General features: G+C 40.7%; 53 protein-coding genes and 1 tRNA gene (2 of these 54 only partly in view). 36 read left to right on the forward strand and 18 right to left on the reverse strand.

All coding sequences use genetic code 11. The annotated features are described in order from the left end of the window. The 5 genes from KZZ04_RS12980 to KZZ04_RS13000 all read left to right on the forward strand — a co-directional run. Nucleotides 1–734 carry the 3' portion of a YdiU family protein gene (locus KZZ04_RS12980; protein ID WP_058405946.1) on the forward strand. The gene continues 676 nt to the left of window position 1, outside the view, so the window shows 734 of its 1410 coding nt (coding positions 677–1410); its start codon lies off the left edge, out of view; the stop codon is at nucleotides 732–734. Between the two features lie 391 nt (nucleotides 735–1125). Continuing rightward, a complete protein-coding gene (locus KZZ04_RS12985; protein WP_219422914.1) occupies nucleotides 1126–2181 on the forward strand; it encodes an OmpA family protein in 1056 nt (351 codons plus the stop codon). Between the two features lie 277 nt (nucleotides 2182–2458). Continuing rightward, nucleotides 2459–5056 (forward strand): bifunctional aconitate hydratase 2/2-methylisocitrate dehydratase, encoded by a 2598-nt coding sequence (gene acnB / locus KZZ04_RS12990; protein WP_219422937.1) that lies wholly within the window; start codon nucleotides 2459–2461, stop codon nucleotides 5054–5056. Between the two features lie 200 nt (nucleotides 5057–5256). Beyond that, on the forward strand, nucleotides 5257–5889 hold the full coding sequence (locus tag KZZ04_RS12995) for a 2OG-Fe dioxygenase family protein (RefSeq protein ID WP_219422915.1): 633 nt from the start codon (nucleotides 5257–5259) through the stop codon (nucleotides 5887–5889). 9 nt (nucleotides 5890–5898) lie between these two features. Further along, complete coding sequence (locus KZZ04_RS13000; RefSeq protein ID WP_219422916.1) at nucleotides 5899–7134, forward strand: cysteine desulfurase-like protein; 1236 nt, start codon at nucleotides 5899–5901, stop codon at nucleotides 7132–7134. A 60-nt stretch (nucleotides 7135–7194) separates the two neighbouring features. Here the strand turns inward: KZZ04_RS13000 and KZZ04_RS13005 are convergent, their stop codons facing one another. Beyond that, a complete protein-coding gene (locus tag KZZ04_RS13005) occupies nucleotides 7195–7899 on the reverse strand; it encodes a 2OG-Fe(II) oxygenase (RefSeq protein WP_058405950.1) in 705 nt (234 codons plus the stop codon). A 33-nt stretch (nucleotides 7900–7932) separates the two neighbouring features. Here KZZ04_RS13005 and KZZ04_RS13010 point away from each other — a divergent pair, with 33 nt between their 5' ends. From KZZ04_RS13010 to KZZ04_RS13040, 7 genes are all read left to right on the forward strand, one after another. Then, nucleotides 7933–8322 (forward strand): thioesterase family protein, encoded by a 390-nt coding sequence (locus tag KZZ04_RS13010; RefSeq protein ID WP_138527345.1) that lies wholly within the window; start codon nucleotides 7933–7935, stop codon nucleotides 8320–8322. Nucleotides 8323–8566: 244 nt separating this feature from the next. Then, nucleotides 8567–9532, forward strand: a complete 966-nt coding sequence (locus KZZ04_RS13015; RefSeq protein WP_219422938.1) for an aldose epimerase family protein — start codon at nucleotides 8567–8569, stop codon at nucleotides 9530–9532. A 213-nt stretch (nucleotides 9533–9745) separates the two neighbouring features. Then, nucleotides 9746–12526, forward strand: a complete 2781-nt coding sequence (locus KZZ04_RS13020; RefSeq protein WP_219422917.1) for a TonB-dependent receptor — start codon at nucleotides 9746–9748, stop codon at nucleotides 12524–12526. 82 nt (nucleotides 12527–12608) lie between these two features. Continuing rightward, nucleotides 12609–14150 (forward strand): tryptophan halogenase family protein, encoded by a 1542-nt coding sequence (locus KZZ04_RS13025; protein ID WP_219422918.1) that lies wholly within the window; start codon nucleotides 12609–12611, stop codon nucleotides 14148–14150. Between the two features lie 22 nt (nucleotides 14151–14172). After that, nucleotides 14173–14922, forward strand: a complete 750-nt coding sequence (locus tag KZZ04_RS13030; protein ID WP_138527342.1) for a SapC family protein — start codon at nucleotides 14173–14175, stop codon at nucleotides 14920–14922. A 2-nt stretch (nucleotides 14923–14924) separates the two neighbouring features. Next, entirely contained in the window at nucleotides 14925–16388 is a 1464-nt protein-coding gene (locus KZZ04_RS13035) for an SLC5 family protein (RefSeq protein WP_138527341.1), read from the forward strand. A gap of 353 nt (nucleotides 16389–16741) precedes the next feature. Then, nucleotides 16742–18883, forward strand: a complete 2142-nt coding sequence (locus tag KZZ04_RS13040; RefSeq protein WP_219422919.1) for an alpha-galactosidase — start codon at nucleotides 16742–16744, stop codon at nucleotides 18881–18883. A gap of 210 nt (nucleotides 18884–19093) precedes the next feature. Here the strand turns inward: KZZ04_RS13040 and KZZ04_RS13045 are convergent, their stop codons facing one another. Next, a complete protein-coding gene (locus tag KZZ04_RS13045) occupies nucleotides 19094–19795 on the reverse strand; it encodes a FadR/GntR family transcriptional regulator (RefSeq protein ID WP_058405957.1) in 702 nt (233 codons plus the stop codon). Between the two features lie 197 nt (nucleotides 19796–19992). Here KZZ04_RS13045 and KZZ04_RS13050 point away from each other — a divergent pair, with 197 nt between their 5' ends. Both KZZ04_RS13050 and KZZ04_RS13055 read left to right on the forward strand, forming a co-directional pair. Further along, nucleotides 19993–20751: an SDR family NAD(P)-dependent oxidoreductase gene (locus tag KZZ04_RS13050; protein ID WP_138527339.1), complete on the forward strand. Its 759-nt coding sequence runs from the start codon at nucleotides 19993–19995 to the stop codon at nucleotides 20749–20751. A gap of 3 nt (nucleotides 20752–20754) precedes the next feature. After that, the gene (locus KZZ04_RS13055; RefSeq protein ID WP_219422920.1) at nucleotides 20755–21699 is read left to right on the forward strand and encodes a 2-dehydro-3-deoxygalactonokinase; all 945 of its coding nucleotides are present in this window, start codon (nucleotides 20755–20757) and stop codon (nucleotides 21697–21699) included. Between the two features lie 75 nt (nucleotides 21700–21774). On the opposite strand, the gene glpD is transcribed toward KZZ04_RS13055, so the two are convergent. The 7 genes from glpD to galE form a co-directional block, all read right to left on the reverse strand. After that, nucleotides 21775–23265, reverse strand: a complete 1491-nt coding sequence (glpD, locus tag KZZ04_RS13060) for a glycerol-3-phosphate dehydrogenase (protein WP_058405960.1) — start codon at nucleotides 23263–23265, stop codon at nucleotides 21775–21777. Between the two features lie 208 nt (nucleotides 23266–23473). Next, nucleotides 23474–24973 (reverse strand): glycerol kinase GlpK, encoded by a 1500-nt coding sequence (glpK, locus tag KZZ04_RS13065; protein ID WP_219422921.1) that lies wholly within the window; start codon nucleotides 24971–24973, stop codon nucleotides 23474–23476. A gap of 204 nt (nucleotides 24974–25177) precedes the next feature. Continuing rightward, the gene (locus tag KZZ04_RS13070; protein ID WP_138527335.1) at nucleotides 25178–26506 is read right to left on the reverse strand and encodes an acetylhydrolase; all 1329 of its coding nucleotides are present in this window, start codon (nucleotides 26504–26506) and stop codon (nucleotides 25178–25180) included. Between the two features lie 24 nt (nucleotides 26507–26530). Beyond that, nucleotides 26531–27535 (reverse strand): Gfo/Idh/MocA family protein, encoded by a 1005-nt coding sequence (locus KZZ04_RS13075; RefSeq protein WP_219422922.1) that lies wholly within the window; start codon nucleotides 27533–27535, stop codon nucleotides 26531–26533. Nucleotides 27536–27549: 14 nt separating this feature from the next. Further along, nucleotides 27550–28698, reverse strand: a complete 1149-nt coding sequence (gene galK / locus KZZ04_RS13080) for a galactokinase (protein ID WP_058405964.1) — start codon at nucleotides 28696–28698, stop codon at nucleotides 27550–27552. Then, a complete protein-coding gene (locus tag KZZ04_RS13085) occupies nucleotides 28688–29752 on the reverse strand; it encodes a UDP-glucose--hexose-1-phosphate uridylyltransferase (RefSeq protein WP_138527332.1) in 1065 nt (354 codons plus the stop codon). The genes galK and KZZ04_RS13085 overlap by 11 nt, the downstream gene beginning before the upstream one ends. Nucleotide 29753: 1 nt before the next feature. Further along, nucleotides 29754–30767, reverse strand: coding sequence for a UDP-glucose 4-epimerase GalE (galE, locus tag KZZ04_RS13090; RefSeq protein WP_058405966.1), 1014 nt, complete (start codon nucleotides 30765–30767; stop codon nucleotides 29754–29756). A 250-nt stretch (nucleotides 30768–31017) separates the two neighbouring features. Here galE and KZZ04_RS13095 point away from each other — a divergent pair, with 250 nt between their 5' ends. Beyond that, the gene (locus KZZ04_RS13095) at nucleotides 31018–31827 is read left to right on the forward strand and encodes an SDR family NAD(P)-dependent oxidoreductase (RefSeq protein ID WP_058405967.1); all 810 of its coding nucleotides are present in this window, start codon (nucleotides 31018–31020) and stop codon (nucleotides 31825–31827) included. A gap of 132 nt (nucleotides 31828–31959) precedes the next feature. Here the strand turns inward: KZZ04_RS13095 and KZZ04_RS13100 are convergent, their stop codons facing one another. Continuing rightward, nucleotides 31960–32199: a YdcH family protein gene (locus KZZ04_RS13100; protein ID WP_058405968.1), complete on the reverse strand. Its 240-nt coding sequence runs from the start codon at nucleotides 32197–32199 to the stop codon at nucleotides 31960–31962. A gap of 248 nt (nucleotides 32200–32447) precedes the next feature. On the opposite strand from KZZ04_RS13100, the gene KZZ04_RS13105 reads away from it, so the two are divergent. The 8 genes from KZZ04_RS13105 to speD all read left to right on the forward strand — a co-directional run bounded on the left by KZZ04_RS13105 (nucleotide 32448) and on the right by speD (nucleotide 40288). Beyond that, the gene (locus KZZ04_RS13105) at nucleotides 32448–33029 is read left to right on the forward strand and encodes an aminodeoxychorismate/anthranilate synthase component II (protein WP_058405969.1); all 582 of its coding nucleotides are present in this window, start codon (nucleotides 32448–32450) and stop codon (nucleotides 33027–33029) included. A 46-nt stretch (nucleotides 33030–33075) separates the two neighbouring features. Then, on the forward strand, nucleotides 33076–34239 hold the full coding sequence (locus tag KZZ04_RS13110; protein ID WP_138527329.1) for an HDOD domain-containing protein: 1164 nt from the start codon (nucleotides 33076–33078) through the stop codon (nucleotides 34237–34239). Nucleotides 34240–34617: 378 nt separating this feature from the next. Continuing rightward, nucleotides 34618–35823, forward strand: a complete 1206-nt coding sequence (locus KZZ04_RS13115; protein WP_058405971.1) for an aspartate aminotransferase family protein — start codon at nucleotides 34618–34620, stop codon at nucleotides 35821–35823. An 85-nt stretch (nucleotides 35824–35908) separates the two neighbouring features. Continuing rightward, complete coding sequence (gene astA, locus KZZ04_RS13120) at nucleotides 35909–36925, forward strand: arginine N-succinyltransferase (protein WP_219422923.1); 1017 nt, start codon at nucleotides 35909–35911, stop codon at nucleotides 36923–36925. A gap of 15 nt (nucleotides 36926–36940) precedes the next feature. Then, entirely contained in the window at nucleotides 36941–38410 is a 1470-nt protein-coding gene (gene astD, locus KZZ04_RS13125; protein ID WP_219422924.1) for a succinylglutamate-semialdehyde dehydrogenase, read from the forward strand. Nucleotides 38411–38535: 125 nt separating this feature from the next. Continuing rightward, nucleotides 38536–38883: a DUF3802 family protein gene (locus KZZ04_RS13130; protein WP_006791285.1), complete on the forward strand. Its 348-nt coding sequence runs from the start codon at nucleotides 38536–38538 to the stop codon at nucleotides 38881–38883. 90 nt (nucleotides 38884–38973) lie between these two features. Next, nucleotides 38974–39387, forward strand: coding sequence for an OsmC family protein (locus tag KZZ04_RS13135; RefSeq protein ID WP_058405974.1), 414 nt, complete (start codon nucleotides 38974–38976; stop codon nucleotides 39385–39387). 88 nt (nucleotides 39388–39475) lie between these two features. Further along, nucleotides 39476–40288, forward strand: coding sequence for an adenosylmethionine decarboxylase (gene speD / locus KZZ04_RS13140; RefSeq protein WP_006791283.1), 813 nt, complete (start codon nucleotides 39476–39478; stop codon nucleotides 40286–40288). Nucleotides 40289–40383: 95 nt separating this feature from the next. Here the strand turns inward: speD and KZZ04_RS13145 are convergent, their stop codons facing one another. Together KZZ04_RS13145 and KZZ04_RS13150 are read right to left on the reverse strand one after the other, a co-directional pair. Continuing rightward, the gene (locus KZZ04_RS13145) at nucleotides 40384–41727 is read right to left on the reverse strand and encodes a M24 family metallopeptidase (protein WP_219422925.1); all 1344 of its coding nucleotides are present in this window, start codon (nucleotides 41725–41727) and stop codon (nucleotides 40384–40386) included. 126 nt (nucleotides 41728–41853) lie between these two features. Beyond that, nucleotides 41854–43137 (reverse strand): aromatic amino acid transport family protein, encoded by a 1284-nt coding sequence (locus KZZ04_RS13150; RefSeq protein ID WP_219422926.1) that lies wholly within the window; start codon nucleotides 43135–43137, stop codon nucleotides 41854–41856. 371 nt (nucleotides 43138–43508) lie between these two features. Here KZZ04_RS13150 and KZZ04_RS13155 point away from each other — a divergent pair, with 371 nt between their 5' ends. The 9 genes from KZZ04_RS13155 (at nucleotide 43509) to KZZ04_RS13195 (ending at nucleotide 48393) form a co-directional block, all read left to right on the forward strand. Continuing rightward, the gene (locus tag KZZ04_RS13155) at nucleotides 43509–44297 is read left to right on the forward strand and encodes a trypsin-like serine protease (RefSeq protein WP_138527324.1); all 789 of its coding nucleotides are present in this window, start codon (nucleotides 43509–43511) and stop codon (nucleotides 44295–44297) included. A gap of 88 nt (nucleotides 44298–44385) precedes the next feature. Then, on the forward strand, nucleotides 44386–44784 hold the full coding sequence (locus tag KZZ04_RS13160; RefSeq protein WP_058405977.1) for a hypothetical protein: 399 nt from the start codon (nucleotides 44386–44388) through the stop codon (nucleotides 44782–44784). A gap of 105 nt (nucleotides 44785–44889) precedes the next feature. Then, nucleotides 44890–45258: a hypothetical protein gene (locus tag KZZ04_RS13165; RefSeq protein ID WP_058405978.1), complete on the forward strand. Its 369-nt coding sequence runs from the start codon at nucleotides 44890–44892 to the stop codon at nucleotides 45256–45258. Nucleotides 45259–45421: 163 nt separating this feature from the next. Beyond that, nucleotides 45422–46219, forward strand: coding sequence for an alpha/beta fold hydrolase (locus KZZ04_RS13170; protein ID WP_219422927.1), 798 nt, complete (start codon nucleotides 45422–45424; stop codon nucleotides 46217–46219). Nucleotides 46220–46510: 291 nt separating this feature from the next. Further along, entirely contained in the window at nucleotides 46511–46873 is a 363-nt protein-coding gene (locus KZZ04_RS13175; RefSeq protein WP_257903628.1) for a hypothetical protein, read from the forward strand. Nucleotides 46874–46991: 118 nt separating this feature from the next. After that, nucleotides 46992–47273: a hypothetical protein gene (locus tag KZZ04_RS13180; protein WP_058405981.1), complete on the forward strand. Its 282-nt coding sequence runs from the start codon at nucleotides 46992–46994 to the stop codon at nucleotides 47271–47273. Between the two features lie 47 nt (nucleotides 47274–47320). Next, on the forward strand, nucleotides 47321–47575 hold the full coding sequence (locus KZZ04_RS13185) for a hypothetical protein (RefSeq protein ID WP_058405982.1): 255 nt from the start codon (nucleotides 47321–47323) through the stop codon (nucleotides 47573–47575). Nucleotides 47576–47646: 71 nt separating this feature from the next. Beyond that, nucleotides 47647–48060, forward strand: coding sequence for a hypothetical protein (locus KZZ04_RS13190; protein ID WP_219422928.1), 414 nt, complete (start codon nucleotides 47647–47649; stop codon nucleotides 48058–48060). A 36-nt stretch (nucleotides 48061–48096) separates the two neighbouring features. Beyond that, nucleotides 48097–48393, forward strand: coding sequence for a hypothetical protein (locus tag KZZ04_RS13195; protein ID WP_219422929.1), 297 nt, complete (start codon nucleotides 48097–48099; stop codon nucleotides 48391–48393). 113 nt (nucleotides 48394–48506) lie between these two features. Here KZZ04_RS13195 and cysQ read toward each other — a convergent pair whose 3' ends face one another. Genes cysQ through cysG form a run of 6 tightly spaced genes read right to left on the reverse strand, consistent with a single transcriptional unit; the run spans nucleotide 48507 to nucleotide 55468 of the window. Next, the gene (cysQ, locus tag KZZ04_RS13200; RefSeq protein ID WP_058405985.1) at nucleotides 48507–49277 is read right to left on the reverse strand and encodes a 3'(2'),5'-bisphosphate nucleotidase CysQ; all 771 of its coding nucleotides are present in this window, start codon (nucleotides 49275–49277) and stop codon (nucleotides 48507–48509) included. Nucleotides 49278–49282: 5 nt separating this feature from the next. Continuing rightward, nucleotides 49283–49879 (reverse strand): adenylyl-sulfate kinase, encoded by a 597-nt coding sequence (gene cysC / locus KZZ04_RS13205; RefSeq protein WP_058551272.1) that lies wholly within the window; start codon nucleotides 49877–49879, stop codon nucleotides 49283–49285. Between the two features lie 33 nt (nucleotides 49880–49912). Next, nucleotides 49913–51637, reverse strand: a complete 1725-nt coding sequence (locus KZZ04_RS13210; protein ID WP_219422930.1) for an SLC13 family permease — start codon at nucleotides 51635–51637, stop codon at nucleotides 49913–49915. Nucleotides 51638–51668: 31 nt separating this feature from the next. Beyond that, the gene (gene cysN, locus KZZ04_RS13215; RefSeq protein ID WP_058405987.1) at nucleotides 51669–53093 is read right to left on the reverse strand and encodes a sulfate adenylyltransferase subunit CysN; all 1425 of its coding nucleotides are present in this window, start codon (nucleotides 53091–53093) and stop codon (nucleotides 51669–51671) included. After that, nucleotides 53093–53992: a sulfate adenylyltransferase subunit CysD gene (cysD, locus tag KZZ04_RS13220; protein WP_006791269.1), complete on the reverse strand. Its 900-nt coding sequence runs from the start codon at nucleotides 53990–53992 to the stop codon at nucleotides 53093–53095. The genes cysN and cysD overlap by 1 nt, the downstream gene beginning before the upstream one ends. Nucleotides 53993–54043: 51 nt before the next feature. Next, nucleotides 54044–55468, reverse strand: coding sequence for a siroheme synthase CysG (cysG, locus tag KZZ04_RS13225; protein WP_219422931.1), 1425 nt, complete (start codon nucleotides 55466–55468; stop codon nucleotides 54044–54046). A gap of 278 nt (nucleotides 55469–55746) precedes the next feature. On the opposite strand from cysG, the gene deoC reads away from it, so the two are divergent. The 4 genes from deoC to secE form a co-directional block, all read left to right on the forward strand. Continuing rightward, entirely contained in the window at nucleotides 55747–56487 is a 741-nt protein-coding gene (gene deoC / locus KZZ04_RS13230) for a deoxyribose-phosphate aldolase (protein WP_219422932.1), read from the forward strand. 13 nt (nucleotides 56488–56500) lie between these two features. Beyond that, nucleotides 56501–57349 carry an SPFH domain-containing protein gene (locus KZZ04_RS13235; RefSeq protein WP_219422933.1) on the forward strand — a complete coding sequence of 283 codons (849 nt, stop codon included), beginning with the start codon at nucleotides 56501–56503 and terminating at the stop codon, nucleotides 57347–57349. 106 nt (nucleotides 57350–57455) lie between these two features. Further along, nucleotides 57456–57532 (forward strand) — tRNA-Trp (locus KZZ04_RS13240). A 132-nt stretch (nucleotides 57533–57664) separates the two neighbouring features. Beyond that, nucleotides 57665–57671, forward strand: partial view of a preprotein translocase subunit SecE gene (gene secE / locus KZZ04_RS13245; RefSeq protein WP_006791265.1) — the start only. 371 nt of this gene lie beyond the right edge of the window; 7 of the gene's 378 nt are visible here — the first part of the coding sequence; its start codon is at nucleotides 57665–57667; the stop codon falls past the right edge of the window.

Genomic DNA, 57671 nt, shown 5'->3' on the forward strand with positions numbered 1-57671 from the left:
TAATAATTAATTGGATGCGCGTAGGATTTATCCATGGTGTTATGAACACCGACAACACGCTAGTCAGCGGTGAAACCATAGATTATGGCCCGTGTGCGATGATGGATAATTTTGACTTTGACACCGTATTTAGCTCTATTGACAAACAAGGGCGCTACGCTTTTGGTAACCAGCCAAATATGGCGAGTTGGAATTGTGCTCGTTTAGCTGAAAGCCTTATCCCATTAATTAGCGATGATGAAGAAAAAGCAGTGTCATTACTGACTCCCGTCATACATCGCTTTTCAGAACAATTTAATACTCAATTTACAGTAATGTGGAGCAAAAAATTAGGCCTGGTTGATGCAAACGAGGGCGACAAAGAGCTTGTTTCTGAGCTTCTAACATTATTGCAAACACATCATCTTGATTACACCAATACTTTTGATGCATTGACGGAGTTTGTGAATGGCAACGCAACTTTTCCTGAAGAACTAACTGAGTGGGCGAATAAGTGGCAAAGCCGAATAAGTAACGATAGCTACAAAATCATGCGAGCAGCCAACCCACGTATCATTCCGCGAAATCATATAATTGAAACAATATTAGCTGAATATAATGAGCTTGGTTCAAGTAAGCTGATGAGTCGTTTTATCAAAGTGGCTAATAATCCGTACTTATTCAGCGATGATATGACCGAATTTCAAAAGGTGCCTTTAAATGATACTAACTACAAAACCTTTTGTGGTACTTAAGTGTTGTAAAAATAGATAAGTTAATGATTATAAATAACGATATTTTAGAACAGAGATGTTCATTGATTGAGCAAAGCAAATTCTGGTGTTACTATCTAAATGTATAAAGATAAGTTAGTTTCATTGTGAGCAAGAACAATTAATTGAGTTGTCTTTGTGTCTTCTGCAGATTATCGATTTATATAATCAACTAGTTGGTTTCTAGCTAGGTAAAGTTTTAAATTTCACCTAAACTGATTTGTTGGATATCGTTATATCGCATTGAAAAAAATTATAAACTTTATTTTTCGTTAAGTATTGATTAACAAAAGTTGAGTTAGTCTGTATAAAACTTAGTGAGCTAGTACTTAATTAGCCACAATTTATTAGTTGTTAAAATGGGAAGAAAACAATGAAATTAAAATCACTAACTATTGCAATTGCGTTAGCTGCAACTAGCGTATCTTCATTTGCTGCTGACAAGCAAGAAGGTTTCTATATTGGCGCATTTGGCGACTACTACGATGCGTCTTGGGAAAATATGAGCGCACAGGCTGGTCTTGACGTAAATGAGTCGACTGGTTTTGGTCTTGAAGCGGGTTACCGTTTCAGTGATTTTTGGAGTGCTCGTTTAGAGTATGCAGATCTTGATTTTAATGCATTCGACAAAGCTGCTGGTAACCGTAACAATATCGATGGAAGCCGTTTTGGTATTGATGCGCTTTACCATTTAGATGGCGGTCCTTTCTACGGTTTAGTTGGTATTAAATCAATGGACGTGGTTGAAGACAACATGTTCTTAAACGCAGGTGTTGGTTACAGACATTTCATCACTGACAACTTATTCGCTAACGTTGAAACTGCTGTATACCAAGGTATTGATAAAGGTTACACAGATGTTGGCGCTAAACTAGGTATAAACTACTTCTTTGGTCAAAACACTACGCCTGCTGAGCCGGTACAGCCTGCGCCAGAAGTTGTTGAAGTGCAAGTAGCACCTGTTGATAGCGATAACGACAACATTCTAGATGTTGACGATAAGTGTGCTAATACACCAATGACAGACGCTGTTGATGGTACTGGTTGTACTTTATACGAAGATAAAGAAGTAACTGTAAGTTTATTAGTAACGTTCCCTAATAACAATTCAGCTGTATCACAGCGTTACTTAGATGACATCGACCAAGTTGCATCTTTCTTAAAAGATTACCCAGATACAACAGTGCTTTTAGAAGGTCATACTTCAGCAGTAGGCAAAGCATCTTACAACAAGTGGTTATCAAAAAAACGCGCTGACGCTGTAGCTAAGCAGTTAATGGACGATGGTATTGCGTCTGACCGTATCACTACGGTAGGTTTAGGTGAAGAGCGTCTTAAAAATGAGGCTAACACAGCAGCTGCACACGCAGAAAACCGCCGTGTTGAAGCGCACATCAAAACAATCAAAACGGTAAAAGTTTTACGTTAATAGATTATTTGATGATAGAAACCCAGCTTATGCTGGGTTTTTTTATGGTTGCCATTTAAATCGTAATGATTATTACTTAATAAGTATTCATGGAAATAGAATTTACCGCAACCACTATTCATGTTATTTATAGCCGGTATAATCAGTTGTGTAACTGGATGGATTTTCATCTATCTATAAAAGCTTTATAATTACGCGTTAGAATACTATAAGTATTGGGTAACAAGTGCGCATGAAGCGCTACCGAATACTTTCACGTCACCAAGAGGGCAATATTGTGCTACAAGAATATCGTAAACACGTAGAAGAACGTGCCGCGTTAGGTATCGTACCAGCGCCATTAGATGCTCAGCAAACTGCTGATCTTATTGAATTAATAAAAAATCCACCGGCAGGTGAAGAAGAATTCATTTTAGATTTATTAATTAATCGTGTACCACCAGGTGTGGATGATGCTGCATATATCAAAGCAGGCTTTTTAGCCGCTGTTGCTAAAGGTGAAGCGAGTACTTCTCTTATTTCTAAAGAAAAAGCAGCTGAATTATTAGGAACAATGTTAGGCGGATACAACATCGCGCCAATGATTGACCTACTTGATGACGAGTCATTAGCGCCAATCGTAGTAAAAGGCCTTTCAAATACGCTACTTATGTTTGATGCTTTCTACGACGTAGAAGAAAAAGCTAAAGCGGGTAATGCGTTTGCTAAGCAAATTATCGAATCTTGGGCTGCAGCTGAATGGTTTACAAATAAGCCAGCAGTCGCTGAAAAAATCTCTGTTACTGTATTTAAAGTAACGGGTGAAACTAACACCGATGACTTATCACCAGCGCCAGATGCATGGTCACGCCCTGATATCCCACTTCATGCTTTGGCGATGCTAAAAAATGAGCGTGATGGAATAAACCCAGACAAAGCGGGTGAAGTAGGTCCGATCGTTCAGCTTGAAGAATTAAAAACTAAAGGTTTACCACTTGCTTACGTAGGTGATGTTGTAGGTACGGGTTCTTCTCGTAAGTCTGCGACTAACTCTGTGCTTTGGTTTATGGGTGATGATATCCCATTTGTACCAAACAAACGTGTTGGTGGTGTATGTTTAGGTAACAAAATTGCACCTATCTTCTTTAACACAATGGAAGATTCTGGCGCGTTACCAATCGAATTAAATGTTGACGAGTTCAACATGGGTGACCAAATCGACATCTACCCATACGAAGGTGTTGTTAAGCGCCACGGTACTGATGACGTTATCTCTACTTTTGAACTTAAATCAGACGTAATTCTTGATGAAGTTCGTGCTGGTGGTCGTATTCCACTTATCATTGGTCGTGGTTTAACAGACAAAGCACGTACATCTCTAGGTTTAGGTGCTACTGACGTATTTAAAGTACCAGCAGTGACAGAAGAGTCAGACAAAGGCTTTACACTAGCGCAAAAAATGGTTGGTAAAGCATGTAACGTTGCCGGTATTCGCCCAGGCCAATACTGTGAGCCTAAAATGACCACTGTAGGTTCGCAAGATACTACAGGTCCTATGACACGTGATGAACTTAAAGACTTAGCATGTTTAGGTTTCTCTGCAGATTTAACAATGCAGTCATTCTGTCATACTTCTGCTTACCCTAAACCAATTGACGTAAACACTCACCATACGCTTCCTGATTTCATCATGAACCGTGGCGGTGTTTCACTTCGCCCAGGTGATGGTGTAATTCACTCTTGGTTAAACCGTATGTTATTACCAGATACTGTAGGTACTGGTGGTGACTCACATACGCGTTTCCCACTAGGTATTTCGTTCCCAGCGGGTTCAGGTGCAGTTGCATTCGCAGCAGCAACTGGTGTTATGCCACTTGACATGCCTGAGTCTATTTTGGTTCGTTTTAAAGGTGAAATGCAGCCAGGTATCACGTTACGTGACCTTGTACATGCAATCCCTTACTACGGTATCAAAGAAGGCCTATTAACGGTTGAGAAGAAAGGTAAAATCAACGAATTCTCTGGTCGCGTACTAGAAATTGAAGGTGTTGAGCACTTAACTGTTGAGCAAGCGTTTGAGTTATCAGATGCATCAGCAGAGCGTTCAGCTGCAGGTTGTACTGTTAAGCTTTCTAAAGAGTCTATCAGCGAATACCTTGAGTCTAACATTGTTATGCTTAAGTGGATGATTTCTGAAGGTTACGGTGATGTTCGTACAATCGAGCGTCGTATTACTGCAATGCAAGATTGGCTGGCTAACCCAGAACTTATGGAAGCTGATGCTGATGCAGAATATAAGCACGTACTTGAAATTGACCTAGCAGAGATTAAAGAGCCAGTACTTTGTGCGCCAAATGACCCAGATGATGCGCGTTTACTATCTGACGTTACAGGCGAGAAAATCGATGAAGTATTTATCGGTTCTTGTATGACTAATATTGGTCACTTCCGTGCCGCAGGTAAATTATTAGATGGCTTTACTGGTCGTATTCCAACACAGCTTTGGGTTGCTCCACCAACGAAGATGGATAAAGACCAACTAACTGACGAAGGTTACTACGGTATCTTTGGTCGTGTTGGTGCACGTATCGAAACGCCAGGTTGTTCGCTATGTATGGGTAACCAAGCACGCGTTGCAGATAAAGCAACGGTTGTTTCTACCTCAACACGTAACTTCCCTAACCGTTTAGGTACGGGCGCAAACGTATTCTTAGCATCAGCAGAGCTTGCTGCAGTGGCGGCAATTTTAGGTAAATTACCTACCCCAGCTGAGTACCAAGAATATGCAGCGAAAATCAATGCAACGGCAGCAGATACTTACCGTTACTTGAACTTCCACCGTATGCCTCAGTACACTAAAAAAGCAGACAACGTAATTATTCAGCAAGCTGTTTAATTTATAGAGTTTGAATAAAAAAACCCGCTTCGGCGGGTTTTTTATTGTTTAAATGTAATTTAGATTATTCATGCTTTAATAATAATATATTGAATTAAATTTAAGTATTATTCGCTTTTAAGTTAGATAATAAAGCAATAATTCCTAGCTACATGCATTAAAATCCCTCCTAATACTCTCATTATTTTAGGCGAGATTTCATGACTGCATTAAACAACCAGAATTTACTGCAACTTCGTTTTATTAACCAAGCAAAAATTGATTTGGTTAAGCCTTCTTTTGACAACCTACCTGCAAATCCCTATGCAGATGGTGAATTTCGTAAGCGTCGTTATTCAGTAATTAAATTTCAAAATGGTGAGCTAAAATTACAAGCTGCCAAAGCATTTGTTCAAGACGATTCAATTAATACGTTTCAAGGTAACGTTGAGCGTACTTACGAAAATTTAGAGCAAAGCTTACTTGAATCAGATGGCATGAAAAGTATTGTTAGCGAATTTTGCGCTATTACAGGTATTGATGAAGAGCGTGATATTGAAATACATCAATTTAGAATGCTTGCCATTGATAGCGATACACCAGCAGCGCCAGAAGGTGTTCACCAAGATGGCTTTGACCACGTCTGCGTATGCGGTGTTTCGCACGAAAACCTCGAAGGTGGCGAGTTACTTGTATATGAAAACAAACAAGCTGAACCATGTTTTAAAATGGAAATTAAAGACGGTATGTTTGCACTAATAAACGATCGTCAAGTGTGGCACAACGCGACGCCAATGAATAAAGTCGATGCCAGCAAGCCAGGTTATCTGGATTGTTTTGTACTTACCTCTTAAGGAATGGGCATGAACATAGCGCAATTACGTGAGCAGTTTCCGGCATTAATACAAACCGTTGATGGTAAATCGCCGATATTTTTAGACGGACCAGGTGGATCTCAAGTGCCACAGCCTGTACTAAATGCAATGTCTGCTTATTTAGGGCACTACAACTCAAACCTAGGTGGTGCGTTTTTTTCAAGTGATAAAACCGTTGAGTTAATGGCAAATGTTCGCCAAGCTGCAGCAGATTTACTCAATGCGCCAAGTGCTCAAAATATAGTGTTTGGCCCTAACATGACCAGCCTGACCTTTAGTTTTAGCCGTGCTATTTCGCGAAATTGGCAGGCAAGTGATGAGATTATCGTGACTAACGCCGATCACTTTTCAAATGTATCGTCATGGCAGCAAGCCGCAGAAGATAAAGGCGTTAAGGTTAATACTGCCTTGATTAATGAAGCCGATTGCAGCCTAGATATGACGCAGTTTGAAAGCTTATTAAACAGCAAGACTAAGTTGGTGGCTGTTACCTATGCCTCAAATACCACAGGCTCAATTAACGATATTAAACGTATTATAGAGCTTGCTCATGCTGTAGGCGCTCTTGTGTATGTTGATGCTGTGCATTATGCGCCGCATGAGCTTATTGACGTACAGGCACTTGATTGTGACTTTTTAGCGTGCTCGGCATATAAGTTTTTTGGCCCGCACTTAGGTATGGTTTTTGGTAAAACTGAGTACTTAGAAGGTTTTACACCTTATAAAGTCGAACCCGCTAAAGATGTAGCGCCGGGACGCTGGGAAACCGGTACCCAAAGCTTTGAAGCAATGGCAGGGTTTGTTGCTGCTGTTGATTACATTGCTGCAATAAGCGAGCTTGATGATGGCCATACGCGCCGCGAAAAGCTAAGCGTGGCGTTTGCTAAAACCAAACAGCATGAGATGGCGCTTAGTGAGCATTTTTTAACGCGTTTGGTTAATTACCCTCGTATAAAATTGTACGGTATTGATGACTTTGATCGCTTAAACGAACGTACACCTACGTTTGCTTTAACGTTTGAAGGGCTTGAGCCTCGCGCCGTTTCAGAGTTTTTAGGCAAACAGCATATATGTGTGTGGGATGGACATTTTTACGCGCAAGGTTTGTGTAAGCAATTAAACGTGCTTGATAAAGGCGGCGTAGTACGTATTGGTTGTATGCATTACAACACAGTCGAAGAGCTTGATAAGCTGTTTGATATGTTTGACGAGCTACTTGGTTAAAGAGTTCGGCTATTAAATATATAAAAAGCCATAAGTGTTACTTATGGCTTTTTTATTGGTTTAGCTTTTAGGTGCACCATATATTTGCTCTGCACGGTTAAATAGCACCCACGAGGTTAAAATATACTTATCGTTTGATACTGGCTTATTGCCTCTATGTGTATGCGTAAAGTAACCAGGCGCTATCACCATGGTGCCTTTTTTAGGGGCTATTTTACGGTTTTGATAGTAAAACTCTGTTTCCCCGCCTTCTTCTACATCGTTTAAGTAAAACATAAATAAAAGTACACGATGCAGTGCTTCATTGTGTTGTAACTGCGGGTAAACCTCACTATGCCAATACGGGTACCCCCCTTTATTGACCTCGTATTTCTGCGCTTGAATGTTGCCTAATCTAAATATTTGCTGCACAAGGACAGGGAGCTGTGGTTTGCCTACTTCTTCAAAGTTCTCTTGAGTTAAATCAATGACCTCCCCCGTTTTTGGATGATAAACCTTTAAGCCAAAGGCGCCAATCATCATAAAAATATGTTCTTCAATATACTTAAAAACATGCTGTGCAGTCGTTTGTTGTATGTGTTTTAATTGCTCTGCATATTCGGGGTGACTATTTAGGTGCAGGTCGTGGCTGTCTTTTTTCTTTAAATCAACACCGCCTGATGTAACCCCTTGTTTTACATGCGGGCTTTGCGTGAACGTATTAATAAAATTTTCACAAAAATCATCGCTCAATGCGTTTTCATAAACGCGAATAAAGTCCGTCATGGTTTACCTTTGTATAATTATTTTTGGATTAATATGTTTACTGAAAAAGTGATACCGCGCTTTAGCGAAACAGATGCACTCGGACACATCAACAATACCGTACTACCCGTGTGGTTTGAAGCCGCACGCGTACCTATTTTTAAATTTTTTACGCCAGACTTAAACCCACATGATTGGAAGCTAATTATTGCCAAAATAGAGGTGTCGTTTGTAGGGGAGTTATTTTATGGCCACGAGATCACGATTAAAACCTCTGTAGAACACATAGGCACTAGCTCTTTTGTACTTAAGCAAGAGGCATTTCAGCATGATAAATGTTGCGCGATTGGCAAGGTCGTTATGGTCAGGTATGACTTTGCTAAAAAAGCTAAGCACGCATTGAGCACTGAAGAAAAAGCAGCACTTGAGCAGCATATGGCTTAATTTACAAACCGATATTGCGGGGTTACGCACATTTCAACTTAGCTCATTATAAATAATTGAGTGCCAATGACTAAAAGGTAGTCAGTATTAACGTTAAATAAATAACGCAATTGTAAATTTTATTAAAAATTTAACGTTTTTTAATTGAGTTACCGATTTGAGTTATATATTATTTATAGTATATATAGCTGCCTTATCTAACTAATATAGTTATTTAGGTAACTTTTGGGGAATGTGCGTGACGATGACAACCATTGATGAACCAATGCAGGTTATACAGCTTAGTGACGCTAAGCATTTAACTGCCGAAATATTGCCATTTGGCGCAATAATCAAAAGCATTAAATTTAAAAACCAAGAAATGACGCTCAGCGTCGACGATCCGCACTATTATCTTCAAAACCCGTTTTATTTAGGTGCAACAGTGGGCCGGTATGCAAACCGCATTGCAGAAGGGCGTTTTACTTTAGCCGGAACAGATTACCAACTCGATAAAAATAATGGTCCAAATAGTCTGCATGGTGGTGTGAAGGGCTTTAATAAAGTGCAGTGGCAAGTGATTCAGCAAACTGATAGTGAAGTTGAACTTTATTATTGCTCAGAGGATGGCGAGCAGGGATTTCCGGGCCAATTAAAAGTATGGCAAACCATCACTGCAGAAAATGGGCAACTTTCACTTAAGTTTAAAGCAACTTGTAACAAAGAAACTCTCGTTAACTTTACCAACCATTGTTATTTTAATCTTGAGGGCAGCGACACCATTGCCAATCATTTACTGCAGGTAAATGCAACCCACTACTTACCCATTAACGAGCACAGCATTCCATTAGGTGAACCTGCTCCCGTTGCAAATAGCTGCTTTGATTTTATTAAGCCAAAATTAGTAAAAGATGCATTGTCGCAAAGTGATACACAATTAGGTGCGGCCAATGGGTTAGATCACTGCTATGTATTCGAAAATGATAACCGTCTTCATATAATGGCTACATTAATGTCACAGCAAAGCGGCATTAGTTTAACGCTCTTAAGTACTCAGCCGGGTATGCAATTATACACAGCTAATTTTGTTAGTGACCCTTTCAAGCCACGCCAAGCACTGTGTCTTGAAGCGCAAAATTGGCCTGATGCGCCAAATCGCGAAAATTATCCAAAAGCTAATTTATTTCCTGATGAAGAATACAGTCAGGTTATTATTTATGCATTTTCGTAATTAAACTCAACACTTTAATATTGGGTTTAATGTTAAAAAAAAGAAAACAGAAAGAAAATCCATAGTAACAAAATGATGCCTAATATTAAGGAAAAGGTTGCACTTTTTCTTGTTTTAAAGTATTTATAATATAAATAGTATTTGAGATAGTTTTGAAACTATTCAACCAACACAACGACAAAATAACTACACACAATCAGGAGTTTTTAAAAAATGATAATTAACAATAATTTATCGTTCAACAAGAAAACCGCGCTCAGTTTAGCCATCGCTGGTGTACTGGCAAGCGGGCATGTTGCAGCTCAAGGGCCTGAAGAGACTACAGCAGAAAAAGATATCGAAGTCATTGAAGTTCGTGGCTTAATAAGTAGCCTTAAGCGTTCTTTTTCTGATAAGAAAGAAGCGCTCATCGTTTCTGATGGTATTTCGGCGGAAGATCTTGGTAAATTTCCTGATCAAAACGTAGCAGAGTCACTACAACGTATTACGGGTGTTGCTATTGACCGTAGCGGTGGTGAAGGTCAGCTTATATCAGTGCGTGGTTTTGGCCCTCAGTTTAACTTGGTTACTGTTAATGGCCGTCAAATGGCGTCGGAAAGAGCTGGCCGTGAGTTTAGCTTCGACACACTTGCTTCAGAGCTAATTTCAGGTGCAGATATCTACAAAACATCAAATGCTGCTAATCAAGAAGGTGGTATTGGTTCATACATTAATTTAAATACAGCTAAACCTTTTGACTTGGACGGTTTCAAAGCTGTGGGTAATGTAAAAGCAACTTACGACAGCTTATCTGAAAGCACAACCCCTGCATTTTCAGGTCTCATAAGTGACACTTTTATGGAAGATAAATTAGGCGTACTAGCCTCTTTATCAGCACAAAAGCGTGATGCACAAATTAACCAAGCTGATACACGTGGCTTTTACCGTGTCGATCGTATCCAAACAAATGACTTTGATGCTGCTGCAGGTACAGGTAAAGAAGCATTTAATGTATGGGTACCACGTAATTTAGATTTAACTTCAAACGTTGAAGACCGCACGCGCACAAGTGGTACACTGGTATTTCAATACGCTGCTAGCGATGATCTAACTTTAACGTTTGACGGTATTTATTCAAAATTTGAAGTTGAGTCTCAAGTAAGTAACTATGCAAACTGGTTTACTCCAGGTAACTTCCGTGATTTTCAGGTAGATCCATCAACAGAAACAGTGACTTATTGGTCACACAATGCGTTTGACGATCCAAATGGTGGGGGCTCAGGTGCAACTGACTTTGTTCAACAAGGTTTAGACCGCAACGTTAAAATTCAATCTTTTGGCTTTAATGCTGATTGGAAACTAACAGATCAATTAAAAGTAGATATCGATATTTCTACGTCTAAAGCTGAAGATTTAAGTGGCGATCAAAGCCGTGTTTTCACCGTAATGGGTTACGCAAACGGTTATACATATGACTTCACTGGTGGTGGTGATTTACCGGGTTTATCTTCTGATGGAATTAACGGCCCATTCACTCAAGCAGACTCAAGTAAACTTCGTGCGCACTACGTAGAGCGTGGAGGTGATGAGCGTACTGATGAAATCACAGAAATGCGTGCAGATTTCACTTACACACCAAATAGCGAAACGTTTACTCAGTTACGCTACGGTGTATACACACAAGATAGAACAAAAGAAGCTAAAGTATTTCAATCGCCAAGTTTACCAAATTGTTTCTACTGTGGTTACGGTCTAGATGTTCCAGATGACTTAGCATATCTAGTTACACCAAATGGTTGGTTTAATGGTATTCCATCTTCATTCTTTGGTTACAATGTAGATGATTACTTATCGTACTTAGAATCTGATGCAGCTATTTCTGGTCAGTCAGCCAACCGCGGTGATGATGCAGATGCAAATATTGCAGCGTTTGCAGCGTTAAATGGTTATACCCCGGTTGAGTTAGGTACAAGTTTTGAAATAGAAGAAGAAATATTTTCGGCTTACGCTGACTTTGTATTCCAAGGTGATTTAGGTGATATACCATGGACTGTAAATGTTGGTGTTCGCTACAGTGAAACTACAACTACAGCATCGGGTAATCAGGCTACATTAGTTGATATTGCTCAAAATCCACTAGACGGTACAATCCTTGACCAGGTTTACATTGAAGATGCAAACGGTCAACGAGCTTCTGTTCCAATTACGCTTAAAAACTCTTACACAAATTTACTTCCTAGCTTAAACGCTAAGTTTGAAGTTGAAGATGACATGTTGTTACGTTTTGCTTACTCAGAAACGATTACTCGACCAACATTAGAAGCAATGCGTCCAGTGACAAATATAGGTACAACTCGCCCAGATATTTTACTAGCAAGCGGTGGTAACCCTAACTTGACTCCATTCCTATCAACAAACTGGGATATGTCATACGAGTGGTACTACGATGATGCAAGCGCCGTATCTTTTGGTATTTTCAGCAAAGACGTTGAAGGCTTTATTACAGTAACACCGGCTACAGAGTCTTTCTCTTTAGCAAGTGGAAGCTATGATTTTGAAGTAAGTCGTCCACGTAATGGTGCTACTGCACAAGTTGAAGGTCTAGAAATGGCTTGGACTCATACGTTTGAAAATGGTTTTGGTTTCCAAGCAAATGCAACTATTGTTAATAGTGACAGTGAAGATGGCTTTCAGTTAGAAGGATTAGGTGATTCACAAAACTTAATTGGTTTCTATGAAAAAGACGGCTTCCAAGCCCGTATTGCTTACAATAATCGTGAATCATTTTTACAAACTCTTCGTAACGGTGACACTGGTGAGCCTGAGTATGTAGATACTTATGGACAGTGGGATATCAGCGCCAGCTATGACATAAACGACAATCTTACAGTTATACTTGAGGGTATTAATATTACTGATGAGTACACGTCTAAACACGGTAGCTTAGCAAGTCACTTTACTGAACAAGTTCGTTCAGGCTCTCGCTATGCACTAGGTATTCGAGGCTCGTTCTAGTCAGGTTATGATGTAAGTTTAAAGGGGGGGGATTTACCCCCTTTTTTCTTGATGTTTAACATGCAATGAAAAGGTAAACGTTTTGTCTGGTGTTATTAATCGAATTATTGTCTTGGGTGGTGGCACAGCAGGGTGGATAACTGCAGGCATTCTTGCAAAGAAACACGCTCGCAACCTTTCCAACCAAGGTATAAAAGTTACCCTAATTGAATCGCCTGAAATTTCAGTAGTTGGCGTTGGCGAGGGTACATGGCCAACAATGCGTAAAACATTAGCACAGTTGGGAATTTCAGAAACGCAATTTATGCGTGAATGTGGGGCTTCTTTCAAACAAGCTAGTAAATTTGTAAACTGGGTAAATGCAAAAGGTGATGTCTATTATCACCCGTTTACAGAGCCACAAGGGTTTAATAAAGTTGATCCAGCACCTTACTGGCAGTCTGTAGTTGAACCTACTTGTTCATTTTCTGAAGCAGTCAGCTTTCAGCAATATTTATGTGAACAGGGTTTAGCCCCGAAAACTATTGCGAACAAAGAGTACGAAGTGATAGCTAACTATGGCTACCATTTAGATGCGGCAAAGTTTATCACTTTATTACGAAAGCACTGTATTAGTGAACTTGGTGTTGAGCACATTAGCGATACCGTTGAGCGTATTGAGCAAGCTTCATGTGGTGATATCACTTGTTTACAGACCAAAGAACATGGCGCACAACTAGCTGATTTATTTGTAGATTGCTCAGGCATGCGAAGCTTGTTGCTTGGTGAAACTCTAAAAGTTCCGTTTGTTCCTTGCGATGATGTTTTTTTAGCTGATACGGCCATAGCCACCCAAGTTCCTTATATCAATGAACATGATCCTATTGCTTGTCATACTATTTCAACAGCTCAAGAGGCAGGTTGGATATGGGATATTGGCTTACAAGAACGCCGTGGTGTTGGTTATGTGTATTCGAGTAAACATTGTTCAGAAGAACAAGCTCGCAAAACACTTGCGAATTACGTTGGTTTGGAAGAGGTAAAAACAGCGAAAAAAATAAATTTCAAACCAGGGCACCGAAAAATTTTCTGGAAGAATAATTGTGTTGCTGTTGGCTTAGCTTCAGGGTTTTTAGAACCACTAGAGGCATCAGCGCTTATGCTTATTGAAGCGTCTGCAAATTATATCGCGGATCAACTGCCTGCAAATAAAGAGTTAATGCCTATTACTGCAAAACGTTTTAATGCGATCATGTTGAAAAAGTGGCGCGGTGTAATTGATTTTCTTAAGTTACATTATGCTTTGAGTGAGCGTACTGAGCCGTTTTGGCTTGAGCATCGCGATACACAGAGTATTCCTAATTCTTTACAAGAGTTATTGTCTATTTGGCGTTATAGCTCCCCAAGCGAGTATGACTTTACTGATAATGTAGAAGCATTTAGTGCTGCTAGCTATCAGTACATCTTATATGGTGTTGGGTTTAAGTCTGACTTTAGTCAAATGGAACATATTTATAATCAAGGTGAGCTAGCAAAAAAACAGCTACAGATGACAAAAATACGTATAGATCAGCTGAAATATAATTTGCCCACTCACAGAGATCTTATTAATAAAGTAAATTCATTGGGTTTTGCAAAACTGTAATTCCCTTTGACGAGAGATAAACATGTCTAACTATGTACTACTTGATCCTGTAAAACATCAGGATATAAAAATAAAACCACATAGCAACTTCGCCTTTTCAAAGAATCATCACCACGCATCATTAGTTGTTCATGAGTTTGGCGCAGCTGCGAGTAGCTTTCCCGTTGTTTATATGAAAGAGCCTACTCAAGGGCAATTTCGCGCTGTCGGATTGCTTGGTTTAGTCGCTGGTCACAATGTGTTCTTCACAGAACAAGAGTGGCTAGCAGTTCATGTTCCTTCAGCGTTTTTACGAGCCCCATTCGAGTTAGGGCCAGATCCTGAAAAAGATAAAACACTCACTATTTACATAAATGAACAAAGTGACTATGTGAATAATTCACAGGGCGAAGCTTTATTCCAAAATGGCGAACCGAGCCAATTTTTGCATCAAGTGCAAGATAAAATGAGTGAGTACTATCAGCGAGAACAGTTTTCACATGAATTTACCCAAAAGTTACTCTCTTTGAGCTTACTTAAAGAAATAGAATTGGTTATTAATTTTAGTGATGGAAAGAAAACACGTGTAAAAGGTGTCTACACAATCGACGAAGAAGTGCTAAGAAAACTGCCAGACACTGATATTGTTGAGCTTAATAAACAAAATTACTTATTACCTATCCATGCAATGTTATCGTCGCTAGTTCAAGTTAACCGCTTAATTAAACAACATAACTATTGCTCAGAAAATACGATATTAGGTGTGCAAATGCGCGCTAATGCAGGAGAGTAAAAATGTCTGATAGTATGATCCAAGTGTTAGTTTTTGCTATTGTAACGAGCCTAATTGGTTTATTTACATACTTAAAATGTCGCGATCAGGGACGTAGTGAGCAAACTCAAAATAAAGAATATTTTCTAGCAGGAGGCGGTTTAACCTGGATATTTGTTGCCGGTTCAATCACGCTTACTAATTTAAGTACAGACCAGTTAGTTGGCATGAATGGTAACCAAATGGCTTTGTTAGTTTGGTGGGAGCTTGCGGCGATTATAGGTCTAATATTATTGGCTAAAGTGTTTATTCCGGTTTATTACAAATATAACTGTACAACAACGACTGAATTATTAGAAAAGCGCTATAACAACAAGCATATCCGCGCCGTTATTGGCAGTTTGTTTTTTACAGGAAATGCACTCATTTACATGCCTGCGGTAATTTACTCGGGTGCGCTATTTATGCAAACTATGTTTAAAGTTGATATTCCACTCATGTACATCGCGACCGCATTCGCTATTGTAGGTGCCATTTATGCCTTTTTTGGTGGTCTGCGCGCTGTTGCGGTGTCGGATACTTACAACGGGTTACTGGTGCTCGGTATGGCAATACTTGTCGTGTTCTTAGCGCTTAACGCCATCGATTATGACTTTAGCGGTATCCCACAAGAGCGCTTAACTTTAATTGGCGGGCCTGATTCGCCTATCCCTTGGCCAACGCTGCTGACTGGTATGATATTCATTCAGATGTTTTACTGGGGAACTAATCAAACGATTACCCAGCGCGCTATGGCAGCACCCAATGTCAAAGAAGCGCAAAAAGGGATCTTTGCGGCAGCAGGCATTCGCCTTTTGATTGTTCCGGCAATTGTAGTATTACCTGGTATTATTTCCTACAAGTTGTATGGCGACATTGGTGATGCCGCATACGGACGTATTGTAGGTGATGTTATGCCTACATGGTTAACGGGTGTGTTTGCGGCAGCAATGGCCGCCGCAGTGCTTTCAACTTATAACAGTTTACTAAACTCATCTACGGCATTATATGTGTGTGATATTCACGAAGCATATTTTAATAAAGAACCAAGTGTAGTAAAGCTAAGTGGTTATGTAACATTATTATTAACTAGTTTGACGCTGGTGCTTGTGCCTATTTACCAGCAAGCAGACAGTATTATTAACTTACTACAGCAGCTAAACGGCTTACTAAGTATGCCTATATTTTCAATTTTTGTGGTTGGCTTGTTGTTTAAAAATGTGGATGCGCGAGCAGGTATTGCCGCAGTAATTTTAGGTGTTGTGATGTACGGAATGCTGACATTTGAAAGCTCACCGCTTCACACTACTATTCACTACATTCACTTAATGCCGGTAACGTTGTTTGTGTGTGTCGCATTTGCATTAACGGTGAATAAAGTTGTGTTTGGATTAAACGCTCAATGGGCTGGTAAATCTTCAGCAATTGACAACACAGTAAAACAATAAATAACTCAGCAGTAAGTAACTAACGTACACATAATCGGTCAAAGTTAAGCTTTGGCCGATTTTTATTTTAAAATATTTAATTACCGCATAGAAAACCTAAACTCTTGTCCAAAGGTTTATTATTTCAAATTCAGGTAAGTGAATCAGTATGAGTTATAAATTTTATAGCTCGTGGTTTCATCTTTATTTGCGAGATTAAAACTGTTAAAACTTAATTTATATGATATATACTACTATATGAGGCTGCTGTCTGATAGCTTATGTCTAAAAACTCTGAGGCTTAGCTACGCATATCACAAACATTACCTCGGTATATTAATAACTCACACAATGAAGAAGAGGATAGGAAAATCATGGCCAACACTAAATCATTTTATCGATTAGACAGTGTAAACAGCACCGTTATTTTCAACTGCCAAAGCAAAACACCTGCGTTACTGTATTTTGGTAAACGTCTATCTGCGCAAACAACTGAGTTAATGCTTACTCAGCTTGCTACCCGTCAAGAAGTAAAATGTGCCGTAGTTGAAGAAGCGCCTATTTCTCTTTCTCCTCTGTTAGGTGAGGGCTTTACTGGTGCACCTGGTCTTGAGCTTGTAAACGATTCTATTGCTTGGTCTGTAGGGCCTACACTCAAGGAGGTGCGTCAGCCATCATCAGCAACGCTTGAGTTTGTAAGCGTAGATGAGCTTCGTGGTATTGAAGTCGTTCACAGCATCACGCTTGATAACAACACTAATGTTTTAAGTGCACACACCGTGTTAACTAATTTAGGTGACTCACCACTAAGCGTAAGTTTTTGTGCAGCGCCAACGTTTCAATTACCAGATAGCATCAGCAAAATAGTCAGTTTTGAAGGGCGCTGGTCAAACGAATTCCAGCGTCAATCTGTTGATTTAGTATTAGGCAGCTTTGTTCGTGAAAACCGCAAAGGCAAAACATCACATGATGTATTTCCAGGTTTGTTAGTACATAACGAAAATGCAGGTGAGCAGCATGGCGAATGTTACGGTTTTCATTTAGGGTGGAGTGGTAATAATAAACTACGTGCAGAGCTCCTACCTGAAGGGCGACGTTATGTGCAAATGGGCGAGTTATTATTACCTGGCGAGCTTACCCTTGCTAAAGGTCAAACGTATCAAAGCCCGAGTATTTATGGATCGTTTTCAAGCGATGGCTTTAGTGCGCTTTCACGCAATTTCCACCGCTTTGTTAAAGCTAATTTACTTAGCCAAGCACAACGCGAAAAAACACGCCCAGTACACTACAACACGTGGGAAGGCATTTACTTTGATCACGATGTAGATACACTTAAACAGCTAGCGGACAAAGTAGCTCCTTTAGGTATCGAACGCTTTGTACTGGATGATGGTTGGTTTAAAGGCCGCCGTGGTGATTATGCCGGCTTAGGTGATTGGACGGTAGATTACGAAATTTACCCAGATGGCTTATCGCCAGTTATCGATCATGTAAACAGCTTAGGTATGGAGTTTGGTATTTGGTTTGAACCAGAAATGGTAAACCCAGATAGCGATTTATATCGTGCTCATCCTGATTGGGTATTAGGCTCAGAAAATAACGAGCAGCTAAGCTTCAGAAACCAGCTTGTGCTTGATTTAACGCGCAAAGAGGTAGTTGAATACTTATACAAAGCCATTGACGATATTTTGGTTGAATACCCAACTATTAAATACATTAAGTGGGATATGAACCGCGATATTAACCATGCGGGTAACTTTGATGGAAAACCAGCAGTGCATCAACAAACACTGGCACTGTATCGTTTAATTGATCGTATTAAAGCAGCGCACCCAGGCCTTGAAATAGAAAGCTGTTCATCAGGTGGTGCACGTGTAGATTACGGTGTGCTAGCACATACAGACCGTGTATGGACGTCGGATTCTAACGATGCGCTTGACCGCCTTGAAATTCAACGTGGTTGTTCATTCTTCTTCCCATCTTCGGTTATGGGGGCACACGTAGGCCCGCGTGATTGTCATATCACTGGTCGTAATGTAAGTATTGAAATGCGTGCTGCGGTATCCATGTTTGGCCACATGGGAATCGAAATGGATCCACGTGAACTCACCGATCACGAATACAGTGCACTAAAAGCGGCTATTGCACTGCACAAAGAGCACCGTGACTTTATTCATGGCGCCGATTTATACCGCCTAGATAGCGACGATTTATCAATTAACTTTGGTTTAATCAACGAGCAAAAATCAAAAGCGTTATTTGCGTATAACAGTGTACGCGAAACACCACGTACCGCGCCTAATAAGCTTCGTTTTGTTGGTTTAGATGCAGATACACAGTACACACTTAATTTAGTGTGGCCTGTTCAATTTGAAGAATACCGTTCTTCGTCTATTGCAGCCGTTAACGGGCAAACCTTCACAGGTGAAGCGTTGATGGAATTTGGCCTACAAATGCCAATTTCATTCCCGCAAACATCACTTATTTTTGAGCTAACTAATACCAATCTGCAATAATACTTAATCATTTTTAGGGGCTAAAAGTGTTGCTATCTGCGTTAAAAAATTCTCATTTAGAACAACTAAACAGCGAATTTTTTGCCTAGCTACCAACACGTTTATCTATCCTCAAAATAGATCACTTAATTAAGCGGATTGGTATAAAAATATAATAAGCAGTAAAAAGGGAGCTCATTAGCTCCCTTTTTTAATGGTGTTTTCTGGTCATCAGTCGAGTTTTGATTCAATGAGTTCTAGCGCTTCTTCTAAAATTGTTTCGACCGCTTTTTTAGCGCGCTCGGGGTTACCCGATTTAATTGTGTCTAAAATATCAGCATGTTTATTTACGTCTGCACCCGGTACACCTTTAATATGATTAGTGTACCGAATACTTACTCTAAGAGCGGTGCTAATAAATTCAGTCAGCTGCACAAAAAAGCGGTTGTTACTTGCTACTAAAATACTGGTGTGGAAAGCTATGTCGGCTTCTAACGGATCGTCTAATCCTTCATCGGCATCGGCCATGCGCGCAAGTGCGTTATCAATTTCTGCAAGCTGCTCTGGTGTGGCACTTACCGCAGCTAATGCGGCTGCTTGTGGCTCCAGTGCAACACGTACTTGGGTAAATTCCTTTAATAACGACAGTGACGGCTTACTGCTTAAAATCCAACGTAGTACATCGGTATCAAACATATTCCAACTGCTTTCTGGTAAAACACGAATACCTTGTTTAGGGCGCGATGAGATAAGCCCCTTCGCCGACAACATTTTAACTGCTTCGCGCGTTGCACTGCGGCTTACGTTGTATTTAATACATAGGTCGGCTTCTGAAGGCAGCCCTTCGCTTACTGGGTAAACGCCCCGCACTATTGCAAACCCTAAATCATGGGTTAATTGGTGAGTTAAATTTTGGCGAGGTTGAGTTTTCATCGTGCGAATTTCCGAGTTCATTATTGCTTAGTTATATATCATATATCATATTAATGTACGTAAGGATATGGTATAAACTTTTAAATCGCTAGTTATTTTAACGCAGCAATAACAACTTGGTTTGGCTCTTTTTCTCTAAGTAACCGTATTTTAAAAGGTTTAAGTTGAACTGAAAACATGTTGTAAGGAAATTTAATTTGAACACTCAAGCTCAATATCACAGCCTTTCTGGCAAGGTTATTTTTATCACTGGGGGTGCGTCAGGCATTGGCAGAGCAATGGTTGAGTCGTTTGTTAAACAGCAGGCCAAAGTGGCATTCATTGATATAGATGATGAAGCAGCGCAAGCGCTTATTAGCGATTTACCCGATGCTAATTTATGGTACAGACAAGTAGATGTCACTGATTCGAATTCTTTGCAACGATCATTGGTCGATGCATGTGCCGCCCTTGGTAGCGTAAATGTACTTATCAATAACGTTGCAAACGATCGTCGTCAAGCCAGTGAAGATGTGACCGTTAAAGATTGGGATCAATGCTTACAGATTAATTTAAATCCTGCTTTTTTTGCTTCTCAAGTTGCTATGTCGTTTATGCAACAAGAAGGTGCTGGCAGTATTATTAATTTTAGTTCTATTAATGCCATTATGGGTCAGCCGCAAATGGCAGGCTATGTAACCGCTAAAGCGGGTTTAATAGGTATGACCAAAGCACTTGCTCGCGACTATGGTGAGTTTGGTATTCGCGTTAATGCCATACTACCGGGCTGGGTTGCAACTGAACGTCAATTAGCAAGCTGGTTCACCGAGGAAGAGCAAGTCAAATGGATGGAAGCCATGGCGCTTAAAAAATTAGTAACGCCAGACGATGTGGCTAATTTAGCGTTATTTTTAGCCGCCGATGAAAGCAGTATGATCACCGGGCAAGGCATAAAAATTGACGGTGGGAGGCTTTAAAGTTTGACTACTTCATCTTTGTTTATAGCCGTTGACTGGGGCACAAGCCATTTACGCGCTTACTTATGTAAAGTAGGTGAGGGCGATGAATTAACTTTAATTGAACAATGTGATGGCCCTGGTGTTGTAAAAGTTAACCAAGACTTTCAACAAACACTCATTAATGCCATTACACCTTGGACAGTGCAACATGGTGTATTACCTATTTATATTGCAGGCCAAATTACATCAACGATTGGTTGGCATGAAACCCCTTATCTAGAGTGCCCAATTAACCCTGAGGGCTTGCTTGATGCTGCTGTCAATTTTGATTGCGAAGGCCACACGATTAACGCCCTACCTGGTACAAAATGTACGTTGCAAAACTCGCTTATAGACGTAATGCGCGGTGAAGAACTACAAATACTGGGTTTTTTAAAACAAAATGAGCAGTATCAAACAGGTAAAATTTTACTGTGTTTGCCGGGCACACATACCAAGTGGGTGCTAATTAACAATGGTAAAATAATCTGTTTTAAAACCGCTATGACCGGCGAGTTATACGACTTACTCTGCCATCAAAGTGTATTAATTCCTGACGATTGCGCTGAGGGTGAATTTGATTGGCAAGCGTTTGAACAAGGCTGCGATTTAACATTGGGTAGTGATAGCGGAAATTTAGCCCATGGTATTTTTAGTGTGCGAACACGCCAACTGTCTAAAGAACTAACCCCAGTACAAGCAAAAGCGTACCTATCGGGTGTACTAATTGGCAGTGATGTAAGAGCAGCGCGTTATGCAAGTGAATGGCAGCTACTCAGTAATACGCAGGTTGTTGTTATTGGGACATCACAACTCAATAAATGTTTTACTATGGCACTGACAAAAATAGGCGTGCAATGCAGCGAGTTTGATATTAAATCGGCAACGCTTAGTGGGTTTAACTACCTATACCAGTCGGCTGAATAGTTAAGAATAAAAGCCCCTTTATAGCTTGTTAACCATAAAGGGGAAAACGGGAAATAGTGATAATGAAACGGCTTATTAATTGAGTGTTTCAATATAATTATTTAAAACTGTAATCTGCTCATCGCTAAAACGTAACCCCAGTTTACTGCGACGCCATAAAATGTTGTAAGCATTACCAGCCCACTCTTGCTTTAATAAGTAATCAACTTCAGCTGCAAATAAGCCATGGCCAAAGTCATGCCCTAAATCACTGAGTTGTGTCGCATTGCCTAAAATAATTTTTGTGCGTGTGCCATAAGTGCGTACAAAGCGTTTTAACGTCACTTCGGGTAGCCAATGGTACAAAGATTTAAGTTCTTGAGTCAGCGCTTCAACGTTATTAAAGTCGCCCCCAGGTAATGCGCTGTGTTTAGTCCATGCCTTACCCATTTGCGGATAAAAGTCTTCTAACTTATCAACCGCGGCTTCAGCCAGTTTACGATAAGTGGTAATTTTTCCACCAAATACGCTCAACAGTGGAGTATGTTTGCCTTCACTTGAAAGCTCTAGCTTGTAGTCACGCGTTACTGCTTGTGCATTTATAGACTCATCATCAAGCAGTGGGCGCACACCTGAAAAAGTATGGACTATGTCTTCGCGTTTAATGTGGTTTTTAAAGTAGCTGTTAGTGATATCAATTAAGTAGTCGATTTCTTCATCGCTAATTTTTACATCTTGCGCTGCGCCATTATGCTCTACATCAGTTGTTCCAACTAACGAATAATCATCTTCAAATGGAATAACAAATACAATTCGTTGGTCTTTATTTTGTAAAATGTAGGCTTCTTTTTCATTGTGAATGCGTGGCACAACAATATGGCTGCCTTTTACAAGACGAATATTTTGCGGTGATTTTTCAATTAGTGCTTCATCAAATAACTTTGCAACCCAGGGACCTGCGGCATTAACAATACCTTTAGCTGATACGGTGTATTTATTCTTTGTGCTTTGTTGCTCTAGCGTAATTTGCCACTTATTTTGCTCGCGCTTAGCGTTTACACACTTAGTTTGTGTCGCAATGGTAGCGCCTTTTTCTTGTGCAGCAAGGGCATTTAAAATAACTAAGCGAGAATCATCAACCCAGCCATCTGAGTATTCAAAACCTTTTACAATAGACGGCTCTAGCACGCTATTTTCGCCAAACTTAATACCACGGGAACCGGCCAGTGTTTCACGCTTAGCTAGGTTGTCGTACATAAATAGGCCAATGCGGATCATCCAAGCAGGACGTAAATGCGATTGGTGCGGTAATCTAAAGGTAAGTGGCCACATAATATGAGGGGCATTTTTAAGTAGAACTTCTCGTTCAGCTAAGGCCTCTTTTACTAATCTAAATTCGTAATGCTCAAGGTAACGTAAACCACCGTGGATTAACTTAGAACTATTTGACGATGTTGCACAAGCAAGGTCCGATTGTTCACACAATAATACCTTTAAACCCCTGCCAGCTGCATCAGCTGCTATTCCAGTGCCGTTTACACCACCACCGACGACAAGTAAGTCATATTCGTTATCTGCTAATTCCACTGTGAGCTAACCTTTTTATTTGTAATATAAATAAGACATAAAGCATCATAAAGCGACCGTTAGTGTTTGACAATAGCTAACCGCGCTTTTTGATTTTAAATTTTTTAGCCTGATCTTTTTAAAATCACACTTCGTAAAACGCGCCCTTTAATGAGCATAAAAGTGGCTTAATACGCCGTTAAATGTCATTAACGGCGTGTAAAAATTACTATTGCTGGCAGTCGTCGCTAGATAGGCGAACTTGCGCGACACAATGCTGCCATTTTGCGTATAAATCGTTTCGTTCATCAGCACTCATAGTTGGCTCAAAACGACGGTCACAGGTCCACATTTTAGCGAGTTGCTCAGTTGACTCGTAAATGCCCGTTTGTAAGCCAGCTAAATAAGCAACGCCTAACGAGGTGGTTTCGGTGACTGTTGGGCGCTCTACGGTTGCACCTAAAATGTTAGATAAAAAGGTCAGTACCCAGTTATTTTTAACCATACCGCCATCTACACGTAAAACACTTGGGCGAAGACCATCACGTTCCATTGCTTTTTGTAAATCTTTGGTTTGATATCCCACCGATTGCAAAGCAGCTGCAACAATAGTGCTAATGCCAGAGTCGCGTGTTAGACCTAAAATGGCGCCTCGTGCGTTAGGGTCCCAGTACGGTGCGCCTAGGCCTGTGAATGAGGGCACTAAAAATACCCCATGATCAAGCGGTACATCTTTTACTAATGATTCACTTTCGCCGGCATGGCTCAATAGTTTTAAGCCTTCAACAATCCACTGCATAGTGGCGCCTGCCATAAAAATGCTTCCCTCAATGGCGTAAGTAGGTTTGCCATTTAGCCTATAAGCGACCGTAGTTAGTAAGCGGTTTTCAGATGTGAGTGCTTTTTCACCGGTATTGAGCATTAAAAAACACCCTGTACCGTAGGTGCTTTTGGCCATACCTTGTTCAAAACACGCATGGCCAACAAGGGCAGCTTGCTGGTCTCCAGCAATCCCACAAACACGAATAGGCGCACCAAAAATATCGTCGCTGGTTGAGCCAAACTCGTCTGCTGAATCCATGACTTGTGGCAGCATAGATTTAGGAATGTCGAATAGGTCGAGTAATTCTTGATCCCATTGCTGGGTATGAATATTAAATAACATAGTGCGAGATGCGTTAGTGGCATCGGTGCGGTGCTCTTTGCCACCCGTTAGGTGCCACAATAAGTAAGTATCAACAGTACCAAAGGCTAGTTCGCCAGCGTCTGCTTGTGCGCGGGCGCCTTCTACGTTGTCTAAAATCCAGCGTACTTTAGTGGCTGAAAAGTAAGGGTCGAGTAGTAAGCCTGTTTTGTCGCTAATCGTTTGGCAAAGCTCTTCTGTACTTAGGCTTTCGCAGTAAGCACTGGTGCGGCGGTCTTGCCAAACAATGGCGTTATAAATTGGCTTGCCTGTTTTTTTGTTCCACACTAATGTGGTTTCGCGTTGGTTGGTGATACCAATAGCAATAATTTCTTCAGGCTTTACATCTTTTTTAGCCATCACTTCACGGCTGGTGCTGAGCACTGTTTGCCAAATATCGTTCGGGTCATGTTCTACCCAACCATTTTTTGGAAAATGCTGTGAAAATTCTTGCTGTGCTGACCCAAAAACGTTTGCATCTTTTGTAAACAAGATGGCCCTAGAGCTTGTGGTCCCTTGATCAATTGAGAGTATGTATTTTGACATGATATTTGTGTTATTTATCTTATCTTATATATGACTAGATTGCCTTTAACTAAGGTTAATGGCAATGGTTTTTTTCTTAAAATAGCCGATTAAAAAACAAACATTCTCATTTTTTAGTTAACTCATTTATGTAAAAGGTATTTTATTTGGCATTATTTTAAGGTGAAGGCGGCTATCAAGTTTTATAGCCGCTTAAATTAAGTATTACTTACTGCGCGGTTTACCTTGTTGCCAATCCATACCTGAAGAAAAGCGGTTATCAAAGCCGTACCACTGCGGTAACGGTTTACCATCAACAATGGCTTGATCGCCATTTTGAGGTAAATCTAGGTATTTACATTGGCTGCTTACGCCTTTTACGTGGCAATCCATCATCGCAAGTACAAAGTGCTTATTTATTTCGTTAATGGTGCGCAACGACCACGATGGCTCGTAGTAATGACCTAAGTCTAATTCACTGCTGCTTTGGGCAATTGCAGGGGCTGGGTGTGGCGCAATATTGTGGCGGGCATTTTTATAAGTAAGCATGTACTTGTCGGCGCTGCCAGTTTGGTTGTAAAGGTTTTTAATACCTTCAAAACCAGAAATATCATCTAGGTCACCTGCAATATAAAGTGAAGGTACTTTGATATTTTTCATTGCTTTGGCATCAAATAAGTTATGTTGCCCACCCCAAGGTGCGATAGCCACCATTGTTTTTATACGAGGGTCTACTTGTGGATTTTGATATTGTCCACCTGCACAGCTATTAAGTAATTGCTGTACTTGTTTAATTTGGGCAGGGTCAGTCATCCCCGTAAACATTGCGGTTGTTTGTTCGTTGAAGGCATAGCAACCACCAATCGTATTAACTGCGCCAAATCCGCCCATAGAGTAGCCAATAACACCTGCGCTGGCTGTATCTACTTGCTCGCTTGCAAAGTTGCTTTGTTCGTTAAAATAATTAATCACAAACTGCTGATCGCGTGAGCGATTAATCAAGGTGCTAAAAAACCCCGCATATGGCGCGTTTTTAAAATCTACATGGGCGTTTGTTGAGTCTGTATGATCAAGCGCAGCAACAATGTACCCATGCGAAGCTAAGTGCTCACCAAGGTAGTACATAATTGTACGGTAGCCGGTATAACCATGCGAAAGCACAATAACAGGGTAGTTTTCTGCGTTACTTACACCTACATCGCGCATAGCATCGGCTTGTAAAATAAACTGTTTACCCGAGCGTGTTATGTCTGTGTAGCTGGTGAGTGCTTTGTTTGCTTTGCTATCCGCCGGATACCAAACCTCAACTTTCAAAGGGCGATCCTTTTGACTTTGCGTTGCGGGATCAAATTGCGCTGGATTAACTAAATCTAGGGTTTTTACGCCTACTTTATAGGCGCCTTTAGTGGCTAATTCTGGAAGCACTTCGCTGGTTATTGGCGGGTAAAGTTGCTCAGGTTTATTCGATTCAGCAAGTACTGCACCGGTAGTTAAACTGGCCGTGGCTAACAGCATTGCTTTTGAAAGCGTTTTTAATCGGTGTGTTGTTGTCATTGTGGATCCTTGTTGCGTGTATTTTTATAAATTTATGTTATGAGATTCGACTGTCGCGCTATATTCAAGCTGCCATTGGGCTCTCAGGTTATCCATCATCGTCATAACCCGTAAGCTAGTGCTTAGTGGTAATACAGAGCTTTGTATTTGTTTATTTAGTATGCACTCAGTGACGTGATCAATTTCAAATTTAAAGTTTTCATCATCATTAAATGAGTAGTCAAAATGTTGGGTAGCTTGCCCATTAATATGAATCTCAATACTTTTCGCACCTACAAACCAAGGTATGCGTATAAAGCCATGATCACCTGTAATATAGGCTTCAGTTGGACCGTTTTGCTCAAGTGCACTACTAAGTTGTGCAAACTGCCCATTACCATAATCAAGCATGGCAATATTTCGAGCATCCACGCCTGTATCTGTTTTATGCACAAATGAGCTGATTTCTTCTGGGGCTTTATTAAAAACCACATCAGCAATAGATAAAGGGTAAATTCCTAAATCAAGTAATGCACCACCGGCTGTATTTGGGTTCATTAAGCGATGTGATGAATCAAATTCACCCGCTAGGCTAAAGTTGGCATTAACACTGTGTACTTTGCCAATAACCGCTTCGTTCAATAATTCTTCTAATTTTACAATGGCGGGTAAAAAGCGCATCCACACTCCTTCCATTAAAAAGCGATTTTGCTGCTGCGCTAGCTCTTTTAATGTAATGAGTTGCTGTGCATTAACGGTAATGGGTTTTTCGCTTAGTACGTGCTTATTATGCATTAAGCATTGGGCTATACTTTGAAAGTGTTGGTCGTGGGTGTTTGCAATATAAATGGCGTCAATGTTTGGGCATTGCATAAGGGCTTGGTAGCTCTCATAGCCTTTAATTGAATAGTGTGTGGCAAACTCGCTTGCGCGTTGCTTGCTAGTTGATGCTGCGCCAATAAGCTGAGCATCAGCGCAATGCGCAATGCTTTTAGCAAAGGTGTGAGCAATATTGCCACACCCAATAATACCCCAGTTAACCTTTGCCATATTGATACCTATTTTTAAAAAGACGTTATTTGTAACCCTGAACCCGCTGAGCACACATAAATATCTGCGTATAAGTTAAAGCGTTCAAAGTAATGTTTTTCAACGGCTGCTTTAATTAACGGTACTTCTGCATCGCGACATAAACATACAATTGCTCCCCCAAAACCACCACCAGTCATACGCACTGCGCCGCGCTCACCCATGGCTTCTTTACAAATTTCAACTAAGCCATCTGTTGCAGGTACGGTTACTTCAAAGTCGTGTTTAAGTGATTGGTGTGATGCAGCCATCAATTCGCGAAGTTGCTGCATATCATTGGCTTGCAATGCTTTAGTTGCTGCAATAACGCGGTCGTTTTCGCTAATTACATGGTGCGCACGTTTGTATTCGTTATCGCTAAGTTGTGCTTTAACAGCATCTAGTTTAGCCATTGTTGCTTGGCGAAGTGTTTTAACTCCCATTTTTTCAGCAGCTTGTTCGCAATCAATACGGCGTTGATTGTATTCGCTGTCTACTAATTTACGTGGGTAGTTAGAGTTCACTATAACAATATTTAAGTCATCAGGTACTTTCACTGACTTAGTTGCTAGGTTTTCACAGTCAATTAAAAGAGCGTGACCGTTTTCGCCTTTTGCCGAAATAAGCTGATCCATAATGCCACATTGACAATGCATAAAGTCGTTTTCAGCTTCTTGGCCCAGTAGTGCAATTTTTTCTTCGGTTAAACCAAGTTGCGCAATATGGTTAAACATTCCCCCTACGGCAACTTCCAATGCAGCCGACGATGACAAGCCACTGCCTTGCGGTAAGTTACTATCAATAAGTAAATCGGCACCACGTAAAGTGTGACCTGCGCGTTTTAATACAAATGCAACCGCGCGAATATAATTCCCCCATTGCGATTGACCTTCGCTAATCGGTTCGTCAACGTTAAAACGGTCTTGCTCGCCTGGGTAATTTAATGACTGCACGGTAATCGTGCTATCGTCGCGCTCTTTAAACATCACTTGAGTACGAAACTCTAATGAGCACGGAAATACAAAACCATCGTTGTAATCGGTAAACTCACCTATTAGGTTTACACGTCCTGGTGCAGCCGCAATACCTTGAGCAGGGGCACCGTACAGTGATAAAAAGTGGTGTTGAAATTCATTAAGCGTCATCTGTGTGTCCTGCTGTGTTTTTATAGTGTGTTGTGCTTGCTGCTTTTAAAATAGAAGCGGCTGTTTCTGCGCTTAAGTCACGCTGACTTTCGCCTAACATTTCGTAGCCTACCATATGTTTTTTCACGGTGGCAGAACGAAGAAGTGGCGGGTAAAAGTGTGCATGCAAGCGCCAATGTTGCTCATCTGAACCACGATTTGCGGGTGCATTGTGCCAACCCATAGAGTACGGGAAGCTACAGTTAAATACATTATCGTATTTAGTCGTTAATACTTTTAATGCCTGAGCGAGTGAATCGGTTTGTGCATCAGTTAACTGACTAAAGTTTTGAATGTTATCTTTAGTTACAAGCAGTGTTTCAAACGGCCATGCTGCCCAAAATGGCACCACAACAAGCCAGTGTTCATTCTCAAATACGACACGAGTTTGGTCGGCTTGTTCTTTTTGTACATAGTCGGCAAGCATGGCTGTGCCGTGTTTATCAAAATAAGCGCGTTGTTGTGTATCTTCGGCTTCTATTTCGGTAGATAGGTGCGAATGCGCCCATACTTGGCCATGCGGGTGGGGCTGCGAGCACCCCATGATCTCACCTTTATTCTCAAATACCTGAACACACTCATAGTGCTGTGCAAGATCTGTGTAGTTGTCTTTCCACGTTTTTACTACTTCGTGTAGGGCATCGTGCTCCAGCTCAGGCAGTGTTTTGTTATGCTCTGGCGAAAAACAAATGACACGGCATTCGCCGCTTGCTTCGTCAGCAATAAATAAATCGCTGTCTGACTCTAAGTTTTGTGGTTGCTCGCTGGCATTAGGCGTCAGCGCACCAAAATCATTTCTAAATACATGTGTGTATTTGTAATCTGGGTTGCTATCGCCATTTGCACGGGTGTTACCTGGGCAAAGTGGGCAGCTTTCGTCATGCTTTGGCAAAACCGTTTCGTTAACGGCTTCGGTTGCGCCTAACCATGGGCGGTTATTCCGATGCGGTGATACTAATACCCAACGCCCCGTTAGCGGGTTTTTACGTCTGTGAGTGCTTTCTAATAAAGCCATATTAACTCTCCAACCCACTTGGGTAATTAGTTTGCCAGCGCCATGTATCGTTGCTCATGTCGCTAAGTGTTAGTTCTGCGTGCCAGTTAAGGGTGGTTTGCGCTTTTGTGGCATCGGCGTAATTACACGCAATATCGCCTGCACGACGCGGTGCAATTTTATAGGGAATTGTTTTACCCGCTGATGCGCTAAACGCATTGATCATATCAAGCACTGAATAACCTTGGCCCGTGCCTAAGTTATATGCGTGAAAGGCGGTATCTGTTTTGTGTTGCATAAATGCGGCAACATGGCCTTTAGCTAAATCTAAAACGTGAATATAGTCGCGCACGCCTGTGCCATCTTCGGTGTCGTAGTCGTCACCAAAAATATTAACGACCTCACGTTTACCTACCGCAGTTTGGGCAATAAAGGGCATTAAATTATTTGGAATACCATTTGGGCTTTCGCCTAATAAGCCACTAGGGTGTGCGCCTACAGGGTTAAAGTAACGAAGTGCTATGCCCATAAAGTTGCTGTTGGCATTACATACGTCTTGCATGGCTTGTTCAACCATGACTTTAGTCCAACCATAAGGGTTGGTCGCGCGAATTGGGTGTTTTTCGTCTATTGGTAAGTAGTCGGGCTCACCATACACAGTGGCCGATGAGCTAAATATAATATGGTTAACACCTTCATCTTGCATATTTTCAAGCATGCTAAGCGTGCCCGATACATTATTTTGATAATAACGCAGCGGTTGCTCGGTTGATTCACCTACCGCTTTTAGTGCTGCAAAGTGAAATACAGCCTCAGCTTGGGTGTGTTTAAGCGCAAGTTTAAACTGCTGCTCGTCTTGAATGTCACCTAAAATAAACTCAAAACGGGTACCGGTAATTTTTTCGAGTTGATCAAGCACACGAGGGCTCGCATTAGACAAATTATCGTAAATAATAGGTGTAATACCCGCTTCATGTAATGCAATACATGTATGGCTACCTATGTAACCCATGCCGCCAGTCACTAAAACTTTCATGTGTTTTCTCGAAAATATATTTATATGATAAATACTACTATTAAGGAAGTTTAAAAACAATAGTTATGAATTGTTCAAAATTCAAATAAATGGCTAAAAAACACACATTCGCTTTGAATCGCTTTATTAATATTTTCTATATACAGATTTAATGACTGCCTAATTATCACTCACAAGTGGCAATGCTATTATAACCCCATCATTAAGCGTTGAATGTGTAGGCTATGTTCTACACAACATGGAGACAGGTATGAATAAAACAATTTTAGTAACAGGTGCAACAGATGGTATTGGGTTTGAAACAGCTAAAATACTGTTAGCGCAAGGCCATACTGTGCTTCTTCATGGGCGTAACGCGCAAAAGCTTAAAAACGTACAAACTTTGCTTGATAACGACTACCCGCAAGCGCGTACACAAACTTACGTAGCTGATTTAAGCGAAATGGCGCAAGTGCAAAACTTGGCTAAACAAATTACAGCTGATCATAAACGCTTAGATGTACTTATAAATAATGCCGGTGTGTTTAAAATCGAGAACCCAGAAACTGCAGACGGTCTTGATGCACGATTTGCAGTAAACACATTTGCCCCTTATTTATTAACAACTTTATTATTGCCGCTTTTTAATACCCAAGGGCGAATAGTGAATGTGTCGTCAGCGGCGCAAGCAACGGTCAACTTAGATGCACTGATTGGACAAAGCGCTTTGTCTGACAACGCAGCATACGCACAAAGCAAATTGGCAATTACAATGTGGTCGCGTCATATGGGCTTAAAGCTTAAGGGTAGCGGTCCATTAGTGGTATCGGTTAATCCTAAGTCATTACTGGGTAGTAAAATGGTTAAAGACGCATACGGCCTCAATGGCGGCGATTTAAAGTTAGGTGCCGATATATTTTGCCGTGCTGCGCTAAGCGATGAATTTAGCAATTCAACAGGGCTGTATTTTGATAATGACGCTGAGTGTTTTGCAGCCCCTCATGCTGATGCATTAAATGACACTAAAAATCAGCAATTAATTGATGCGCTCGATTTAAAGTTATTGCAACTTGCAATATAGCTAACGCAATATGAGCGTGAGTTAAAGGGTGTATCACTCAGCTATACACCCTATAAAGTTTCATAGAAGACAAACAAAGAGTTCACCACTTTAAAAGGGCGAACTCTTTTTTGTTTTGGAGTTTTATATTTACTATGCGCTTATTAATCGCTGATATAACCAATCTTTTAATTCAGAGCGGTCGTGTTTTAGCTGGTGCATTTGCTCGTCGCTAATAGGCGCACCGTCCAATTCTAATACTCTTATTTCTTTATCTAGCTTATTGTACTGTTTAGCTTTATCAGCAAAGTCAGCATCACTTTTATTTAACGTGTTAATCGTGCTTGTGTGCTCAGGAAAGTCGTTTGTTAATGAATGGTCTTCGCCTAACATAGTCGCTCCTTAATAAAAATAAAGACGCTTACAGAAAATAAGCCATTTCATAGTATAACCTTGGGTTAGGTCGATCGTAATTCAACCTTATAAATATAAAATTAATGGGACAAAAAAAGAGCCGTTACTTCATCCTAAAGAGGGAATTACGGTTTATATAGCCGAAATCACTGACACCTAACGCGGCTTAGGTTAGAATGCAAAGGCTTAAATACTCCCAATAACTCCTTTTTTGAGTACTCTATTACATGCTTTTAATGATCGATAACTACGATTCGTTTACTTATAACTTAGTGCAGTACTTTCAGCGATTAGATCAAGACGTATTAGTCAAGCGCAATGACGAGCTGAGCATTGCACAAATTAAGCAACTTAACCCAGAACATATAGTTATCTCGCCGGGTCCTTGCTCACCGAATGAAGCTGGTATATCGTTAAGTGTTGTTGAGCAGTTAAAAGGCCAATACCCTATTTTAGGAATTTGTTTGGGGCATCAAACTATTGCGCAAGCCCTAGGGGGGGATGTAGTGCGCGCCAAAAAAGTAATGCACGGAAAAACATCTGCCATAATGCATACCAACAAAGGTGTTTTTAAAGGGTTAGCTAATCCGTTAACGGTTTGTCGTTATCACTCGCTGGTGGTTAAAGCGCAGTCGTTACCCAACGAGCTTGAAATAACAGCGTGGACACAAACACCGCAAGGTGAGTTTGACGAAATAATGGGAATGCAACACAAAGAATTAGCAATTGAAGGGGTGCAGTTTCATCCTGAGGCTATTTTAACAGAGCAGGGATTAGAACTGCTTGATAACTTTTTAACTCGCTTCTAGTCTAATAATACTAAACGTATTCAATACTTACTATTTAATGAGCACTATGACCGAACTTGCATTACAACAGCGTACAGCAAAAATACTTGACCAACGAGCACACGATTTGCTGTTGGGTCATAGCTTTGCGCACCAGCAAATTGGGTTTATTCATACATTAGATATTGATTACGGCGAGCCTATGAAGCAGCGCACCTTGTTGCAGGTTGAAGTATCAGCGCAACAAAAGCGTAAGCAAACAAGCACCGCGCATCATAAGTATCGTGCACAAGCCAGCGAACAGCTTCATAAAGTAATAGAAACAGCCATATTTAAACAGCTCGAAGATATAGACGCAGTAATTCAAACCACGATAGGGATTGAAGACAGTGTCGCCACTATTTTAGATATATTAGCGGTAAAGTCTGCCTCAGTTGGCCGCTTGGAGCCGTTAGTAAACGATTTAAGTTGGCTTGGACGAGAGCTGGTTACGCTCGTTAACTTACCTTATTACCGAAACCAGCGTAGTAAAAAAAATACCGCAGTAAAAGTAGATAGCCCAGCACTTGCTCTGCGTTACATAGGGCTTGATAACTTACAGTTAGTTATTCCCACGTTTGCAGTTCGCCACTGGATGCCACACAGCACCGAGCCTTTTTCGTTACTAAAACGTAGGCTACGTGACAGCGCTATGGCCAACGCTATTGCAGCCCAAAAAATTGCAGAGCTAAACGACGTAAACGACATTCATGCTTTTACTCTGGGTATGTTATTAGATGTAGGGCGTATTACGCTGGTACGTTTATATTTAAAAACCTTTGAGCAGGTATGGCAACGAAAAGTACAAATAGCGCGCCAAGAAAACCAAAAAGACCTACACACAGCGTTATTGGAGCTAAAGCCCGATCCTTTGTTTTTAACTACGTTGCTGTGTAATAAGTCAATTCAGGTCAGTGCGCGAGTCATCGACAAAATGGCCTTTAAATATTTGCCATTTAAAGGTGTGATGGAGCAGCTGCAAAATGGCGTAAATAAGGGCGATACTGCCTTACCGTTAACGCAGGTCATGTTAAAAGCGCGTTGTTACTCTCAGTACTTAATTTTAAAAGAACACCAACTCATCGAGCCTGACGAAACCGCATCGTGGTTTTCGTATTTTCAGTTCACTAAAACGGAACTAAAAACCCTCCAAACAAGCAATTTTACTAATCTTGCTATTCAAATTGACTAAAAAATTAAATTTTTTGTTAATTTTTTTACGACTATTCATTCATTTCTATTTTTTTATTCACCTTGTTATTTAGCCTTAAAAGCCTATACGTCTTAGTGCTCATGCGGTTAATTGTGAAAAAATTTGTGTAATTGGGTATGCAAATAGTTATTCACTATCTATGAAATAATATCTTAAGCCCTTTATTTTCAAGGGTTACATGAAAGTTTTTAACGAGACAGCTACCACTAATTCTGAAATAATGGGCGCCTGAAAATTGAACCACAAAGCAATTTTTTGTACCAAACAGACACCTGAACGTACCAAAAAGCTTGGTTAATATTACTAGCCAAACACCTATTTTATGCTTTGTGTCGATCACAATTAAGAGGAAATAAAATGACAGTCAATCGCGAATTATTTGATCACGTAATGGTTCCTAACTACGCACCTTCAAGCGTAATTCCTGTTCGAGGCGAAGGCTCTCGCGTATGGGATCAACAAGGTAAAGAGTTTATCGACTTTGCTGGTGGTATTGCTGTTAACTGTCTTGGCCACTGTCACCCTGCATTAGTAGGCGCATTAAAAGAACAGGGCGAAAAAATTTGGCACCTATCAAATGTAATGACCAATGAGCCGGCGCTTCGCCTAGCTAAAAAAATGGTTGATGCAACCTTTGGTGAAAAAGTTTACTTTGCCAACTCGGGTGCAGAAGCAAACGAAGCAGCACTTAAATTAGCGCGTCGTTTTGCACTTGATAAATTTGGCCCAGAAAAATCACAAATTATCGCATTTAATAAAGGCTTCCACGGCCGTACATTCTTTACTGTAACGGTTGGCGGCCAAGCAGCATACTCAGATGGTTTTGGTCCTAAGCCGGGCGATATCGTACATTGTGATTACAATGACCTAGCAGCATTTGAAGCGCTAATTAGCGACCAAACGTGTGCAGTAATGATGGAACCACTGCAAGGTGAAGGCGGTATTGTTTCGCCAACTGACGAGTTTGCTCAACAAGTTCGCGATTTATGTACTAAACACAACGCACTGCTTATTTTTGATGAAGTGCAAACCGGTGTTGGCCGTACAGGCGACTTATACGCATATCAAGGTTTAAACGTAGTACCTGATATTTTAACTTCAGCTAAAGCATTAGGTGGCGGTTTTCCAATTGGCGCAATGTTGACGACAACAGATATTGCACAGCACCTTAAAGTAGGTACTCATGGTTCTACTTACGGCGGAAACCCGCTTGCATGTGCTGTTGCAGAAGCCGCATTTGATACTGTTAACACACCCGAAGTACTTGCTGGTGTAAAAGAAAAAGCAGCCTTATTTAACGAGCTACTTGCAGCGGTAAACGAAAAATACAACGTATTTAGCGAAATTCGCGGTAAAGGTTTATTAATTGGCGCCGTAGTAAATGAGCAATACAAAGGCCGTGCTAAAGAGTTTTTAGTAGCCGGTACTGAACAAGGCCTCATGTCGTTAGTGGCAGGTGCTGATGTTGTTCGTTTTACACCCTCTCTTGTTATCCCAGAAGCGGATATTCGTGAAGGTATGGCACGTTTTGAAAAAGCAGTAGCAAGCGTAGTAAACGCATAAGCTGTTTTAGCCAATCTATCGAGGGCAAACAATGTTTGCCCTATGAATCCTATTTACCGTTATTGATAAGGGAGCAAGCGGACTCATGATGATCCTTCGCCCAATCCAGCAAAATGATTATTCAGCATTACTGACAATTGCCCACGAATCGGGCCATGGTTTTACATCTTTGCCTTTAAACGAAGAGCTATTACAAAAGAAGATTGACCATTCAGTAAGCTCATTTGCTAAAAAAACGTCACAACCCGGTGACGAAGGCTACTTGTTTGTTCTTGAAGATAGCGAAACAGGTGAAGTAGTAGGTACTTCGGCAATAGAAGCTGCTGTAGGCCTAGATGATGCGTTCTATCATTACCATTTAAGTAAAGTGATTCATTCTTCGCGTACACTAGACGTTTACAAAGCAGTCGATATTTTAACGCTATGTAACGACTACACCGGTGCAACAGAACTATGTACGCTATTTTTAAAAGACGGCTATCGCAAAAACTGTAACGGCAAACTACTGTCTAAAGCACGCTTTATGTTTATTAAACAACACCAAGCGCGTTTTGCAGAAACCGTTATTGCAGAAATGCGCGGTGTGTCTGACGAAAACGGTAATAGCCCGTTTTGGAAATGGTTAGAAGAACATTTTTTCTCAATGGACTTTCCAACAGCTGACTACTTAACCGGCATAGGCCAAAAAGTGTTTATTGCTGAACTTATGCCTAAATACCCAATTTACGTCAATTTACTCAGTAAAGATGCGCAAGCGGTAATCGGTCAAGTTCACAACAATACACGCCCAGCGATTGAATTATTAAAAAGCGAAGGCTTCACGTTTAACGGCTACGTTGATATTTTTGACGCAGGCCCAACAGTTGAAGCAAAAGTAGATAATATTGCTACAGTACGTAACTCACACGATTTTATTGTTGAAATTGGTGAGCAAACGGGCGACACCATGGTGTTGTTAGCAAACGACAAGCTTGAAAACTTTAGAGCGACCGTTACACCAATGAGTTTCGACGAACGCGCTAAAACCGTTGTGTTATCGCAGCAAGTCGCCGACGCCCTGCAGCTACAAACAGGCGATACTGTTAGCGCAACCCCAGTTTAATTTAGGAGAAAGTATATGACTCATCCTGCACAATTTATTAATGGTCAATGGTCACAAGGCCAAGGCACAGAATTTAACTCAGTAAACCCAGCAAATAACGACGTTATTTGGCAAGCATCGTCAGCGACTGCTGAGCAAGTTGATGCCGCCGTTAGCGCTGCGCGTGAAGCGTTTTACGCATGGGCAGACAAAAGCTTTACTGAGCGCCTAGAAATAGTAAAAGCGTTCGCAGCACAATTAAAAGAAAACAGTGAAGAGCTTGCAATCACTATTGCACAAGAAACAGGTAAGCCATTGTGGGAAACGCGCACTGAAGCGGGTGCGATGGTTGGTAAAATTGCCATTTCTGAAAAAGCATTTTTAGAGCGCACAGGTGACGTAGAAAATGCAATGCCACTAGGGCGCGCCATGATCCGTCATAAGCCGCACGGTGTTGTAGCGGTATTTGGCCCATATAATTTTCCGGGTCACTTACCAAACGGCCATATTGTGCCAGCGTTATTAGCGGGTAACACCGTGGTATTTAAGCCGTCTGAGCTAACACCAAAAGTGGCTGAGCTTACCCTTAAACTATGGGAAAAAGCGGGTTTACCAGCTGGCGTCATTAACCTGGTACAAGGTGAAGTTGAAACAGGTAAAGCACTGGCTGCTCATAAAGGTATTGATGGTTTATTCTTTACTGGTTCTTCGCGCACAGGTCATATTTTACATGAACAGTTTGCAGGCCAACCGGGTAAAATTTTAGCCCTAGAAATGGGCGGTAATAACCCGCTTATTATTACTGACGTTGAAGACACTAAAGCCGTTGTACACGACATTGTTCAATCAGCGTTTATTTCAAGCGGTCAGCGTTGTACCTGTGCTCGTAAGTTATTTTTACCAACAGGTAGCAAAGGCGATGCAATATTAGAGCGCCTAATTACTGCAACTAAAGCCATTAAAGTAGGCAACTACGACGATGCAGAACAGCCATTTATGGGCTCTATGATCTCATCAGCGGCAGCAGCGGGTATGGTTAAAGCACAAAGCGAGCTGGTAGAACTTGGCGGTAAGGTACTTGTAGAGCTTGAGCACACAGCAAATACCGGTTTTGTAACGCCAGGTATTATTGAGTGTTCAGCAATTGGCGACTTCCCAGACGAAGAGCATTTTGGCCCACTTTTAAAAGTATTCCGCTTTGACGACTTTGACAGCGCAATTGATAAAGCAAACGACACAAGCTTTGGTTTATCAGCAGGCTTACTCAGTGACAGCCAAGCTGATTACGACCACTTTTTACGTCGTATTCGTGCTGGTATTGTTAACTGGAATCGCCCAATTACGGGTGCGTCTAGCGCTGCACCATTTGGTGGTATTGGCGCATCAGGCAATCACAGAGCAAGCGCGTACTACGCAGCCGACTACTGTGCATACCCTGTAGCTTCAGTAGAGCTTGAAAAAGTAGCCATGCCAGCAACATTAAGCCCAGGCTTAAAAATAGATTAAGCACTCCTTAATTGGTATAAAAGCAGCTTCGGCTGCTTTTTTTATATGCTTAAATCACAAAGCTAGCAATCAACAGCGCTTTCTGCTTAAATCAGCGTAAGTAATATTATTAGGTGGTGAATATCATGGTTTTAGATAGGCAAGGGTACGATGATTTAATCATGTATCTAACTCAAAATTTAGCATTGTTTGAGAAGCCAGGTGTAATAAAACCAGGCGCTCCAACGGTAATGGAACTCATAGAGGATGTTATTGCCGAAAACGTTATGCTAATTTGTGAACAGCACACAAACCTCAACACAGAACAGCGCAGCTTAATTGTACGCGAGGTTGATGGCATTGTTTACGACTTACAAGAAGTGCTTAGCAGCATTACGTCACAGCCTGTTACGGTTGAGCAACATGAGTTTATTGACGAATTTGCCAGCTTAATTAAAAATCTCTTCGACAGCGCTGTTTCGCAGCAGTATTAAGCCCCAATTTATAGTGCCGCGTATCGCATTTTCGTTTGCAACTGCGGCCAACTTGCTTACAATCAACAAAAATATTTTTGAGATAAAAACATGCAAGCAAATGTAAAGTGGGTCGAAGGCGACACGTTCGTAGGTCGTTCTAATTCTAATCACAACGTAGTATTTGATACCGGTAGCGATAGTGCGGCACCTAGCCCAATGGAAATGGTGTTGATGTCGGTTGGCTGTTGTTCATCGGTTGACGTTGTGGGTATTTTAAAAAAAGCTAAACAAGATTTTTCAGACGTTCAAGTACAATTGAGTGCTGAACGCGCTGAAACGGCTCCTCGCGTATTTACTAAAATCAATTTACATTTTGTTGTTACAGGCAAAAATGTGTCTGAAAAGCATCTTGCACGCGCTGTTTCTTTGTCTGCTGAAAAGTATTGTTCTGTTGCATTAATGCTTGATAAAACAGTAGAAATTACTCATAGCCATGAAGTTGTGCAAGAACAGGTAAAATAACGCTTTTTCCACGAGGAAAATTCGTATAAAATCCGCGAACTTTTCATTCTGCAGGTGCAGATTTCACTAATTTATAGGTTGGTTTATTATGAACAAACCCTTCGATAAACTTAAACTTCATGGCTTTAACAATTTAACCAAAAGTTTAAGCTTTAGTATTTACGATATTTGCTACGCAAAAACCGAGCAACAACGTAAAGAATATATTGAATATATCGATGAGCAGTACAGTGCAGATAGACTAACCGACATTTTAGGTGAAGTTGTTGATATTATTGGTGCCAATATTTTAAATGTTGCACGCCAAGATTATGAACCGCAAGGCGCCAGTGTGACTATTTTGGTTTCGGAAGAGCCAGTAGAAGAGCAGCAAAATTACGATGCTGACGAAGCGCCAGGGCCACTCCCTGATTCAGTGGTTGCGCACCTAGATAAAAGCCACATTTGTGTACACACATACCCAGAAGCTCACCCTGATGATGGTATTTGTACATTCCGTGCTGATATTGAAGTATCTACGTGTGGCATTATTTCGCCACTTAAAGCGCTAAACTTTTTAATTCATAGTTTAGAGTCTGACGTGGTAACAATTGACTACCGTGTTCGTGGTTTTACTCGCGACGTAAACGGCGTTAAGCACTACATTGACCACGCAATTAACTCTATCCAAAACTTCATGACAGACGATACCAAAGAAGCGTACCAAATGATGGACGTAAACGTGTATCAAGAAAATCTGTTTCACACCAAAATGATGTTAAAAGAAACCGATCTAAACACTTACTTGTTTGGTCTTTCGACAACTGATTTATCGGATGATGAAGAAGAAGAAATTCGCTCTAAGCTAAACCGTGAAATGCAAGAAATATTCTATGGTCGTAACCTACCAGAAACTGAATAACAGTTACGTTAGTTAAATAAAAACGGCGCTCATTGAGCGCCATTTTTATATGCGTTAATAAATATACCTATAAATTACTTACATCAGAGTTCAGGTTATTTAACAAGTAACAACTCGGTTTGTCGGCCGTTTAAGTACCACACGCCGGTTTTATCAAAAATAGCGTCTTCTTCTAGCATTATGCGTATTTCTTTATTCCATGGTTTTATAAACACCGCATTGTTAAGCTCAATAGAATAAGCGGTATTTAAATGCAAAGGGTAGTCGCCATCGCCGGGCACACCTTGTTGTGAATCCCACATGCCAAGTGTAGTGCCCGCGGCATGACCATGATAGCCAAGCGGGTGCGTATAAATAGTGGGTTTTAAACCTTGAGCAATGGCTTTTTCGCGAGCGGCTTTTAATACCTGATTACCCGTTTTACCTTCGCTAAATTCAGAGGTAAAAATGTCTTGGAGTTTATTGCCTTTTTTAAGCGCATCAACAAGGTAAGCGGGCGCGTCTGTTTCGCCAGGTTTTAAAACATAGGCATGTTGTTGGGTGTCGGTATTTAAGCGTAAGTACGTAATACCAAAATCGACATGCAGTAAGTCACCCGCTTGAATAACGTTATCGGCGTAGCCATTCGTAAAGCTGTCTTCGTGGTCGAACGATTGGCTGTCGGCGCGTTGTATTGCAATACTTGGGTGAAACCATGTTTGTAGTTTTAGTTCTTTTACGCGCTCTCTAAACCACCACACTAAATCGTCGCTGGTTGTTTTTCCTACCGTAATTACTTTGCTTGAAAAACCCTCAGCAATAATAGCGTGCGCAATAGCAACAATGTGTTTATACATGTCTATTTCTTGAGGAATACGCTGCTCTAACCAGGCAACTGCCAAAGGCTCGGCCGAGATTATTTTATTTTTATAAGCACTGGGTAAGTTGGCCATTAAGGTATTGTAATCGCCCAGCACTAAACCGTCGGCATGCCCCCAATCGGTAGACGTATTAAGTGCAATATTACTTGGTTTGTAGCGTTCAATAATGTCGTTCAATGCTTGCCACTGGTTTGGCTGCGCCTTTTTATCCCACCCTTTTGTAAATACGTTACCTATTTTATAGGGCGCAATAGCGTAAGCATCAACTTTGCCTTGTTCATTTAAGGCAAAGAGTAAAATGGTGGTACGCCTTGCCGATAACCAGGTTGCTGGCAGCATTGTTTTTAGTATGGGATCTTCGTTGTATTCGCGGCTAATAAGCAGCCACATATCGATGTTGTGTTGCTTCATTAGGCTGGGCATTAATGTGTTTACCCTAAGCTCGGTTATATTATCTATAAACGCTGCGCGTTCTTTCATTGATAAAATAGCAGGCACGCCATCGGCTTTAGCTAAGGGGCTTAAAAAAAGCGTAGTAAGTAAGCTTACGCAAAGTAGGAGTTGTTTTGTAAGGTGCATAATTGTTTTATTTTTAGGCTAGTTAATTTATAACATGCCTTAATGGCAGCCATAAAAAAACATTTTGAGATAAACAGCACATAAAAAAGCCCAGCTAACTAGCTGGGCTTTGCTCGAATAGGTGTGCTATTTAATCATGCTGTAAATAAGTGCAAATACCGCAAGCGCACCTACCGCTAATACAAACAATGTGCTTAAACGGTTACGATATTTATGCAGAGCCGGTACTTTATAAACTGCAATCATAGGCATGATAAATAATATCATGGCAATAATAGGGCCCGACAGCTGATCCATCATATCGAGTATGCTTGGGTTTTTAACTGCACAAAACCAAATGGCAAAAAACATAATAACCACGCCAATTTTATCTACCGTTTTAGCACCAAGCTGTGTTTGTTTAGTTACCAAGCCTGTAAAGCTTTCGCGGGCTCCTAAAAAGTGACCTAAAAACGACGACGTAATGGCAATAAAAGCAACTAAAGGCCCAAGCGTCGCAATAAACGAGTTATGAGTAATGTTAGCAAGGTACGATAAAACTGAGACGTTATCGGCTTTTGCTTGTGCCATTTGCTCACCTGTTAACGACAGTACGCACGAAAATACAAACAGCAATACAAACACAATTAACAGTAAGCTTGTGCGTTTTAAAATGGCTTCAGATTTGCGTGTAGCAAGGTCGTCATAGTGTTCGCGTTGTACATTTACAAAGCTTGAAATAGCCGCTGCATGGCTAAACGAAAACACAATAATAGGAATAGATAACCACAGCGTTTTACCAAAGCTGCCCACTTCAGGTAGGCTTATGTCTGGCATTTGCCAGCTAGGAATTAAATACAAGGATAAAAAAAACAAAATACCTACAAGCGGGTACACCAAAATAGAAAACGCGCGCAGCATTAAGCGCTCGCCACCCATCATAAGGCTTATCATACCGGCTACCAAAATACCCGAAAGTACCACGCGCGACGGCGATTCCATACCCAGCTGGTTTACCATAAAGCTGTCTACCGTGTTGGTTAAGCCCACACCGTAAATAAGCAAAATAGGGAATATAGATAAAAAGTACAACAACGAAATTAATCGCCCTGCATTAACGCCAAAGTGTTCTTCAACTACATCGGTAAAATCGGCATGCTTATTTTTAGAGGATAATACAAAACGAGCTAAACCACGGTGGGCTAAAAAGGTCATCGGAAACGCTAAACACGCCATAATGATCAGCGGCCAAAAACCGCCAATTCCAATGTTAATAGGTAAAAATAAAATACCCGCACCAACGGCGGTACCAAAAAGGCTTAAGGTCCACTGCGTATCGTGCAGGTTCCATTTAGATTTAGCGCTTGAATTTGCACTTGAATGCGTGTGTGTTGATGCATTTGAATGGGTTGCATCTAAAGGTGTTGTCATGTGTGTGTGCCCGTCCATTATTTATAATAATAACCGCGCCGAAGGATATAGTTTTTAGCCCACTTTTTCATGTTTTTAGCGCCCTAGAGCCGCAATTAACTGCGTTAAAATAGCCCCCAAGTGTCATGAATACGAAACAGCGGTGTAAAAGTAAACAAAGCCACCACAAGGTGTTAAAAGCGCATTAATGACACCCTTTACTTTTTTCTACACGATAAAATAACTCGCTAAAATATAATATTTATAATTGGCAAACACTTACACGCTTTGTTATTAATAGATGTTCATAAAATAAGGATGTTTTCATACAAAAATGGTGAAAGTGTTCTTTTGTTAAAATGTTATCTACTCAATTTATACTGTGGAGTGATATGAAACTTTTCATTTTTATAGCATTAGCCTTTTACTGCATCGGTTCCTATGCAGTGGTCATGAGACATGATGTTCCAATAGACAGTTATCGTGTTGAAAAAATACCAGAATATATTGTCGATATGCCGCAGGAAGGCCATGGAGTCCTTATTGCTGAAAAATGGGTAGTCACAGTAGCGCATACTATCTTTCACGACTATGCAGGGTCTAAGCTAAACGTCGGTTCGAAACAATATGAAATTGAAAAAGTATATATCCATCCGGAATATGTAAAACCTAGCAACAATATACTTAGTGGCGACTTAGCGCCGCTTATGCAAGTTTTGGAATCAAGCAGTGATATTGCTTTAATAAAACTATCCAGCCCTGTTTTAGACATTAAGCCAATTTCAATTTATTCAAAATCTGACGAAAAAGGCAAAGTCATAACTGTATTCGGTAAAGGTGCTATGGGAAATGGATTATCAGGTGAAAATTTAGATACTAAATATTTATATCAGCCAAATAAATTTCAAAATGTTGTAGAAAGCGCAAATGGCAAATGGCTGACATTCAAATTTGACTCACCGCGCAACGCGCTCCCTCTAGAAGGGATGCATGGTTCTGGAGATAGCGGGGGCGCCTCTATCATTTATCAAAGCGGTGAGCCCTCCCTAGTGGGATTGTCTAGTTGGCAATTTGCAACTGGAGATATTTCGGCATTTAAAGGCGGTTTATATGGTACAACTGCTTATCAAACTAGAATATCTAGTTACTACAATTGGATTACAGGTGTTGTGGGTCGCTAACAAAATAATAAATAACAGGGTTGTGCCTCTCGCTATGACTTACATCTATAACCCATAACAAGAAACACCCTAACTAAGGAATAAACCGATGATAAAGTATTTATTAATTTTATTGTTTTTAACGCCTATTCAAGCATTTGCAGGAAAGTATGCAAATCAAGCTAATGAGAATCCATTTCATAATGGGGAGTTAAACGCAAAATATGAAGGAGAGGCAACAGCTTTAGGGGGAACAGTATTAGAACATATTACAGTAAACAACAATAACTTGTACTTGTTGGATTTAAAAACTCCATCTATCAACAATATTTGGGTAACGAGTTTTGTAAAAGCTCAAGGTAAAGAGGTAGTTGAGGTGGGTGATAATGTTATTTTTAAAGGTTATATTTCTACTGTCTCTAGTCTAGATGAAACTGAAGAGCTAGAAAATTCTATTCAATCTAAGACACTATTAATGGCGATATATGCTTTGAACAAAGGCAAGTAAATTAAAATTGATAGGCTTTCTTTGGCTTTAATATAAGTATCTTAAACCTTATTTAGCTTACATTTTACACCGGCATTTTAATGAATACGTATTAATAGGGAATATATGGCAGACCAAGAAATAAGACAATTTATTGAGGATATACAATCTAAGTTTCCAGACGTCATACCGCTAATGGATAAGCACGAAGAATGTGAGTTCGCTTTTCGTATGGAGGAGTTCGCAAATTTAACAACGTTTGCATTCAACGAACATAAAAACGCCGACGCCCTAAAGCATTTGTCATACATGAGTCTAAAACTAGACACTGCAAGTCCTACCGAGTTTGATTACATAGATACCTATTATGTTGAACACTTGTTTTGGAAAGCGACCCCTATTGGAATTGAAATGGGCTGGTCACTCGTTCCCGACAAACTAAAAAAGCTATACTTAAATTTTCATGGCCAAGCGCCTCAAATACGCTGTCAGTAAGAGTAGGGCGTTATTATTTGTTTTTCTTTAAAAACCAAAACCTGCCCCGAAAAGTTGTTAAGTAGGAGTGATTGTTCTGAACTTCATAAGCGATTTTTATTAAACTCCGTTATACTTCTAACAATTAAATATGCCAAATGAAGTAAATAGGCCGCTAACTGCAATGAGCACAGATATTCTTTTTCATACTATTTTTCCGCATGAAACCAGTAAAACATGGGTTGTATTTGTCCATGGAGCAGGGGGGAGTTCGGCAATTTGGTTCCGTCAGCTTAAAGCCTATAAAAAAGAATATAATGTATTGCTGCTCGATCTTCGTGGTCACGGTAAATCGAACAACTTAGTGCAAAACTTTGTAGATAATAATTATTCGTTTAATAAGGTCTCTAAAGACATTATCGATGTGTTAGATCACAACAATATCCCTAGCGCACATTTTGTTGGTATTTCACTGGGCACCATTCTTATTCGTAATATTGCTGAAATTGCGCCGCAATATGTCTCTAGCATGGTGCTAGGTGGCGCGGTGACTCGCTTTAATACCCGCAGCAACACTTTGGTTTATTTAGGTAATACGTTTAAACACTTCTTGCCGTATATGTGGCTGTATCGTTTATTTGCTTTTATTATGATGCCAAAAAAGCGCCATAAAGAATCTCGACTTTTATTTGTTCGTGAAGCAAAGCGCTTGTGCCAAAAAGAGTTTATAAAATGGTTTAAATTGGCCATGGACGTAAACCCCTTAATGCAGTACTTCAAAGAAAAAGACATTGATATACCCATCCTTTACATTATGGGTAAAGAAGATCATATGTTCCTTGGCCCGGTTAAAGAAATGGTAAAGCGCCACAAAAATAGCGTACTGCAAACTATTCACCATTGCGGCCATGTTTGTAACGTAGAGCGCCCAGACTTATTCAACCAGCACTCGCTTGCGTTTATCGCCCAGCAAAACCGATAAAGGTTGTAGCTCTTAAAAATCGTTTAATCAATGGCAAGTCTTAAAAACGTATAACAGCCATCACTTGTTGATTGGAAACGGTCATTCTTTTGCCTTTATCCTTTAGCTAAAAACACTGTATTGCTTCATGCCGCACTCTTTTACACATAGTAAAATACCTCGATTAATATAATTTTATAATTGGCAATCACTTACACAGTTTGTTACTAATAGATGTTCACAAAATAAGAACACGCTCATGTTAACTATAAGGGTGTAATTTGAGCAAGTTACTAGAATGCAGGGAAGTGTGTGAGAACATTTTTAGTTTTAATATCATTACTTCTTAGTGGGTGTTCTCCAATTTGGAAGGAGCAACCTTATAAAGTGTATTACATTGACGGTACCAAAAGGTTAGGTTACAGCCTTGGTCAGGGCGCATATATTGGGCGACTGGATGAACCAATAAATATTAAGTCAAACGAGCAATATATTTCGGTTTATGCTTGTCCGCATAAAACTTGTGCTTTTTACTATATTGATAAAATCAAAGATAACAAGTTTGCTGAACACAAGGAGTTTGTTTATGGGCCATACACAAAAGCTCAATTTGCAGCAATAGCCAAAAAATTAGGGTTACCGACTATAAATTCCAGCGTTAAAACCGCAATTTAATAAAGGTTAAAAACCTTACTTAGATTTTCACAGGCTTCAACACGTCCAAATATGTTAACTAAAACGCCTATTAAATTTTATAAATAAAGAACTTAAAGAAAAAATAAAGGCAGTCAGTATGGATAAAAAGAAAGCCATTGTTATATTGCTCGGCATAGTATGGTTTATGTTAGGAGCTGCTTTTTTCATAGGTTTTGAGTCAGTAGAAAAGTTGTTGTTTTGTGTGTTTGTATTTTTCTTTTGTTATAGATATATCTATGCATTTATATTAAATAGAAGTATTTATGCACCATACACCGGTGAGGAAATTCCTCCTACTGAAGGTAATTTAATAAAGCGGCTCTTTATGCTGATTATAGGTATTGGTGCGTGCACCTATTTTACTTTCTTTATCCCTTAAAAAGCATATTTGCCCAGTAGCTCTTTATATTATTAGGTGTCAGCAGGATGAAAAATAAAGATAACGGATATCCTTATCTCAATATAGACCGACTTACGTATATTTATAAATGTGTTAAGTGCAAAGCTCATATTAAAAAAGGCATGGCAACCTGTTATAGATGTGGCTATGAATTCACATCTAGCGATATTGATAAAATGCTCAGAGAGTATAAAGAAAACTATTCAAAAAACTGGCACGTTAAGATTTATTTTGTGCTGTTTGTTGGAGGGATAGTGCTTTTATTGCTGAATATAAATTAAGTTTATTCTATTAAAAAAGAGTTAGGATCAGTGTTTTACTTCCACTCAAAGCTATAAATTATAAGGTTATTATGAACAAAGTATTGTTATTATTATTTATTTTTCTAGCCTGTGCTTGCACTTCAACTCATAAGATAGATTCAAACGTTGAATTTGAACGACTCTATGCAGCACTAAAAATGGAAGAGATCTTAAGTTCATTTGGGGGAGAAGTGAATATTAGTCCTGAAAAGATACTTTCAGAAATACTAAGGGATTTACCCGAAAGCCAAAAGCGGGCCTTCATTGAGTCAATGCCTTCAACAGTTATGGCTGACACAATTAATGTCAACGCAGCTAAAATTATTTTTAAAAGCAAACTTACTTCATTATTAACTGCACAAGAGTTAAAAATTGCTGCTGACTTTTATTCTAGTAATATTGGTTTAAAGGCGCATCGAGCGATTATAGATGCAGAGATAGCTGTTTCAGAATCGTTAAACTAATTTTTCTTTCGAGATGAAATAAAAGGAATTTAATAAATGGCACTTTTATCGATTTCAGTGGGCGTTGCGTTTTTTGCAGTTGCTATTATTTGGTTTGGGTTTAGCGCTATATTTGGCCAAATGGAAAATTCAGGTTTTGCATTTGGTTTTATATTAGGTGTGTTTCCTGCGTTTATTGGCTTGGTTTTAATAGTGCCTAGTACGCTTTACCGAACTATTTTTGTATTTGCCCAAAAACCTGAGCAAACCCGAAAGGAAAAGGTTATTTTATCGCTTGGTTTGTTTATAACTTTGCTGTGCTTTAGTGCGCTTATTAAGTTAACTTTTACATAATAAATAACTTAAGCGTTACTAAGCATTTTACTTTATGCTCACTGAGCAACTTTCATAGTAAAAGCTATCACTTGCCTTGCTGACAACTGATAGCTAACTACTCAAAACTGCGCTTACTCTTCTATCGCACTCACCACAAAATACGGATTCAAGTATTCATCTTTGGTGTTGTAAATAAGTGGGCTGCCATCAAGCTTAGTCACTTTAGCACCGGCTATTTCAGCAACTGCATGGCCTGCACCTGTATCCCATTCACACGTTGGGCCTAGGCGCGGGTAAATATCGGCACTGCCTTCGGCCACTAAGCATAACTTTAGTGAGCTGCCTTTTGATACCATTTCAACGTCGTCAAAGCGTTTTACAAATTCAGCTAAATCGGGAGATGGGTGCGAGCGGCTACCTACAACGCGTATTAGCCCTTTATTAGGCTTAGTGGTTACTTTTAGCTCTATACGCTCATCGCCTTTGTCTTTAAAAGCGCCAATGGCGTCAGCAGCTAGGTACGATACGCCAAGTGCAGGGGCATCGACAACTGCGAGTACCGGTTTTCCGTTTTCGATTAGGGCTATGTTTACGGTAAATTCGCCGTTCTTTTTAATAAACTCTTTAGTGCCGTCGATTGGGTCTACTAGCCAGTAGCTTTTCCACGTTTGGCGAATAGCCCAGTTTATGTCGGCGTTTTCTTCACTAAGAATGGGTATGTCGGGCGTAAGCTGTAGTAGCCCCGCTACAATGATCTTATGAGCTGCTAAATCGGCGTCGGTTACTGGGCTTTCATCGGCTTTGTATTCAACGTTAAAGTCCTTTTCGTAAATCCCCATAATGGCTTTTCCTGCGGTGCGGGCAAGGATGAGGGTTTCTTCTAGCAGTTCGGTTTGGTTCATTGGGGTTAACCTATTATATGCGTTTGTTTTAGATACGTTATCAGTTGGGCAACCGATTGGTCTAGGGTGTTTTTACTTGTATCTAAAATTATTTCAGGTTGGGTGGGGACTTCGTAGTTTGAGTCGATCCCAGTAAAGTGTTTTATTTCACCTGCGCGTGCTTTTTTGTATAGCCCTTTTGGATCGCGGCTTTCACATACATCAAGTGGGGTATCTATAAATACTTCAATAAACTCACCGTCGTCTACTAAGTTACGCACCATGTCGCGTTCAGCTCTAAAAGGCGATATAAACGCAGTAAGCACTAATAAACCTGCATCGGTCATTAGTTTTGCGGTTTCGCCTACGCGGCGAATGTTTTCTATGCGGTCTTCGTCGCTAAAGCCTAGGTCTTTGCATAAACCGTGGCGTACGTTGTCGCCATCGAGCAGGTAAGTGTGTACACCTTGCTGATTAAGCGCCGCTTCGAGTGCGTTGGCTACGGTGCTTTTACCTGAGCCTGAAAAACCGGTAAACCATAAAATAGCCGGCTTATGTTTTTTTTGCTCGCTACGTTGTGCTTTAGTGGTTGCGTAGTTATGCCAAACTATATTTTCATCCATAGTGATGTGTCTCTTATGCTGTTTGCGCCAGTATTAAAACGGAAATACTAGCGGGATCAGGGTTAATACCGTGATTGAATAAATAATAGAAAGGGGCAAGCCCATAACAATGTAATCTTTTAAACGATAATTACCCGCGCTATACACCATTAAATTTGTTTGATACCCAAATGGTGATATAAAACTTGCCGATGCGCCAAAAGCAACCGCCATAATAAAGGGGAGCGGGTCTACATTAAAGCCAACGGCAAGTGAATACGCAACCGGAAACGACAACGCAGCGGCGGCATTATTGGTAATCAGTTCGGTAAATAGTACGGTCATTAAAAATATGGCTATAAATGCGCCGTAAGGGCCAAAGTCGCCAAGCACCATAAATAGCGCACTCGATATTTGCCCAGCAAGCCCTGTGCCTATCATTAATTTTGCAAGGCCAATGGCGCTACCTACTACAACAAGTAACTCAAGCGGAAAGCGACGTTTCACTTCGTTAAGTTTTATGGTGCCGCTGAGCATTAAGCCAATAAGTAATACCAATAAGCCTTTGACTAACGGCACGACCCCAAAAATACTTAAACCCAGTACACCGACAAAGCTGAGCAATACAATGTTAGATTGTTTGGGTGCAAGGTGGGTTTGTAAATCAAGGCCTGAAATATACACAAACTCGCGCTTTAAATTAGGCAGGCTGTAAAAGTTTTTACCGGGTGCCAAAATGAGTGAATCGCCGGCTTGTAATTGCACTTGGCCAAGGCCGCCTTGAAGGCGGTCGTGCCCACGGCGAATAGCAATAACAGCGGCGTGAAACTGCTCGCGAAAACGGATTTCTTTTACTGTTTTGCCTATAAATTTAGACGACTGGCTTACGACCACTTCAACTAAATGTTCGATGTCTTTTTCATGATTGTCGTGCACTACTTTTAAACCATCAAAACGGGTTAATAGCGGCACCGACTTTATATCCCCCACAAACAATAGTACGTCGTTTTGTTGGATAATTTGCTGAGGCGTTACTGCGCAAATACGTTCGTTATTACGAATTATTTCAGCGAGGAACAAGTCTTTTAAATCGCGTAGGCCGTTTTCTTCTACTGTGCGGCCTATTAATTTAGAGCCTGTTTGTATTTTACCCTCAAGGTAAAAAGGAACGACTTCTTGATCGCTCTTGCCGTTGTCGGGTAAGTATTTAAGCATGACCAAAATAGTAATAAGGCCAACACTAAGCGCCCCCAAACCCACTAAGGTAAAGTCGAAAAAGCCCAAAGGCTGCATGCCGGCATCTACCGCAAAACCGTTAACTATTAGGTTTGTTGAAGTACCAATTAGGGTAATGGTGCCGCCTAAAATAGCCGTGTACGACAGCGGTAATAATAGCTTTGAGGGTGAATGATTGGGGTTATCTTTTATTGCACTAATAAGCGAGGCAACAACTGCCGTGTTATTAGTAAACGACGATAAAAATGCGCTGGAAAGCCCCAGCTTTGTTACCGACTTAACTAAGCTACCTTTAGATAACGACATGGATAGCTTTTGAATTAATGTGGTTTTTTCGATTGCAATCGACACTAATACCAATAGTACTAATGTAATAAGTGACGGATTTGCGTAATTAACGAGCATGCTTTCTAGGTCAATTAGCCCCGCTAAGTAGCTGGTGCCAATGGCGCTTACAAATAACCATGCTGGATTAATGCGGGTGCCAAAAAGGCACCCGACTAAGGTAAGCATTATGCCTGTTAAAACGAGCTGCTCTACCATGCTTTATTATTCCTAACAGACATTAATAAACTTACAGTTTTGAAATATCAAGCGCTTGCCAATGCGGGAAGTGCTTGCGTACTAAGCTATTAAACTCAACTTCAAAGTCACTAAACTCGCCTTTGCTTTGCTCGCTTTGCAGTACGTGTTCAATCATACCTGCTGCAACCGTTAGGTTAGACAAACGATCGATTAGAATGAATGAGCCTGTTTCGTGGTTATTGTGGTACTCGTCGGCCAAAATAGTTTCGGTTAGTTCAAGTGTTACAATTGCTATTTCGTTTAGCTGCAGTGAATCGGCTGTGCCGTGTTCAAGCGTGTTCACATCGATGGTGTGATCAATCTTTTTAACTACCGCTGACGTGTTTTTACTGCCTAGTTTTAGGTTGTAGTTTTTACCTAACACTAATGGCGACTCATGCATCCATACAATTTTAGCTTGAAGCTGATTAGTAACGGCGGCGGTTGAGCTTGCCGGTACGATTACGTCGCCGCGGCTAATATCTATTTCGCTATTTAGCGTGATAGTAATTGCTTGGCCTGCTTCTGCTGTGTCTAGGTTGCCATTAAAGGTGACAATTTCTTTAATGCTTGAAGTTTTACCTGACGGTAATACTTTTACAGCGTCGCCTACTTGTAGTTTGCCCGATGCTAATGTGCCCTGAAAACCACGAAAGTTTAGGTTAGGGCGTATTACATATTGCACAGGTAAACGTGCTTCAAAACCAGTATCGGTCTCGGCTGCTGGTGAGTCTTCTAAAAGCTCAAGCAGTGGCTTGTCGGTGTAGTAAGGTGTATGCGCAGAACGCGTTACTACGTTATCGCCTTTAAGCGCCGACATAGGTACAAACTTAATGTTTGATACGTTTAGCTGTTCGGCAAATTTAAGGTAATCGGCTTTAATGCGTTCATATACGGTTTCGTCAAAATCAACAATATCCATTTTGTTAATGGCTACAACAAACTGTTTAATACCTAGCGAGTCACAAATAAAGCTATGGCGCTTGGTTTGTACTTGCACGCCGTAACGCGCATCAACCAAAATAATGGCAACATCGCTTGTTGATGCACCCGTTACCATGTTGCGTGTGTATTGCTCATGGCCAGGGGTGTCGGCAATAATAAATTTACGTTTAGCCGTTGAAAAATAGCGGTACGCTACGTCAATGGTAATGCCTTGTTCGCGTTCAGCTTGAAGGCCATCTACGAGTAGCGCAAGGTCAAGATCTTCACCTGCATTACCTACTTTTTCGTTGTCTTTGTGAAGAGCAGCTAACTGATCTTCATAAATTTGGTGGCTGTCGTGTAACAGGCGGCCAATCAGTGTTGATTTACCGTCGTCTACGCTGCCACAGGTAAGCATACGTAATAAGCTTTTGTCTTGTTGGCGTGCTAGGTAGGCGTCTATGCCTATTTCTTTTACTTCGTTAAATGTATCGTTATTTTGGCTAGACATTAGAAATACCCCTCACGTTTTTTCTTCTCCATTGAGCCTGCTGAGTCATGGTCAATCACACGGCCTTCGCGTTCTGATGACGTAGATAGCAGCATTTCTTCAATAATTTCGGTTAATGTACTGGCTGTAGATTCAACGGCACCGGTTAGTGGGTAACAGCCTAAAGTACGAAAACGGACCGATTTCATTTGTGGTACTTCGCCTTCTTCAAGTGGCATACGTTCGTCATCAACCATAATGAGTGTGCCGTCACGTTCAACTACTGGGCGCTCTTTAGCTAAGTAAAGTGGTACCATTTCGATGTTTTCTTGATAAATGTATTGCCAAATATCAAGCTCAGTCCAGTTAGAAAGTGGGAATACACGAATGCTTTCGCCAGGGTTTACTTGGCTGTTGTAGGTGTTCCAAAGCTCTGGACGCTGGTTTTTTGGATCCCAACGGTGGTGTTTGTCGCGGAACGAGTACACACGTTCTTTTGCACGCGATTTTTCTTCATCACGGCGTGCGCCACCAAAGGCGGCATCAAAACCGTATTTATTAAGTGCTTGCTTTAAACCTTGGGTTTTCATTATGTCGGTATGTTTACCCGAGCCATGGGTAAAGGGGCCAACGCCCATTGCTAAGCCTTCTGGGTTTTTGTGTACCAGTAGATCAAAGTCGTACTCTTTTGCTATGCGGTCGCGAAATTCAATCATTTCACGAAACTTCCAGTCGGTGTCTACGTGTAATAACGGAAACGGGATTTTTGCAGGGTAAAACGCTTTACGCGCTAAATGCAAAAGTACCGACGAGTCTTTACCAATTGAGTAAAGCATTACTGGGTTTTCAAACTCAGCGGCGACTTCGCGCATGATTTTGATACTTTCAGCTTCAAGTTGCTGAAGATGAGTTAAAGCCATTGTTAGTCGTCCTACTAAAATGATTAAAAGTTATAAAGTTAAATTTGGTTACTAATTTGCTATATCGGTTAACGGTTGCGCATAGCTACTTGTTTGGTTGTTTTGCCCAAACCATGCAAGTTGCGAGTGCAAGGCGGCTACTTCACCAATAATAAGTAATGCTGGCGATACAATGCTGTTGCGTTCAATTAAATCGGCAAGCTCGCCTAATTGGCCTGTTACTACACGTTGATTTTTGCGCGTGCCATTTTCGATCACGGCAACTGGCGTGTCGGCTTTACGGCCATGCTGTAAGAGCTCAGCTTGAATGTGCGGTGACTTAATTACGCCCATGTATATAGCAAGCGTTTGATTTGGCTTAGCGAGCGATTGCCAATCAAGTTCTTGGCCGTCTTTTTTACAATGCCCAGTTACAAATTGAATAGCCTGAGCATGATCGCGATGCGTAAGCGGAATACCTGCATACGCGCTACACCCTGCTGCAGCTGTAATTCCCGGTACTATTTGGTAATTTACGTTGTTGGCAGCCAATACTTGAACTTCTTCACCGCCGCGGCCATAAATAAAGGGATCGCCCCCTTTAATTCGGCAAACTTTTTTACCTTGTTTAGCGAGGTCAACCAACATTTGGTTAGTATCTTCTTGAACAACACTGTGATCGCCTAAGCGTTTACCTACACAAATTAGGTCGGCATCACGGCGAACCAGCTCCATAATTTCGTCAGACACTAAAAAGTCATATACAACGACATCTGCCTGTTGCATAAGTTGAAGCGCTTTAAGGGTTAAAAGTTCTGGGTCGCCAGGGCCGGCACCTACCACATAAACTTCGCCTTCGGGCTCGGCTTTTGCATCTAGCATTTGTTCAAGTTGTTGCTCAGCACCTTGGGTGTCGCCGGTTTGTACTTTACTTACAACCGATGAGTCGAACACGCCTTCCCAAAATTGGCGGCGGTCCGAAAAGTGCTTAAAGCGCTGTTTTACTTTATCTCTAAAGCCACCCACCAGTGTGGCAAGTGGGCCAATATGTTGTGGTATTAATGTTTCTAACTTTTCGCGTAAACGGCGTGCCAGTACAGGAGCTGTGCCCGCACTCGAAATAGCAATTGTAATAGGGTTACGGTCAACAATTGAAGGGAATATAAACGTGCATTTAGGTTGGTCATCAACCACGTTTACAAACACATTGCGTGCATTGGCAAGCTCAAACACTGTGTTGTTCACCTCGTCTCGGTCGGTTGCAGCAATAACTAGCATTTTTCCGTTTAGGTGCGACTCGTCAAAGTAGGCATCTATTAGGGTAACTTCGTTGTGTTGTGCATGCTCTTTTAATTCGTCACAAAACCAAGGCGCCACTAAGGTGACATCTGCACGGGCTTTTAAAAACGCGCGGCACTTGCGTAATGCGACCTCTCCACCGCCAACAACCAATACAGGTTTGTTGTCGAGTTTGGTAAAGATAGGTAAATATTGCACGTTTGTAACACCCCTAAACAATTTTATAAAAACGCTCTAATCTGTTGCGCAGAATATAGCGGCTATGTGTAAGTAAAAAATAATTAAAACCAAGTTGATATAACCAAAAGTTATATTGGGTGGCGGTTTTAAGCCTAAGGCTGAGTTAACAAGGGATTGCGACCAGTTACAAGTAAAATAATAAGCTTAGAGTGTTTGGTTATGAGCTATAGCGAGTTTTTTTTAATTTGTTAATATAAAGCATATTAATTTGACCCAAATAGGGCAAGGGAGTTCGTATGACAAAACAACAAGACGCATTACTCGCGGCAAAGCTTATGGATTTAACTAGCTTAAACAAAAGCGATACTACAAAAGATATTGAAACTTTGATCAATAGCATTAGGCCAACATTAGGCACACCGGCGGCAGTATGTGTATATAGCGATTTTGTTGACGATGCAAAAATAGCGCTTGCTGCACGAGAGCTTAGCCACGTTAAAGTTGCAACGGTGACTAACTTTCCGACAGGTGATGCCCCATTAAGCGATGTAATTAACGAAACTCTCATAGCCATTGAACGCGGTGCCGATGAAATCGACCTTGTTATCCCCTATAAAAAATTAACTGCAGGGGATACGCAAACCGCGCTTAACTACGTAAGTGAAAGTAAAAAAGCATGCGGCACTAAAGCTCAGCTAAAAGTAATTATAGAAAGCGGTGAGCTAAAAACCGAGGCGTTGATTGCCCAGGCGACCGAACTGGCTATTAAAGGCGGTGCTGATTTTGTAAAAACCAGTACCGGCAAAGTCGCTATAAATGCGACGCTTGAGTCAACTAAAGTAATGTTAACCACCATTAAAAATTCAGGAAAACGAGTGGGTTTTAAAGCGGCAGGTGGTGTTAAAACGGTGGCTGATGCCAGTGAATATTTGGCACTAGCCCGTTCAATAATGAGCGATGACTACCTACAAGCCAGCACATTTAGGTTTGGTGCTTCAAGCCTATTAAGCGATGTATATAAAGAATTAGAAAAATAACAAAGGATAAATAATGAGAACAAGAAATTCAGGGATGCAAAGTTTGGTTAATAATTTAATTAAAGGTACCTTTGTTGTCGGTGTAATTGGATTTGGTTTAACCGCGTGTACTAACCCGAGTACTCCCGCAGGCGAAGAAGGTTATGTTTACGAAAAACCACGGGTATTTGGCGAAGGTGGTTACCAAGGTACCATGATAGGGCCTGCTAATTATGGTATGTCACTGTTGCGTAATGAAGTGGTGAACATAGATATGCGGCCTAATACGTACACCGAAACATTTAGAATATTAGCTAATGATGATTTGAACATTAAATTTGATTTTCACGCTGTTATTGCCATTCAAAGTGGCTCAGTGCAAACCGTTGTTGAACAATATGGTGCAGAAAATTGGTACAAACGTTTTGTGCGTGAAACGTTTAGAACTTACGTAAGAGATACCGTGCAAAAGTACGACAGTGGTGAACTTAAAACAAACCGCGAAAAAATAGCACTAGAGGTCACACTGCGTTTGCAAAATTATTTATCAACCACCCCCTTTAAGCTTGCCAATGTGGTTGTAGGTAATATTAACTATCCTGACATTGTTGCTAATGCGGTAGAGAAAAAACTAGCTGCGCAACAATTGCTCGCCGAAAAAGAAACACAAAAAGAAATTGCGCGAAAAGATGCAGAAATACGCGTCGAAGAAGCGAAGGGGATTGCGCAGGCACAAAAAATTATTAACGCTACGCTTACGGCTAATTATTTACAACATGAAGCCATAAATGCGCAAATAAAAATGGCTGAGTCGCCAAACCATACAACGGTTTATATTCCTGTGGGTAATAATGGCGTGCCACTCGTTAAAGGGGCTAATTAAGCCTTTTTATTATTAAGGACTTAATTGTTTATCGAGATTTTGCATTGCGTGTATCTTTTAGGCTTGTGTAAATGATTTGCGTAAGTATAATAGGCATCCACTTTGCAGGGGCGTAGTTCCAATTGGTAGAACAGCGGTCTCCAAAACCGACGGTTGGGAGTTCGAATCTCTCCGCCCCTGCCACTTTACTCACTAATATGAGTAAGTCTGGGGTTAAAAATCGGTTTAAATAAGTCTGTTTTTAAGTTTAGATTTTAATGGATTAACCCTGCCGACGCGTAGGGTTGTTGTGTCTGTAGTTAAGGTAATAATATTATGAGCA

Source organism: Pseudoalteromonas sp. CR1, assembly GCF_019392235.1.
Taxonomy (GTDB): domain Bacteria; phylum Pseudomonadota; class Gammaproteobacteria; order Enterobacterales; family Alteromonadaceae; genus Pseudoalteromonas.

Excerpts from the sequence above, each read along its gene's own strand:
- KZZ04_RS12985 (WP_219422914.1), top strand. The coding sequence starts at position 1,126 with ATGAAATTAAAATCACTAACTATTGCAATTGCGTTAGCTGCAACTAGC.
- KZZ04_RS12995 (WP_219422915.1), top strand. The coding sequence starts at position 5,257 with ATGACTGCATTAAACAACCAGAATTTACTGCAACTTCGTTTTATTAAC.
- KZZ04_RS13000 (WP_219422916.1), top strand. The coding sequence starts at position 5,899 with ATGAACATAGCGCAATTACGTGAGCAGTTTCCGGCATTAATACAAACC.
- KZZ04_RS13005 (WP_058405950.1), bottom strand. The coding sequence starts at position 7,899 with ATGACGGACTTTATTCGCGTTTATGAAAACGCATTGAGCGATGATTTT.
- KZZ04_RS13010 (WP_138527345.1), top strand. The coding sequence starts at position 7,933 with ATGTTTACTGAAAAAGTGATACCGCGCTTTAGCGAAACAGATGCACTC.
- KZZ04_RS13015 (WP_219422938.1), top strand. The coding sequence starts at position 8,567 with ATGACAACCATTGATGAACCAATGCAGGTTATACAGCTTAGTGACGCT.
- KZZ04_RS13020 (WP_219422917.1), top strand. The coding sequence starts at position 9,746 with ATGATAATTAACAATAATTTATCGTTCAACAAGAAAACCGCGCTCAGT.
- KZZ04_RS13030 (WP_138527342.1), top strand. The coding sequence starts at position 14,173 with ATGTCTAACTATGTACTACTTGATCCTGTAAAACATCAGGATATAAAA.
- KZZ04_RS13035 (WP_138527341.1), top strand. The coding sequence starts at position 14,925 with ATGTCTGATAGTATGATCCAAGTGTTAGTTTTTGCTATTGTAACGAGC.
- KZZ04_RS13040 (WP_219422919.1), top strand. The coding sequence starts at position 16,742 with ATGGCCAACACTAAATCATTTTATCGATTAGACAGTGTAAACAGCACC.
- KZZ04_RS13045 (WP_058405957.1), bottom strand. The coding sequence starts at position 19,795 with ATGAAAACTCAACCTCGCCAAAATTTAACTCACCAATTAACCCATGAT.
- glpK (WP_219422921.1), bottom strand. The coding sequence starts at position 24,973 with ATGTCAAAATACATACTCTCAATTGATCAAGGGACCACAAGCTCTAGG.
- KZZ04_RS13070 (WP_138527335.1), bottom strand. The coding sequence starts at position 26,506 with ATGACAACAACACACCGATTAAAAACGCTTTCAAAAGCAATGCTGTTA.
- KZZ04_RS13075 (WP_219422922.1), bottom strand. The coding sequence starts at position 27,535 with ATGGCAAAGGTTAACTGGGGTATTATTGGGTGTGGCAATATTGCTCAC.
- galK (WP_058405964.1), bottom strand. The coding sequence starts at position 28,698 with ATGACGCTTAATGAATTTCAACACCACTTTTTATCACTGTACGGTGCC.
- KZZ04_RS13085 (WP_138527332.1), bottom strand. The coding sequence starts at position 29,752 with ATGGCTTTATTAGAAAGCACTCACAGACGTAAAAACCCGCTAACGGGG.
- galE (WP_058405966.1), bottom strand. The coding sequence starts at position 30,767 with ATGAAAGTTTTAGTGACTGGCGGCATGGGTTACATAGGTAGCCATACA.
- KZZ04_RS13095 (WP_058405967.1), top strand. The coding sequence starts at position 31,018 with ATGAATAAAACAATTTTAGTAACAGGTGCAACAGATGGTATTGGGTTT.
- KZZ04_RS13100 (WP_058405968.1), bottom strand. The coding sequence starts at position 32,199 with ATGTTAGGCGAAGACCATTCATTAACAAACGACTTTCCTGAGCACACA.
- KZZ04_RS13105 (WP_058405969.1), top strand. The coding sequence starts at position 32,448 with ATGCTTTTAATGATCGATAACTACGATTCGTTTACTTATAACTTAGTG.
- KZZ04_RS13110 (WP_138527329.1), top strand. The coding sequence starts at position 33,076 with ATGACCGAACTTGCATTACAACAGCGTACAGCAAAAATACTTGACCAA.
- KZZ04_RS13115 (WP_058405971.1), top strand. The coding sequence starts at position 34,618 with ATGACAGTCAATCGCGAATTATTTGATCACGTAATGGTTCCTAACTAC.
- astA (WP_219422923.1), top strand. The coding sequence starts at position 35,909 with ATGATGATCCTTCGCCCAATCCAGCAAAATGATTATTCAGCATTACTG.
- astD (WP_219422924.1), top strand. The coding sequence starts at position 36,941 with ATGACTCATCCTGCACAATTTATTAATGGTCAATGGTCACAAGGCCAA.
- KZZ04_RS13130 (WP_006791285.1), top strand. The coding sequence starts at position 38,536 with ATGGTTTTAGATAGGCAAGGGTACGATGATTTAATCATGTATCTAACT.
- KZZ04_RS13135 (WP_058405974.1), top strand. The coding sequence starts at position 38,974 with ATGCAAGCAAATGTAAAGTGGGTCGAAGGCGACACGTTCGTAGGTCGT.
- speD (WP_006791283.1), top strand. The coding sequence starts at position 39,476 with ATGAACAAACCCTTCGATAAACTTAAACTTCATGGCTTTAACAATTTA.
- KZZ04_RS13145 (WP_219422925.1), bottom strand. The coding sequence starts at position 41,727 with ATGCACCTTACAAAACAACTCCTACTTTGCGTAAGCTTACTTACTACG.
- KZZ04_RS13150 (WP_219422926.1), bottom strand. The coding sequence starts at position 43,137 with ATGACAACACCTTTAGATGCAACCCATTCAAATGCATCAACACACACG.
- KZZ04_RS13155 (WP_138527324.1), top strand. The coding sequence starts at position 43,509 with ATGAAACTTTTCATTTTTATAGCATTAGCCTTTTACTGCATCGGTTCC.
- KZZ04_RS13160 (WP_058405977.1), top strand. The coding sequence starts at position 44,386 with ATGATAAAGTATTTATTAATTTTATTGTTTTTAACGCCTATTCAAGCA.
- KZZ04_RS13165 (WP_058405978.1), top strand. The coding sequence starts at position 44,890 with ATGGCAGACCAAGAAATAAGACAATTTATTGAGGATATACAATCTAAG.
- KZZ04_RS13170 (WP_219422927.1), top strand. The coding sequence starts at position 45,422 with ATGAGCACAGATATTCTTTTTCATACTATTTTTCCGCATGAAACCAGT.
- KZZ04_RS13180 (WP_058405981.1), top strand. The coding sequence starts at position 46,992 with ATGGATAAAAAGAAAGCCATTGTTATATTGCTCGGCATAGTATGGTTT.
- KZZ04_RS13185 (WP_058405982.1), top strand. The coding sequence starts at position 47,321 with ATGAAAAATAAAGATAACGGATATCCTTATCTCAATATAGACCGACTT.
- KZZ04_RS13190 (WP_219422928.1), top strand. The coding sequence starts at position 47,647 with ATGAACAAAGTATTGTTATTATTATTTATTTTTCTAGCCTGTGCTTGC.
- KZZ04_RS13195 (WP_219422929.1), top strand. The coding sequence starts at position 48,097 with ATGGCACTTTTATCGATTTCAGTGGGCGTTGCGTTTTTTGCAGTTGCT.
- cysQ (WP_058405985.1), bottom strand. The coding sequence starts at position 49,277 with ATGAACCAAACCGAACTGCTAGAAGAAACCCTCATCCTTGCCCGCACC.
- cysC (WP_058551272.1), bottom strand. The coding sequence starts at position 49,879 with ATGGATGAAAATATAGTTTGGCATAACTACGCAACCACTAAAGCACAA.
- KZZ04_RS13210 (WP_219422930.1), bottom strand. The coding sequence starts at position 51,637 with ATGGTAGAGCAGCTCGTTTTAACAGGCATAATGCTTACCTTAGTCGGG.
- cysN (WP_058405987.1), bottom strand. The coding sequence starts at position 53,093 with ATGTCTAGCCAAAATAACGATACATTTAACGAAGTAAAAGAAATAGGC.
- cysD (WP_006791269.1), bottom strand. The coding sequence starts at position 53,992 with ATGGCTTTAACTCATCTTCAGCAACTTGAAGCTGAAAGTATCAAAATC.
- deoC (WP_219422932.1), top strand. The coding sequence starts at position 55,747 with ATGACAAAACAACAAGACGCATTACTCGCGGCAAAGCTTATGGATTTA.
- KZZ04_RS13235 (WP_219422933.1), top strand. The coding sequence starts at position 56,501 with ATGAGAACAAGAAATTCAGGGATGCAAAGTTTGGTTAATAATTTAATT.